Source organism: Vallitalea okinawensis, from assembly GCF_002964605.1.
GTDB lineage: Bacteria > Bacillota > Clostridia > Lachnospirales > PQDH01 > Vallitalea_A > Vallitalea_A okinawensis.
Window position 1 is genome coordinate 173,014 of sequence record NZ_PQDH01000009.1, and the last position, 57,671, is coordinate 230,684.

A 57,671-nucleotide genomic window follows, 5' to 3' on the forward strand; every position below is an offset into this window, starting at 1 on the left:
CCCATACGGTATTCATAATTCCTAGATTTTTAACAACCATGTAGGAAGGAATCAATCCACCACTAAAGAGCATGGTAAAAACGATAAGGAACATAATGATCTTGGTTCCTTTTAAGTCTTCTTTGGATAATACATATCCTGTTGTTATGGTTAGAAGCATATTGATGAGTGTTCCTACTACTGTAATAAAAATGGTGACACCATAGGAAGACCATAACCCTTCCATTCTGAAAATGTATTTGTATGCCGTTAAATCCACTTCTGTAGGTAAGATATGATAATCTGTTGCTAGGTACCCCTCATAAGAACTGATGGAGGATACTAAGACTTCCCAGAAGGGATATAGTGTAGCTAATGCCAGTATGGTTAATACAATGACGTTAATGGTATTAAAGATTCTATTGCCAATGCTACGTTCTTTCATCTTTTTTCCTCCCCTCTAATAAATCCCTGGTTGTTCCATCATACGGGCTATTTTGTTAGCTGATATTAAAAGTACAAAGTTAATGACAGACTTAAAGAGACCTATGGCTGTTGCCAAGCTGAACTTACCTTCTGATAAACCAAGTCGATAGACATAGGTATCAAGGATATCCGATACTCTATATACAGCTGGGTTGTATAGGACATAGATTTGTTCAAATCCTGCTTGCATTAAATTACCTATACGTAAGATTAACAAGACTACAATGGTACCTTTAATGCATGGTAAGGTTATATGCCATATTCTTTGCCATCTATTAGCACCATCGATAACAGCTGCTTCATAGAGCTGGGTATCAACACCAGACAACGCTGCCATATAGATAACTGTATTCCAACCAAACCATTTATAGATGGCTGTCCATACGAGAGTCCATCTGAAGTATTCTGGGTCTGTTAAGAAACCGATAGGTTCACCACCCAGTGCCACGATGATCATATTGACTATACCTGTTTCTGCTGAGAGAATGGTAACTAACATACCACCAAAGATGACCCAGGAAATAAAATGAGGTAAATAGACAACTGTCTGAATAACTTTTTTAAATTTCATCTTGGATAGTTCATTAAGAAGTAATGCAACAATGATGGGTGCAGGGAAACCACAAACTAACCTCATTAAACTGATGATGATAGTATTCTTAAATACTTGAAAGAACTTATTTAATGAAAATAGATACTCAAAGTGTTTGAATCCTGCCCATGGACTACCGATGATACCCTTCATAATATTGAAGTCTTTGAATGCAATGGTAGCACCGTACATAGGTATGTAATGAAAAATAATATAATAGATGATACCTGGTACTAATAGTAGATATAAATAGCGATGAAACCATATGTAGGCTAATAATGATCGATTGCTTTTGGTCTTAGATGATTTTTTCTTTACCGTTGTTAAGCCATTCATACTTATCCCCTTTCTTTAACTCCAAATGACGATTACCACTTTATACGGTCGAGTATATAAGGAATTCTATTACGCTGGCTGGAAAGACGTCCATGTCTTAGACAGCCAGGTTCGCCATCCGTGGCTCACTGCTCCATAGAACACCTTACATACTCTCTGTATCGATTAGGCAAATTTTTGAATTGAAGTTACTGTAAATGTCAGAACGATGATTGCATGTGATGGTATTATTATAGATTTCATGACAGTTAGCTCTCAAGATTCTATTTATCTAATGGGGATTATATTGGCTTTTTTGATGGTATCATTTCTTATTATGCGTATAAAATCGTATCAAAAAGGGATTCTCTACGTGGTGTAGATGAATCCCTTTTTCTATTCTTTCATTTTTTTTCTATATTCTGTTGGGGTCATGTTGTAGTATTTTTTGAATGCTCTGATGATGTTTTGCTTGTTTAAGTAGCCTGTCTTTTCTGCTATTTCCACGATGTTATCTTTTGTTTCTATTAATAAGGTACTTGCCTTCTCGATGCGTATCTCATTCAGGTAGTTTAAGAAGGTGGTATTCATTTGATCTTTGAAGAGTTTACTGAAGTAGCTTCTACTTATATGAAACTCATCGCTGATGATATCCAATGTGAGAGGCTCTGTATAATGTTCCTGCATATATGCTTTAATCTGATTAATTAACTCAACGTTTTGATTATCTTGTTTTTGGCTAATGAAATCTTGTAGGTTACTGATGGCTTGATTGAACCATTCTTTAATTTCTTCTAATGACCTCAGTTGCCCAAATTCGGTATAGAGGTTTAAGTTAGAATGAAAGATGGTATCAATATCGCCATTGAGCTCTACTATTAAAGTAATGAGCTGGTTGATTAAACGCATAAGGAGGAAGTATTTATGCTGTACACTAATGGATTTACTTCTTAACAGTTCTTCTAGCATGGGTTCAACTTCAACCTGTTCACAGCTACTCTTTCCTTTTTTGATGCTGTAAAGAAGTTGTTTACTTTCCTTCTCGAACTTCTGTATGTCTTTGCTTCTTCTTTGAAGAAATTTATCTTCTCCGTGAGAGATTACATTTTCTCCTGCCACTAAACATTTATACTCTAGGTTTCTTTCTGCCTCTTTTAAGGAAAGACTAATATCCTCTATCGATTCATAATAGGACCCAATGCTTATAAATGTCTCACATTGAACTTGTTGCTTGACTCTACTGCTGACTGCTTCAGCTACACTATGGCAAATATCTTCCATAGCCTTTTTCTCTGTTACCTGATCCAGATTAAGAATCAGCACATAGTTATCAAGGCTAGTATCTATAACGATACCCTTTGTTACTTCTTGTATGCATTCCCCACAGAGTAACTTAATCTTATAACGTGTTAAGTTCTGCTCTTTAGCTGTTTTTCCTTGATTCATATGATTAATCTTTAAAACCATAGCAACATAACCTTGTAAAGTCATAGGAATATTGTAATAGTCAAAATCATGGATAATGGTTGATTCATCTGTTACATTTCCGTTAATAAGACTTAGTAAAAAATATTCTTTTAAAATCAACTCATTCTGCTCGAATTGAAGTTTAATCTGTTCATTCTCTTTACAAAGACAATCAAAGGACCCCTTTATATACCCTAGCTCATTGAAGTCTTTATCCTTGTCCATATCCACCCCATCTTTTCGTAAATCCAATATATCTTCTGTCAGTTTACGAATAGGGCTATAATATTTCTTTGAGACAAATAAAGCTAAAGCAATACCTAGCAAAAGACAAATAAAACAGATGGTTAGTGTAATTTTGATGACTATCAAAGCGTTTTTGAATACTTGATTATAAGGCATAATACTAATGTATTTCCAGCCATTATCTCCTTGTATAGAGGATACGAAGTTATTATCTCTACCATCTTTAACAATGAAACTACCTGTCTCTCCTTGTTGAATATGCTGGTTAATGGTCTTTAAACTTGATATAATCTGCTTATCATCCTTAGAAAAAATAATATTATCATTATCATCAATAACATGAATGTTACCTAATTTTTCATTATTAATATTGATATAATCGTCATAGACTGCTTTCTGGTCAATATTAATGACCAGCATCCCTCTGGTATTAGTACTGCTTAATGGTAGACTCATGACTAAACTGATGACTTCGTTGGATACATGGGTCGTTTTATATAATGTTCTACTTGATGTCCAGTAATAGAAGTTATCATCATTCATATTCGCTTCTATAAAACCTCTGTCACTGAATACATCTAAGTCCGTTATACCTATATCAGTTATGACTCGATTATTTGTCTCATCATAGATATAAATGGAATAGATATAATTAAAGATTTGTAGCCGATTTTCCAGTAGAGAAGTAATATTCTTTAATTGGTTGTAATTATCTTCAATGGACCAAGGTGCTAGTATAAGCCTTTCTATATCTTGGCTTACTGTAAGCTCTAATGCCATTTTAGATATCTCATCTAATATAACGTCTGTCACCTGTTTGGTCTGATAGAGAACTTCCGTATTATAATCATAGGCATTTTGCTTTAAGGCACTGCTTATCAGATAGTAACTAAGAGCTCCCGTTGTTAGTGTAATGATGATCATTAAAATGAGTAGATTGAATAGTAATTTAAAATATAGACTCTTATTCTTTAACATTATAACCCCCCAATGGTTATTACTTGTTATTTTCTATTATACACCACATCCCATAACTGAACTAGAAAAAGCTATAAATACTGATTTGACAATATCTATAGCTTCTTTTCCATCTCATTTAAATCTACTCTTAGAAATATAATTCCTTCCTATAAGAAAGTGTCTGTAGCACTTCCTAATTGATTGATTTGTCCATTCCCCGTAACAGGTTCATATCTTCCATCCATTGCTGGAATGGTATATTTCAAGAACCAGGTTCTTAATTGGTGTCTCAATTGTTGAAGCATATTCTCCTTACTGGTATCATCTATCAGATTGTTGTTTTCTTCAGGATCATTTACAAGATCATAAAGTTCATGAGGTCCATAGGGGTAACGATGAATGTATTTCCACTCTTTTGTACGGATCATACGAGCTGGACCGTATTCATCATAGATGATTACTTCTTCATGATGATCTATACTCTTTCCATCTTCATCACCTAATAGATATGCAAAGCTCTTACCTGGTAACCCCTCACAGGAAGTCATGTCTAAACCTAAGTAATCCAATAGTGTAGGCATGATATCATAATGGCTTAGCATGGTTTCACAGGTGCTATTACCATTTTCTTTCTTTGGTAAGCTCATGATCATAGGTACCTTCACTGAGGAATCATAAAGATTTAATGGGAAAGTTCCATTGCCTTTGCCAAAAACACCATGATGTCCCATGTTCATACCGTTATCACTGGTGAAGATGATAAGTGTATTCTCTCTTATGTCGAGTTCATCCAACTTATCAAGTAACCTTCCTATCCCTCTATCCATTGCTGTAACTGCTGTATAATACCCTCTTAAGGCTTCTTTTCTTTTCTCACCTCCTAAAGACTTAAAAGCATCAATGAGCCAAGGATGCTGAGGTACATTAGGAACTGAATCAAAGGCACAATCTTCATAAAGCTGCCAAACCTCATCTGGATGATTCTCTTTGTTCCATGGTGAATGAGGTGCTGTGTAGTGAACGCTTAAATAAAAGGGTTGGTTATTCTCCTTCTCCCTTTGTAAAAAGTTAAGAGCGTTATCCGTAATCATATCTGTTATGTACTTCTCACCATAGACAACTTCATTGTCTTTAATAATCTCTGATTGATAATAGTTACATCCACCCTTGGCTATGACTTCCCAGTAATCAAAACCTTTCTGTGGCGTGATGCTATCACCAAGATGCCATTTACCGCTGATACCACAGGTGTAGCCTGCTTGTTTTAAGTAGTCTGTATAGGCTGGTTGTCCTTCCAAGTACTTCATGGGTACTGTTTCTTTTATCAACGCTCGATTCTTTTTCATGTCTTCCGATAAGTCTTCAAAGTTAATGTTCCCAGAACTGATCCAGTCGTGGACACCATGCTGAGATGGTATACGCCCTGTTAATATGGATGCTCTAGCAGGTGAGCATACTGGACAGGTGCAAAAATAGTTATTAAAAAGGATACCTTCTTTGGCTAATTGATCAAGATTGGGAGTTATGATTTCATCGTTACCTGCACACCCCATAGCCCAGGCTCCTTGATCATCGGATAAGATAAAGAGTATGTTGGGTTGCTTCATTCTGTCACTCCTTTGTATTATTTCAAAGTATCTACCTTAATTTTATTATAAATAAAGGCGTCTAGGATGCAAGATTCAATTTTCTTTTTGGGTATCAATTTGTATAATACCTCTTATGTGATGGAAATGTGTTGGCACGTTTAACTCTTTATTACATATAGTTCCATTGTATTGACCTTGGTACCTTTATTTAATATATTGTTTATAGGATAACTGTTAGGAGGCGTTATTGATGATGAAACCAATTATAAGTTTATTGTTAGCAGGTGTTCTTTCCTTTAGTGGATGCGTGGTTACTACAGAAGAAAATTTGATGAATGAAGAGAACAATAAAATAAATGATGATAGTAGAACAATTAATAGACGATTGGAACGTTTAAGAAATGAAAATAATAACCTTAAAGTTGGTATTGTTCAACCTATCGCTAAGATTTCTATCGGTAAAAAATTTGTCATTGATGCCATTGAAACAAGAGATTTAGGAGTTAATGACCCTGGTGCCAAATCTCAATGGAATCTTTATACAACTGGGGCTTATGAAGTCTGGGAACTTATTGATCAAAAGGATGATATTCAGATTGCTGTCATCGACACCGGAGTAGACTATAATCATCCTGATCTAGTTAATCGTGTTGATAAGGATTTAGGCTATGACTTCATTAATGATGATAATGATCCTATGGATGATAACTGGCATGGCACCCATGTAGCTGGTATCATTGCTGCTGAAGCCAATAATGAAGAAGGTATTGCAGGTGTTGTAGGAACTTTAGGTGCAACGATTATTCCTATTAAAGCCTTAGATGCTAAGGGTCAAGGTTTCTCTGATATTATCGCTGAGGCCATTGTCTATGCAGTTGAGCAAGGAGCTGATATTATTAATCTAAGCCTTGGTAGTCCAGAGGAAGATGTGCTCATAGCTGAGGCTGTAAAGTATGCTTTAGATCATGATGTCTTTGTAGTGGCTGCATCGGGTAACGATAAACAAAATTGTGATACTTATACGCCTGCCGGTTTGGAAGGTGTCTATACTGTAGCTGCATCCAACTTGCTTCAAAAATCCGCCTACTTTTCTAACTTTGGCACCAGTGTTGATATAGCTGCTCCAGGAGTTAAAATTCTAAGTACGGTTCCTAATGGTAGTTATGCTGCATGGGATGGAACGAGTATGGCTGCTCCACTAGTATCAGGTGTGGTAGCCATGATGATGGCAGAGAATCCTGATTTAAGTATGGAGGAGATAAAGAATCTAATTGATGAGAATGCAATGGATTTATTGCGTAGTGGTGAAGATTTGCAAACTGGGAATGGAATGATTGATGTGAAGGCGATATTTGAGGATTTATAGATATGAGGAACTTAGATTAAAATCATTCAATATTCTTGACGTATTATATATCTATTCGTATAATTAAAGTATATTAGCTAATCGTATGTAAATTTCAAGTCTTATCACAAAAAAGCGAAGGAGTAGGGACCCTTCGCTTTTCGTTATTATATTATTTAAATCCTAAGTACTCCATAAATCTTCTAAAGGCTTCTTGTCCTTTTTCATCTCTTTTGTATACACCAGCGCATTCTAGCACTTGTGAGAATTTGGCTGTTACTTCATCTTGGAGAAGAGCTTCAGCATCTGCCTCACATAAGTTATTGTCGATCTTCTTATTGATTTCATCAATCCAAGGCAGATGCTTTTCTACAGAAGCTTTCTCTTGGTCGTTTAATTGTTCGAAGTCTACTTTGTTTGTAAGAATGCCTTTTATGAGTTCTAGTTCCGTTTTAAGTCTGCCTGGAAGAACAGCCAATCCCATTACCTCTATCAAACCAATGTTTTCTTTCTTAATATGGTGTAAGTGAGGATGTGGATGGAAGATACCATCGGGGTATTCTTCTGTTCTTCTATTGTTGCGCAATACAAGGTCAATTTCATAAAGTCCTTGTTTGTTTCTGCGGGCAATAGGTGTAATAGTGTTGTGAGGGATTCTTTCACTATCTTGCCCACTATGAGATAGTATATCCACTTGCTCATCACTATATTCACGCCAAGCACATAAAATTTTATCTGCCATAGTGATTAATTGTTCTTTATTTTGACTGCTTATACGCACTACTGACATTTGCCAATCCACGATTGCCGCCCTAACATCTTTGAAGTCATCATGAACAAACTTTTCTCTTTCAGCTGCTACTTCCATTGGGAAGGTATGGTTACCACCTTGGAAGTGATCATGACTTAAGATGGAGCCGCCTACTATTGGTAAATCTGCATTAGAACCAATAAAGTAGTGAGGTATTGTATCAATGAAATCCATAAGACGCTTGAAGGTGTTAATAGAAATTTTCATCGGTGTGTGGTCACCATTAAAGATGATGGAATGTTCATTATAGTACACATAAGGCGAGTATTGGAAATACCATCTTTCATCCTTAAGGGTTAATGGTAGTACTCTGTGGTTTTGTCTACCAGGATGGTTGAGTCGTCCTGCATAACCTACATTATCAACACATAACAGGCATTTTGGATAACTAGCTTGAGGCATTAACTTAGCCTTCTCTATTTCCTTTGGATCTTTTTCTGGTTTGGAAAGATTGATGGTAATCTCTAAATCACCATAAGGGGTTTCCCCTTTCCAATAAAGATTCTTTGCAATACGATCCATTCGGATATAATTAGAATTTTTACTCATGGCATAGAAATTATCTACAGCTTCTTTAACACCTTTCTCTTTTGTTGTATTCTGATAACGTGCAACTACTCCTGATTGACGAGGCATGATAAGTCCCATGATTCTCGCATCCATTAAATCTCTAAGAGTAGTAGTATTATCTTCGATGATTCCTTGTTCAGCACAGTAATCTAAAATGTCATTTAAAATATCCACTGGTGTATCTTCTGCGATAATTATGTCATCACCTGTATAAGGTTCAGCAACTTGTAATAAATCTAATAAGGCATTTCTAGTAGGGATGACATCCCATTCTGATATGAAGTTCTTTTTGAACCCGTAAGCCAATAATCTCTCAATATTTAATTGAATGCTCATATTATCCCTCCTATTTCTCGAAGCCTTCTGGATTATTTTTATGCCATTGCCATGCTGAGGCAATAATAGTTTCTAAATCATCGTATCTAGGATTCCAACCTAATTCTTCGATAATACGATCTGATGATGCAATCAATACTGCTGGGTCACCTGCACGTCGATCAGTAATTTCAGCAGGTATAGGATGACCTGTTACTTTTCTAGCAATTTCAATAACCTCTTTAACTGAAAAACCTTTTCCATTGCCAAGGTTATATGTAGCACTTGTATTGTCTTTACGTAATTTTTCTACTGCTAAGATATGAGCATCAGCTAGATCAGTTACATGGATGTAGTCACGTATGCAACTACCATCTTCAGTAGGATAGTCATCACCAAATACAAATATTTTTTCTCTTTTACCTAATGGCACTTGCAAAATTAATGGTATTAGGTGTGATTCTGGGCTATGATCTTCACCAATTTCACCACTCTTATGGGCTCCACAAGCATTAAAATAGCGTAATACCACATGCTTGATATTATAAGCTTCATCACACCACTTGAGCATTTTTTCTACAGATAATTTAGTTTCTCCGTATGGGTTTTTAGGCTCTGTTTTATCGGACTCCTGAATTGGAATACTTTCAGGCTCACCATAAGTTGCTGCTGTTGAAGAGAATACAATCTTCTTCACTTCATGCTTTTCCATGGATTTTAGTAAACACATGGTTCCATATACGTTGTTCTCATAGTATTTTAAAGGTTCCACACAACTCTCACCAACTAAAGAGTCTGCTGCAAAATCAATAACACTATCGATTTTGTTCTCTGTAAAGACTGTGTCCATGAAAGCTTCATCTCTTAAATCGCCTACATAAAGCTTTGCACCTTCTAATACGGCATCTCTATGTCCTTTTTGTAGGTTATCAACGACAACAACTTCTTCACCTTTATCTAAAAGTTCTGCTACTGTATGTGAGCCAATATAACCTGCTCCACCACAAACTAATACTGCCATAGGTTCACGCTCCTTTTTATTTTCGAGCTATAAACATCCCACCATCTTTTGTGATAGGGATGTGCTCCTTATCATAAAACAAACCATATATATATTCTTCAAATGCATCTTTGCCTCTCTCTTCAATGATCTTAACAGTATTGCCAAAACCTTTAAGAGAAAGTATATATTCATAAAGTGGATCTGGCTCTTTCACCAATAAACCGTCTTTATAGCGTCTGATCTCAACGGATTTAAATTCTTTTCTTAGCATTTGACCACCATTTTCTAGCCCAAAATGTCTAGCAACATGATGATTTAAGAAATCTATTCGAGGGTCAAATGCTGTTAATAACTTACCTAATTCAACCATATTGTTAATACCTAAGGTCGTACAATATAATTTACCCTTTGGTTTTATTACCCTTGCCATCTCTTTGATCGCTTTCTCTTTATCTGGTATGTGATAAATCATATGATTTGCAATCACAGCATCAAAGGTTTCATCTTCGAATGGAATTTCTTCTGCATTGACAACCTGATAGGTCATATGTTGACTAAGGTTCTTTGTATTTTCCTGCGCCCTTTTTAACATTCCTGGTGATTGGTCCGTTAATGTTATATCCCATTCTTTTTCTATAACTTCTTTTTTACCACGCCATTGACCACCAGTACCACATCCAAGTTCTAATATTTTAATACCGAAAGGAAATACATATTGATCGAAAACCCATCTACCCCACCCGTAACTGTTCATACTATAGCGATTATGAATTTGCATACGTGCTTGTAGATTATTTGAGGTTTTGTATTGTTTTTTTACTTCTTTGGATTTCATTGTGTGCCCTCCTATTTAATGATTGATTATTTTCTATACTCTAATCATGTGATGAGTTGCAATAATTTAATCATTCCTAAAATAAACAATAAACAAATAATAAGTTTACGAAACTTCCTATCATTAATCCTTCTGCAAATTATAATCCCTAATGTACCTCCTATGAAAAGTGCAATAAGATTGCCACCTAACATATACAGGGTACTCCTATCAAAAAGACCTTGGATATAAAACGTTATTATTGTTATTATATTTACTATTATAGCATAGAAGGTTAAATTAGCCCTAAATTGCTCTTTGCTATGTCCTTCATTGGATAGAAATATAACGATTGGAGGACCGCTCATTGCAATACTACTATTCAATATTCCAGATAATAGACCTGTTAGGCTATAAGCTAACTTTTTGTTTTTAAAATGTATATGAAATCCAAAATACATGGCTAAGGCAATGATGATGATAACAAAACTCATGATGATCTTAAGGATATCTGAATCAACATGAATTAAACCATATACACCAATTGGAATCCCTATAATACCGCATAGAGTCATTAAACTGATTTCTTTCAAGTTGACATGTTGTCGACATGATGCAAATACCATGATATTGGTGACTGTACTACAGGCAACAACCAGGGGAACTGTTTGACTTAAAGGTATAATCATACTTAGGAATGGTACTGCCAATAAGGCAAAGCCAAAACCCGCCACACCTTGTAATATGCTGGCTAAAAATATGATTAAACTAGATAATAAGAGTTCCAACTAAAGTACTCTAGCTCCTTGACCTACTTCAGCTACATAAAAAGCTGGCTTTAATCCTGTTCTCGCTTCGTAGTTTTTACCTACTTCTTCAATGAATGTATCCACTGCATCTTCTTTAACGATACTGATGGTACAACCACCGAAGCCTGCCCCTGTCATTCTTGAACCAATTGTTCCTGCTACTTTTCTTGCCTCTTCTACCATGGTATCTAATTCAACACCTGTTACCTCATATAGGTCTTTTAAGCTATCATGTGAAGCATTCATTAATTCTCCAAATCTAGCGATGTCCCCGTCTTTTAATTTATCTACAGCTTCTAGAACACGAGCGTTTTCTGCTACAGCATGTTCAGCACGATTTCTTGCAATATTACTTGTTATTAAGTGTTTCTTTGCTTCAAATTCATCCATATTTAAATCACATAATGCATTGATGTCACATTCTATTTGTAGGTCAGCCAAAGCTGCTTCACACTCTGATCTTCTTTCATTGTATTTAGAGTCTGCTAAGCCTCTCCTCTTATTGGTATTACCAATAATCAATTTAGCACCTTGTAATTTAAGTGGTGCATAAGCATATTGTAATGTATCACAGTTAAGTAAGATCGCATGATCTTCTTTACCCATACCTACAGCAAATTGATCCATGATACCACAGTTAACACCTACGAAAAGGTTTTCTGCTTTCTGACTCAATTTCACGAGTTCAACCATATCTTCACCTAAGTTGTAAAGATCATTCACAATAACCCCTGTTAAAACTTCTAATGATGCTGATGAAGATAAGCCTGCTCCGTTTGGAATGTTACCAGAGATTAATACTTCATAACCACCAACTTCATGACCTTTACCCATTAACTCTTTTATAACACCCTTAGGATAATTGGTCCAATCATGCTCTTCAACATATACTAATGCTTCTTCTAAATTAACTTCTACTTTTAAATCAAAGTTTGTAGTTGCAAACTTAACAATTCTGTCCTCTCTTTTTCGGGCTACTGCAAATGTACCAAAACTTAATGCACATGGGAAAACACAACCCCCATTATAATCAATATGTTCTCCAATTAAGTTAACACGTCCTGGTGATAAGTATTCTCTTATATCATCACCATCACCATATAGTTTAATAAATTCTTGTCTTAAGGCTTTAATATCCATCTCTAATCCTCCTTGTTATTTTCAAGTTGTATATGTTATCTCATGACCAGTGTTTCTGACCATGTTGTATTTCTAATCTTGATTCAATATTGTTACTGTATCCCTTTTAATCAGGCTATTCTCTAGAACAATACGCATAAAGCTTTCGTTTTTATCTTTCATGATTTCATGTAAGCGTCTTGCTGACTTTTGACCAAGTTCATACATGTTTTGATCTACTGTTGTCAACTTAGGTTCTGTTAACTGAGAAATCATTGTATTATCATAACCAATAATAGATACATCTTCCGGAACTCTTAAACCAGCCTTTTTAATACCATTCATAGCTCCAACTGCCATGGTATCGTTACATGCAAAAATGGCGGATGGCGGATTATTACTTTCAAGCCTTTTCATAACGGCTGCCATACTGAGGTCTGAGGTCTGAATGCTATTACCGTCTTCAATGATTACGACATTTTCTTGATTGATGACCATTTCATGCTTTTCATGAATGTCATAATAGACTTTTTCCTTTAAATCATAGGAATAACTGTCCTTACCTCTTAAGAAAGCCACGTTTTTATGACCGCATTCTAATAAGTAGTTAAGAGCATCGTAGGTTCCCATCTCTTGGTCATTCAAAACAAAGTGGCATTTAATACCTTTGGAATAACCATTGATGACTACCAGTGGTATTTTCTTTGTTACTTCTTCTAAATAACCGTTTTTGATATTCTCATTACGTGGGTCAATGATAATGATCCCATCCACTTGGCGATCCATAAGGGTTGTAATAATTTTACGTTCTTCCTTAGCATCTCCTTCTGTATCTGATAAGAAGATGGTATAACCGTGAGCTTTCATGTAATGCTCAATACCTTTAACAACTGTTGGAAAGAAAAGGTTTGCTATACTAGGTACAATGACGCCTATGGTATAGGTTTTGTTTCTAATCAAACCTCTTGCCAACATGTTTGGGGTAAAGTTAAGTTCTTCTATGGCTTTCTCTACCTTGATTTTAGTTGATTCCTTAACTGGATAATTTTTGTTCATTACTCTTGAAACTGTGGTGATAGACACACCTGCTCTTTTGGCTACATCTTGAATGGTTACTTTGTTTTTTTCCATATTCATCCCTCTTTTTTAGAAAACCTTTTCTATTTTTATTATAGAACTTCCGAATCTATAAGTCAATTGGATATATTTGATGAATCCATTTCTCTGGTTTTATAGAGAATTGCTTAGAAAATATTTTCTAAAAGAATGAGTATTTTTCTACTAATTAAAAACTAAATTATTTCTTACAAACTAATCTTGTTAGATTAAAACGGATAAATAAACATAAAAAAGCTGACTCACAACAGAACTTATTTCTATTGTGAATCAGCTTTCTTTATCCTTTTAATCCAAATAGTGAACCATGGTATCTACAATAATTTCAAGTATTTCTTCTTCTAATTCAATGTTAAGTGTTTTAGTAATATCTCTCGATGAATCAAGAATTAAATCTTTATTAACATCCTCCCCTAATTCTTGTAGCTCTATGATTATCTTTTTGATTATGGTAGTTATCTTTTTGACAACTTCATCATCATAAATAGCACCAGCAATACTCAATCCTAAGATAACCTGTTGATATAGTTCATCCCTTTTTTCTATCTTTGGTGCAATATATCTTAAATATAAAACTAATGATCCTACTGTTATCAATGCTGCAAGTACATACCAATTAATAGCATCAAAAAACTCCATACTTCACCTCTTCCCTCAACTTTGCTTTAATATTTTATATCTCCTATCCCTCTCTTGTAGTCACACGATTAATCATCTCAAAGAATAGCCATAGAGGTGTTGGTTCCATGAGGTCTTTCTCACACCAACCATCCACATCTTTAATCAAATCTTTTTCCCCTAAGCTACGTATTGCTTCTATTCCAATCTTTTGTTGCCAACTCATCTTAACATCATCTCCTCTATTTACACTGCCAAAGTACTTTTTAATATCATCAACAAATAATTCCCATCCTTCATCAAGTATCTTGTGTGGACAATATTTACCTGTCCACTCTTTATGGGGTACAACGTTCTGAATACTTTCAACATTATTGAATAACCAAACTATTAACTTAACTGCATTACTTCGTGCCCTGGCCCAATCAATACCTTCCTGTTCACATATCTCAATACCTATTGATGATCTGTTACCTTTACCATAGGTCCCATCACCAGCATGCCAAGCTGATTCATTGATAGGTAATTCCTGAATAATTTGCTTATCATCCACAGTAAAGTGCCAACTCACATACGAAGTCGTATCGTCTACATATTCGGTATGCACTTCAGCATCAGCACCTTTATTGCTATTACCTGTATTATGTACAGTGATAGAAGTCGGGTTCATTGGATATTGTGGTCTTGAGGTTTTATTTGATATAGGTATTAAATCAGCTCTAAAGGGAACTCCATATATTTCATCGTTTTGTATGACTACTTTTTCAATCATACTATCACCTACCCCTAAATTTTGTTGTTTTCATTAATTTATCAATTTGCATTTAGTGAGCTCACTCTTGTGCTCCTTTAATTTTTTGTTCTAGTGAATGGGTACGGTGTTTCAGTAACATAGGTATCTTTATACCAGTTAGTTACTTTTTTCATTTGCCCAAGAGCATAAGCTGTAGTTCCATTATAATAAGATGGATCAACTCTTAACCATAACTGAATTTTATCACCTTTACTAACGACTTGATTGAAATCCTCCAGATAATGGGCATCCCAGGGTTCGGCAGATATAGCATTTGATTTCGTTACCGGTCCTACTAAAATCCCATTGAGTCCAAAAGAAGCATTCGATTTACTAATACCACTAGACGCCCAACACCACGTTGTGGCTCTAACTACAAATAACCCACTTTCAGTTGCTTCTATCTCTCTCGATAAATACCAATCTCCAGAGTTGGTAGAACCTCGTGTTTCCATCCCAGAAGGAAAACTAAAAATTCTAACAATACCAGAGTTATCTGGGGTGATTAAAGAATTTTTAAAACATTCAACCCACTCACTACCGCTCCATACCCATGCATTTTTTAATTCAACCCAAGCACTACCATTCCAATACCTACCATTCTTTATATCATCAAATGAAGTACTATCTCTAAATTTTATACTCATAACACTTCACCTTCTTTATATTTCAAACCAAATGTCATTGGTTTGTGGTGATAAAGGTGCAGAAGTAGATACTGTTATTTTAGGCTGTTTAGTATTTTCAATATAAATACGTTTATCTGTATTGTTATTAAATGTGAATGCATCTCCAGCACTTCCAACTTGAAGACATCCATCAGTTCTAAATATGCCTGTACCACAGTATATTCCGCTTGTAAAAGCGTTTGTATCATTTAGTCTGAGCAATGAATCATGCATTCTTATTGCTTCTTTGCCATCCCCATATATGTGGTTGTGAACATCTATTCCATCTGAATTTATTTCATTACCGTTACAAATAATTCTTCCTTTTATATCTAAATCTCCATATACTTTTGTTGAGTCTAAATTAGCCATACCATCACCTCAATATCCTTCTACAAATTTATTGGCGAAAACAATTCCATCATTGCTGACCTGTAAATGATTCATCATACAATTATATTCTAGAGCTACCTCCTCATCAGATAGGGCTCTATCAAAGATTTTTAAATAGTGTATGGTACCAATAAACTCATTTGTCGTCAATGAAGGAGTTGATCCATCAGCAGATACTCCTCTGTCCCCGACTCCTAAACCATAGTTATCTGTGTCCATTGGCACAAACCCTCTTGCTCCACCAGTTATAGTTTGTTTCTGTTGATTCACCCATAAATAATCTTCATCGTTATTCCAAACACTTGCTACAAATGTCTTTTCATTAGGTGTAACAGCTAACGAGCCATCCCATCTCCAATCTGGGTTAATAGCTCTTTGAAAAACGTGACCAGATGAAATACGCCATTCGTACATTTTCTCTTTACAAGCTATTATTGCTTCACTTTCTACAGATTCAAATGTTATGACTGCTACCATAGAAACATGACCACTTTTTGGCTGTAAGGATTCGTTATCAGCACATGCCATTGCTACATTTCCATCAAAGTAGACATTATCTGTTTTTATTACTGCTCCATAATTAGTAAGATGATTTCCACTACCACTATAATCCTTTACATCTCCATTTAGCGGGTAAAACGCCATAAGTGAGTCATCAACAATACCGACTTCACTGATATTATTAGCCTCCACACTCCCCTTATCAGTTACTTCAAAGTTATCCTTAGTAAACATTGTACTTTGACCAACATGATCTACGTTATAAAACTTGATATTTTTAAACAATGTTGTTGCACCAGTTGCATTTCGATTCATTAAAAATCCTACTCTTATATATTCCGTGCCATATCTCATACTACTTACTGATGGTGTTGTTGACGTATACGCAGCTCTAAATTGCCAGTTATCTAAATCCGTTGCTAAATTACCTCCACCAATATAACTATAAGAACCTCCTGCATAGGAGTTACATGCTTTGCTACCCGCCGGTATTGTAACACCACTATAGGTAGTTTGTAGTCGAATTCTATTGTTGGTTTTATCCACTTCTACAATAGATTGATGCCTCGTTGAGTAAGTATATGCAGGATAATCATCGGAATCAAGCCACATGGATAATGATTTAGCATGATGATAATTCGTAGTACTATCATCCCACCAATTAGTAGTATCTGATAAATACACCCAATCATCACCTGCTTTTAAGTCTTGTGCTAATGTTGTATATGTGTTGGGGTAATGAGCTACATCCCAGTGGTTAATAAATCTCTTATTCTTATCATAACAAGCCATAAAAAAGTAATATTTAGATGTGACATCCTTCCCTTTAATCATTCCCTCTAGTTTATATTTATCCCATGAATCAAGTCCATTCCCATTTATTTTTATAAATTCATCAGTACTAAATCCCGTTGCTCCACTGTTTTTTGAAAAAGCTCCTTCCGTAGAATCATAAGTGCAATTTGCAGAAGTCCAGTTTGTAATGTCTCCAAATTCGCCACACCCATTAAGGACTAAATTAGTATTTCGTATAGATTCATCCCAAGCCGAGTTTATCTGTATATTATCACAATGAAAATTAGCTTTATCATCAATTTCAGCTCTAGTCTCATACAAATCCAGTACATCCTCTGATGACAATGCAGTAGCATATATTCTAGCATCATCTAATTCTCCACCATGACCACCATAACTTGTAGACCAAGCAGAACCAACATAATATTTTCTAAATGTTTCTAGATGATAAATATTGGACACATTATGAGTACCACAAACTACACCATCTACATACTGAATCAGGTCACCAGTATCTCCATCATATGTAATAACCCAATTATGCCAATTACCATCGTAAATACCATAATTCCCTTCAGTCCAAGCAGTATAATTACTAGAATCATAGTAATAAATAAGACCACTACGTTCATTTATACCAGATGAAGGACCCATTGCACATAAATTTGCCCATCCAAAAGGATAAATATTATTTGTACTTTGTCTTGATTTATCTCCTTTGATCCATGCACATATTGTAAACTGTTTAGGAACATAAAGAGCTTTTTTACTTATTATATTTCTATATACGCCATCAACTGTAACTTGGTTATCATAGCTATAGCATCCCTTTCCTAGCTTACTATTTGTAGTCCACTGAGGAGGAAGTCCTGCATCAGGAGATGTGAGTTCACCATCGTTCCCAAAGCCACTTATATCTCTGATTGTATTATAATCTCTTATATCTTCTGTAAACGGAGTATTATGGTCATTCTCTTCTATTTGAAGATTTTCTATCACTATAGTATCCCCTGCTTTTGTATCTAAAGGATTATGAAAAATCCAATTACTTGATGCATGAGTATACTCACAAACAAATTCAAAATAACCTGTATAGGGGTCAATATAAGAATGATGTACTATACCTGAATAAGTAGTTGGTGCTCTATATGGAAAAGCCATATAAACCCCATTTTTTTTAAAATAACCTGATATAGCAAGTGTTTTATTTGACAAGGTATATTCACTTATAGTTAATGTTAAATACTGAGATGAACTATTCATAACCATTATAAAGTTATGCCCATTTCTTATTAAGTTATGATACGTTGCATATGCTGATATTGTATTATTGGTTACTATATTTTCTGTAGGTTCAACAAACTGATTAAACGTATAATGCAATATCTTCGCCTTCGCCAGTTCCTTTATCTCTTGATCTGAAATAGCTTCATCATATACTCTAACATCATTCATCTTACAGGCAGGTCGATAATGTGACCCGCCAAGATTGCTTGTTGACCAAGCAAATAGACATATATAATCAGATACACATTTCATATCATAGGACTGAGTTTTTTCGATCTCTCCGTTTACCCACAAGGTAAACTCCATTTTATCTTTTTCATACCTCATTACCAAATGAGACCATTTGTTATGTATATTCGTTGTTCCATAATAAGAATGATATGTTCTATTTGTTCCCGTTCCAGTATTACAACTTATCCTTACATCCGTATTAGATATATGCTTTAACGTTATCCCTGCACCAGTATAATCAGTATGACTATGATTAGTTACCAATCCATTGGCAGTTCCACTATGATATAAAGATGATTTAACCCAGCAAGCAAATGTGAAATCTCCATCTAACAGAACTTTACGCTCAGAACGCAAATAGTCTGTTCCATCATTCATCTCTTTTCGTTCGTAACACTTACCAATCTTACCGCTATCATTATTATTTAGCTTACCGCTATTATTGTAGTAAGTTAAATGGTTGTTCTTTCCGCTATAATCAGTTAAATCCCCATTAAGAGGATAGTGTGCAATTAGACCCATTTTCTCCTCCTAAACGAATTTAAATTTCATTGATTTTGAAATCTCATCGTATTCTATAGTACCTTTGTTGAGTGTTACTTTACCTTTAACTTCAATATCGCCACTTCTATTTAATTTGAATTTCCAATTTGAATCATCGTGTGACCATATACCAAAATTACCATCACCTATACTTGCACTTGGCGCTCCTGCATACCAAGACCAACCATTTGGCGATGTACTTTCTGTTGACTTCCAAGTCACACTTGCACCTACAGCACCGTTATTCTCTAAGGTCAACATTCCCCCACCAGCAACATTATCCCAACTTGATGTACTTATATTTAATTCTCCAGTAAAATCAACACTACCATCATAACTAAATTCATGAAGATTGCCATTTACATTAATATATAAATTCTTTTCACCGATAGTCCCTATGTAACCTGCATCTGAGAAATATATTTCATTTTGATCGAAACCTAATGTATCTCCAACCTTAAGCCACGCATTATCTATATTATTACCACCAATAGTACCACCAGTACTGCCAATAGTGATTTGACCATTAGTAGTCCCACCAGTCAGAGGTAAGTAATTGGCTGGATTAAAGTTACCTTCATGGTATAGCTTATTACCTTCCAGCCTTATTTCTAAAGGGTTTGTTTCATTATTATTTTTATGTATATTCCACACGCCATCTCTGACATATGTTTTAATACCAGTGCCTGCTGAATTAAGATCGTCATAATCTCCTAGATAGAAATACTTATTAGGATATAGATTGCTATCGAAGTATGTTATACCAGTTACCACACCACCGGATTTAGGCAAATAATCTGCTGGATTAAAATTACCTTCATGATATACTTCATTTGGTATTTGTTCTATCTTCAGTTTTCCATCTGTACCCAATTCAGCAAGTCCATTAGGATGACCTTTGCTCTCTATAATTGCTATCTGATAATCGGTTACAAATCGATGATCGGTATCTGTAATGATATCTATAGCCTCTTTAGAGGGAACACCTTGGACAATTAGTTTATAGTTAACTCCATCATCAGCAGGAGTTAATCCTGTTACCTTGTTGAGAACTAAATATGTATTTCCTTCATACATGACTTTGTTCTGTGGAAAATATGTAGTCGTTTCACTATAATCCTCATACACACTTACTCTTAGTTTAAGGTCATCCATTTCATCAATCTTGCCGTTGGCTTCTGATATATCTCCTCGAAGAACTGTATGTCCAACATTTGCTTCTGCAATAACAGCGTTAAGTTCACTTTGTTTGGTAGCGGCTGTAGTAATTACCGTATTAAGCTCGGTCTCTTTTGTTGCAGTGTAAACATCCAATTCTGTCTTTTTAGTGATACTATAATTATCAAGTTCTTGAACTATCTGCGTCTTTTTATTGTCGATAGAGGTAGTAATCTCCTCTTGCTTAACCGTCGTATGAGCATTTAGTTCATTAGCTTTATTTGAAGTATACTGATTAAGTTCAGACTTCTTCGTACCCGCTGCAGGATTAGCACTATCACCAACGTAATCATTCAGCTCATCTTTTTTTAGGTTTGTATGATTATCAAGTTCTGATTTTAATATGTTACTTTCGTTAATCTTCCCCTGTAATGCCTGGCAAGAATTATTAGCTTCAATTGTTTGATCCAAAAGTTCTATCTTTTTATTGTCTACATTTATTAATGTAGTCTCTAACTGGCTCTTCTTAGTGTCAGCATTATTTAATGCAACGTCTATGTCAATAATTGCTTGATTACTATCGATAAATTTAGTAACTAAATCAGTCTCTAACCTTTGCCCTTCGGCTACTGTATCACCTAGATTTGATAAATCAGCGTTAGCTTGCTCTACATCTTGGACAATATCCTGAAGACTAGTTATAGAACCGTCAACCTCATTCACATCAGTATAGATACGAGAGGCTGGGTACATCATCATTCCGCGGCTATGATAGTTTACCTTTAACTCTTTTCCTTCCATTGTTGGATGAAGAAAGATTAACCCTAAACCATAATGAACTCTAAAGTCAATCTCTGCAATCTGGATTTCAGTATCTGTAGGGTCAATCTCTCTTAAACCAGTTCCTCCACCTTTTATACTCACCCCGAAAAACTCATCTGGGATCTCTAATAGTGTTATCTTGTTATTTATTACAGTATGTGCTTCATCAATAACAGGAATAGATTGTCTATTTCCATCCTCATCAACATTCCAGATTATTCGAAGCGCTTTATTCACTTTTTCAATCACACTATCACCTAACCTTTAGTTTTTGTTGTTTTACTAACAATATGATCAATTGCATTTAGTCCATTTACACCTGCAACACAGTATGCTAGTGTTTTAAGCACTTCTGCAAAGGTTTCATCCACGAATCCCTTTATGTAGTACGTTAACCAAAGTGTAATAAAGCAACCAAATAACCCAAATATCAGCATAGACTTATTGGATTCATCAATGCTAAAGCCATCTTTCCAGAAACTCATATTATCACCTCCATTTTTATATTTTGTTTTATATAATAAAACAAAATATTTTTTTAATCTCACAACTATATATGGTATCAGCATTACCCGTATAAACATTTCTAGACTTTAATCTTAAATTAAATGTTAAATTAGTTCCTGTCATTACAACATCTTCAATATCAATCATCAGCATTGTTAATTGTGAATTATAATAAAATCTTGCTTCAGCAGTGTCATTAATTGAATTTCCAAGCATCCAGAAGATATAAGGGTTAAATGAAAAGGGTTCATTTGATTTGGGAATATTTATCTCTATATCAACTTCTACTTTAATTCCAATTAATTCATTGTACTGTATCGAATGAGGTATATTTACATTAGTAGTCGTCCACACATCAGAGCTTGTATTATTTACAGTTGGGATATTTATAGGTATATCATCATTAGTTACAAGTTGTGATTGTATTGAACTAGCTGATAACGAATATGTCCCAACCTTACCGAAAATATTGACACCTTTTTTAATATTAGCTTCTATCCAATCATCGTCAGTGTAACATAAGTATGAACCATCAGTATAGAAACCATCAACAGGTGGACTTATTCTAATTTGATTTCCACTTTTAATCAAAGTGTCTGCTGTATATATTCCACTATACATAGGCATCGTCCCAGTCACCTTATTACCATCAATATAAGCAGTTTTACCACCAAAAATATCTCCTGCAACTGCAGTCGCATCAGATGTGTCAGTTCCACCGCCACTATTAACTTTACCTATCATTTATCTCACCACCTTTTCAAGATAAACTATAACTGCAAAATTATCTGTTGGTTGTTTTTCTGTATAATACTCCCATGTACCATCACCTGTACTGTTAGTATATGACTGTCCATGTTTGGACATTTTCTTTGCTTCGTCAATATTATTTGGATAAACATCTACCCTTGTATTTGAATCTACACCACTAAAATTTGATATAGTTGCTTTAAAGTAACTACCACTTGCAGAGAACCATGTGCTATCTAAAGTAAACTGCTGACCATGCTTAAGACCACTATTTCCAGTATGTAATGCTAAGTTTCCACCAATGGTAGTACCACCTCTTAAATCAGCCATTTTATCACCCTTTCTTTAAATAAATCTATTAACAAAAGAATATTTTCATTTATAAGGTTGCGCCCTCAATAATTTTATTTTGTATTGTGACACTGCTTTGTTTATCCCTCATGAATGTATTACGAATTTCATCAATTTCTGTACTGCTTAATGCTCTAGTTGGTGCAACAATTAAGTCTTTGAAATAAGTATTACATACACTCGTATTATCCCAACCACCAAGTTTTAAGTCATATCCATATTGATTAACATAATGGTTTGCAGAAGGTATTCCACTTACATCAAATGTTTCAGACGCTTTTTCACCATTGTCTAGGTAAAATGACCAAGTAAGATTAATCCCTTCTTTAACAAGCGTTATAAATTGCCACTTATTAAAATAATCATTTGGATTTAAAACATAATCACTACCTCTATTTATTGAATTTACCCCAGTTCGTTTACCCCACCAAGCATATCCACCACCAACACTATTACTGTTACAGCCAATGCTTTCTATACTATAACCTGTCAAATTATCTGTGGATGTACCTATAGGTTTTTTCCAATAAGAAATAGTCCAGTCACCATTCCAATTCAACCCAATACTTTCATGTAGATTGAACTCTAGGTGCGATGTACCTCTAGTACCAAATGCATATGGAACATTAAAAGGTTTTTCCTCTATTTGGAGATTATCAATTGTTACAATGTCTCCTATTTCTTTTGCATTTGTAGCAGAATGAAATAACCATCCATTACTAGCATCTGCATCAACCTGTACAACAGCTTCAAAATATCCTGTTAATGGATTTGAATGCATATAAATTGTATTATATCCTGCATATGTTGATATCTTAGAATTTGAACTCGCTTTATAATCTGTTGGAACACCATTGATACGCATATACCCACTCACTGCTATTGTTTTTCCTTGTTCTGGATAAAGTGATGTTGCTCTCATAACTAAATATCCATTTGTATTGATTGTCTCTCTGGTTATCCTATTTCCTGTTTGGAAAAATGTAGAATAACCTGTGTATGGTGTAATATCCCCTACATCTCCATAGTTAGTTGTAGCAGTACCCACCCATGCACCACCATTTTCATAAACCACATTATCTTCCGATACTGCACTATTTCTTTTATTTTTATCATATATATCATTTGATAATGGATAATAATATGCGCCTATAGGTATTGATGGATTTTCATTTACTTCATTCACCTTAATGTCTCCATTTTTTGTAAATTGTAAGTTTGAAGCTGTTAACTTTTTAATCTGTTCATCAGTCAGATATTTGTCATATATGCTAAAATTTCTTAATTGCATATTTGCTTGTAGCCCTGTACTAGAACTCAAGTTACCATTCCAACTTCCCAGATAAAAATTTACAGGGTTATTTTGAGGTAGTTTTGTAGTTGTATATGATTTAATATCACCATTTAAACACTGTTTATATTCACCATTACCCCATGTAACTATATAACTATTCCATCCTTTTGGTATGTCAGCATCTAGCCAACCTGATGGATGAAATGAATCATTTATATTAGAAAATCTAGTAGACAGTCCTAATGTATTATGATAACAAATATTTATTTTATCGCTTTCATGATCAACAGATCTTGAAGTAGAATGCGTTATCATCATCCATTTGTCTGTAGAAGAATATTTTTCACCATCCCAATAGAAATTAATTGCTATAGCACCGTTTTGAATGTTTATTAAATCGGGGTCTAATTCACATAAAGGATAGCCTCTACTTCCCTCTACAGATAAAGTAGCAAAAGCTTTAGCCTCCATCTGCGGACAACAAAACCAAGTCCGTTGAAGATCCCCCTGTGGATTACCAAAATAAAAGTGAAATGACAATGAATCAGACTGACTATCCCCAGGATTTAAGAAACTATTCCAAATTATCTTATGCCATTTACCATCGTTAGGCACTTTTATATATTCGCTACTATATCTACCTGTTTCACTATTGTCTGCTGTGTAGAACTTAATTCTAAAGTTAGAATCGAGGGTTTTAATCCACATAGATACCGTATAAGTAGTATTGGGTACTTGTGGTGCGTAATTTCCATAGCAATATAAGTACCCACTTTGGTCATTAGCATCTATGAAACTAATGACATTAGAGCTTATCCCTACAGGCGGGGCAATGTCATTATATTTAATATCTGTTAGATATCCAGTACTCCATCCAGTTTTTAAGTCTGTATTCGTTACTATATTCGTTGTAGCATCTTCAACAGCTATTCCATCATTAGTAACAGTACAATTTGAATCATCTGTATCTGTAATTATTACTCTTAAGTTTCTAATATACACTACCGAATTTGCACTACCATAATAATTGAATAAGCAACCAAAGTGGAACTTATTACATAACCCATTCGTACTAGTCCAACCACTTGAATAAGAATCTGCTCCATATCTTTCCTTAGTATAATTAACCCATTCTCCTAACGGTAAGTTTACACCACTTGCCATAGAGTAATCATAATTTGTAGTATACTTCACACCTTCTTTTGTAAAGCCATATCCACCTGCATATAATCTAGTGTAGTTCCCACCAGACGCCTCATCATTTTCCTGCATAATATCAAATGAAAACCTATAGTGTTTATTAGTATCAACTATAATTGGAGTGCTTAACCATAAATAGTTAACACCTTGAATTCTTAACGCTTGTTTACCTTCATCCCAACTCATATTAGCTATTGTTCCACTTGTAGCAAACCAACTATTAGGTTCTCGCCAATTAAGAGCCATTGATTCAAATAAGTTCGTATCTCCTGTTGGATGTTGGATGAGTTGGCGTCCACCTATAATATCAAATGATCCACCTTTCCCATCAAAAGGGAAATGGGCGATTAACCCATCCCTTATCACAGGAAGTCTTTCATTTATTTCCCCTCGAAGGAGTAAATCTCCATCTTTTAATCTTGCTATTATAGACATAAAATCACTCCTCCTTATCCTACGTATACAAAGTCAAGTGAATCTTCTGTTGAATTATGCTGTATCTCAAAATTACCAGTACTAAAACCATCACCAGAGTAAGTCTTACCTTCTACACTTAGGTATGCCTTATTTGCCTGTTGTGAGTTGTCTTGCGTTTTTTCTATATGCAGGCCATATGGTGCTTCAACTGAATCATGAGAGTTCCACCTTAACTGACCATTCTGGTTATCAGTAAGCTTGAATTTAATTCTGGTAGCTGTATTATCATCTTTAGCAACACCGTATAATGTCAACTCAGGCTGACCAGTTCCATTACCTACTCTCACATCCTGTGGAAATATAGTTTCACCAGTATCCCAGTTTGAATAGAAAATAGTCTTATCATATGTTTCTCCATTTCTAGCCTGCAATAAAAAGTCAGATTGATAATTTGTTAGAAAGAAATTCTTATTTAAATGCTCCGAATTAGTATTTTTAAAATACATTGATGGTGATAATTTTTTGATATTTAAATTTCCTACCAAATCTACGTCTCCATCACTATTAAATACATGCTCATGCCCATTAATGTCTAGAGTATAATCATAAGCTCCAATAGTACCCACATATGCATTAGTATTAAAAAATATCTCATTATTATCAATCCCTAGAGAATCACCAATTTTTAACCACGCATTATTAATATTACTTCTGCCTATAGTAGTTCCAACATTATCAATCTTAACTTGACCACTTATTGTATCACCAGTTAAGGATAAGTAATCAGCAGGATTAAAATTACCTGTATGATAAACTTTATCTCCTAAGCCTGTTAGGTCGGCTGTCGCACCGAACATTAATTCACCGTTTGTACCAAGACCAAAATACTTATCAGTTGTACCATTACCGATAAATCGTATAGCTATATTAGCATCACTGTTAGTTCTACGTAAAACCAAAGTTGTGGCATTATCTCTCTCAGCTTGCAGCAATCCTGTTACCGTCCCTCCAAATAAAGGTAAATAACTATGAGTATGACTAGTGTCACTCTTTTCACTTAAAAATGTATCAATCTCACTTTCAGTGTAGAATCTATCGTCATGATTATGAGTTGTTAATGAATAATTTTGCAAATCACTTACTTTTGCTATTTGTGTTCCATCTTTCGGATCACGATAACTTCCACCAATGTAATGATAATCAATTGTACTAAATTTTCTAAAATCACTTCCTACAAAATCATAAGCACTTGCTATTGTAGTAGTCGGGGAATGGGTTACTTCATATTGAGTTCCTGCCTTATGTATAAAATCTCCAATATAAGGTGTTACAGTAATATCTTTGTCATATGCTAAAATTCTATATAATGCATGACCACCTCTCAACCAAAAAATAATTAAATCAGTATCAGGTTCAGGTATTCTCACATCTGCAAGCATCTTGGAATATTGTTGAGCCATAGTGAAGTCCATGAAATAATTCATACCACCCCACCCATAAGCATAGGCATCCATATATATCTGCAATCCACCCTTATGAGTTGCTGTATTCCATGTATCTGGTGCTTCCCAAGCGTATCCTCTTAGTAGTTCAAAATACTTTTTACTAGGTAAACCATTCGATGTATAATCACTTATATTATCAATCACAACTGGATAATATGTATCGGCATCTCCGTCAACATAAAAATCTATTGTTCTATAATTCATATCATTGATTAAGTGAGTGTGACCTTCTGTGGATACATCAACTCCACCCTTTTTTAAGCCAACAGGGAAATTAACAATACCATCTTGACTACTTCGGAATAATGTATTACTAGATGAAGCTATTGAAATATCGTTATTATTCCCAGAACCAGTTCCATGATATGTCAATCTATAGCTATTTACATCACCCTCAAGTCCCATAAATAAACTAATATCCGACTCTGTAGGATTTGCAACTAACCTTAATATATCTCCAGATGAATCTTTTGTTAGAATTCCTCCGCTTAAAGGTAGATATGAATGTGTATGACTTGTCATATCTCCGTGGAGAGTGACAACGTCTGAGGCAAGGGTATCTACCGTTGCGATTTTACTCTTTTCTAAATCTGTAACAAACCTATTGCTAGCATCCGTTACAATTTCAGTAGCATTATGGGTTGCAGGATGGACATAATAATTAGCATTATCTTCAATACCACCAAGTTTAGTTCGCTCACTATTAGTCATGACTTTCTTCGTAGTTGTTTCAGTTATAATATCCATACCATGCGTTGCAGGGTGGATATAATTATTTGCATTATTTTCAATACCATCCAATTTTGTCTTATCCGTAGCGCTCATTTTACCGTCTAATACTTGTGTTGCTAGGGGCATTTCTCCTCCAGAATGGAACTTCCACTCTGTTCCATCAAAACGATAAACTGTATCTTCGTCGTTTACACTGACACACCAACCTTCTACAGCGCTTGGATAAGTTGTTGCTAAATCGGCAAATGTAGTCACAGCCTCTTTCCAATCCAAATTACTAACTACTTGTGATATTTTATTATTTACCTCATTTTGAGTATATGTATCATCCCAACGGATTTTTTGATTTACTGTTACAAACTCATGGTCTATATCTGTCAGAATATCTTTAGCAGAATTTGAAGCTACACCTTTTACAATCAATTTATAGTTAATACCGTCATCAATAGGAGTAATACCTATACCCTCTTTTAATACTAAATATGTATCACCAGAGTAAAGTACTTTATTATTAGGGTAATAAGTTACATCAGCTCGATAATCTTCGTATACACTCATTCTTTGTTTTAAATCGTCAATCTCTCCAATTTTACCGTCAGCTTGACCTACATCTCCTTGCAACGTTACATGTCGAGCATCTGCATCTGCAATGACTGTATCTAAGTCTGATTTTTTTGTAGTTGCTATAGAGACACTACTCTCTAGATTAGTTTTAGATGTCTCAGCCTCAGCTATTTTTATATCCAATTCAGCCTCTTTTGTTGCTGTATAATTATTAAGTTCTTTTTTCTTTGTTCCTACTGCAGGGTTTATATCTGTCCCAACATATGTATCAATCTCTGTTTTCTTACTATCCGTATGAGAAGTTATACTATTCTTCTGAATCGTAGCAAAATCTTCAACATCTTTCTTAGCAGTACCAATCGCAGGATTAGAATCATCCCCCACAAAAGTATTAATTTCCAACTTCTTTGTATTTGTGAATGCATCAAGGTCAGCTTTCTTAGTTCCCACAGCAGGATTTATATTAGCGCCTACATAACTGTCTAAGTCTGCTTTCTTGAAACTAGTATGGCTGTCAAGTTCAACTTCTTTGTCGCTCTCGTAAGTATCTAAGCTATTCTCTAGCGCATCTCGGTGGGAATCTAATTCTACTTTCTTCCCATTTGTAAAAATATTTAAGATACCCTCTTGAACACCCCTATGGGATTCTAGTTCTGTTTCTTTGACTGTAGAGAAGTCATCTAATTGAATCTCTTTACTAGTTGTATGGGAGTCAATTTGGTCAATCTTTGTTGTAACATGACTGTCGATTTCCCCAACCTTAGTTGTTGTATGGGCGTTAAGTTCCTTTTTCTTCGTTCCAACCGCAGGACTAACGTCATCACCAACATATGCATCCAATTCACCCTTTTTAATAGTTGTATGGCTATCAAGCTCTGTTTTTAATGCATTCCCTTCTGCAATTTTTCCATCTAGAGCATTATATGAATTGTCTACCTCTGTTATTTTCGTAATTAATTCTTGTCTCTTCGTTTCTGCTTTAGTTGTTGCAGCTTCAACTTCATTTTTTTTTACTTCTGCATTGTCACGTACTGTATCTAAATCATTAACAGTTTGATCTACATCTGCAATCTTTGTTATAAGCGAACCTTCGACTCGCTGTCCTTCTGTAACTGTTGCATTAAGGTTATCCAAGTCTATCTGCGCTTTATTCACGTCATCAATAATGTCTTGAAGATTCGTAATAGAACCATCCATTTCATTTATATCCGTATAGATACGAGATGCAGGATACATAATCGAGCCTCTACTACTATAACTTATCTTTAGTTCTTTACCTTCCATACTTGTATGCAAAAAGATAAGACCTAAACCATAGTGAACTCTAAATTTATCACTTGTTATTTCTATCTCTGTATCTGTTGGATTAATCTCATTTAAAACAGTTAAACCATCTTTTATTGTTACACCATTAAATTCGTCTGGAATCTCTAATAGAGTAATTTTACTATTAATTACCTTATGGGATTCATCAACAATTGGAATAGATATCCTATTTCCATCATCATCAACATTCCAAACTATACGAAGCGGTTTATCCATGCTTTCAATACTCATAACAAATGCTCACTCCTTAAGGTATTTTACTCCCCTATAACATCACTTTGCGCTTCTACTGGCTCTGCAGTTCTAATAGAATACATAATTTTATTTAGTGCTTCAACTTCTTTAAAACCTCGGTAATCAACTTTATCTAAGAAAATTAATAAATTCTTCAAATCTCCTTCTTCAAGATTAACTGCTAATAATTTTTTAGTATCCATATTTATCTCTCCTTATATTTTTATTTATTACTTTTTGTTATATAGTTTATTGATGATATTTTTGGAATGCAATTATAATCAAGATATCTCACCTTTGATGACCAATTATCATATACTTTCATTAAAATCTTCTTAGCTCCATATTGATCCTTATAAATTAAGTAACCAATAATCAAAACAGTATGGTTTTTATAATAATCCTTATTATTTCCACTTAAATTAATAATAACTGGAACTCCATTATCTAAAAGTTTTATAATATTTTGATTGTCATAACCTAAACTTTTTATGTAATTATGTTTTGATTTAAACTCTTCTAATCCAAAGTATTGTAAATTTCTATTTAAAATGCAGTTGATAAATAAAGGTATGGTACCATAAACATCTCCAGAATATAACCATTTAGGATTGATGTTAGCGACTACTGTTTTATAAATAATCTCAAAATCTTCTGTCCTCTCTATTAAATATTCAATTAGGGTAGCTATACTTATTATTGTGCAATCATTCTTCTCCCCATAATCTTCCTGATTATGTCCTTTTACCAGCTCAACATTACCAAATTGTACCAATTTAGCACTTTTAAATCCTATCGCTTTAAAATAAAAATGAGGCGTTTTAATTTTATTCATTGGTTTTCTCATTTCATCACCTCCATAGTTACCCTACATTTTGTATTTCTTGATTTTGAAGATATACAAATTCTCTAAGGTCATAGATAATCTCACCTAAAGGTGATTTACCTACGTATGAATTGTATATATCTTGACTTGTTATATCATCTTTAGTTCTACCATAACTCTCAGCGATTGTTTTTCCAGTTTCATCTTTTATATAGTGGCGTTGGTCTGACTTCGGCTTGAGATATTCTAAAAGATCAATCCTTAAATCAGGGTACTTGTCATTTAAAATATCTGTAGATATTTCTTTAAACTCTCTTTTGAATACTTCCATGTATTCATCTGTTAGTGGTAAAGTATTCTCAACTGTACCAATTCCAATTATTCTAACACCCTTGTTATATAAATGTTTTATTCCCTTTGACAAATATCCTATATTATACGGATGTGTCACTATATGAACACTCAGTCGATCTTTATATCCTGAAGCTAATAGAATATTTATATTTTCTATAACTGTATCATAAGAATTTAGCTGTGTATCCTTGAAGACTCTGAGCTGATTCATAGATTTATTGCCATCTAAACTTATACCAATATGTACCGTTGGATAAGCATATAAGAACTCATCAATATCAGGATTTAAAATTGTTCCATTTGTAGTTATCATATATCTATGAACTTCAACATTTTTAAGTTTTTCAATATATTCAACAGCTGATTTAATAATATCGAATGCTAATAAAGGCTCTCCACCTAAAAATTCAATCTCAAATATTCTATCTTTATTAAATTTGGCAATATTATCGATTACCTCTTTAACTTCATCCCAAGTATACAAACTAGACTTATCAGTTTCATAACAATATTTACAATCTAAGTTACATTTTTTAGTTACATGTACAACATATCTCTCCAATTTAATTTCCTTCCTTCCTCTATTCGCTAACGCATGGACAAGGAACAGAATTATCTTATCCAAACATATCTACCACATTGCACGTACATTGATTATATATTTCACACATGTCTTCTGCTTGTCTTGCAACGCATACACAAGTATGGGCATCGCATACATCTCCAGTCCTATTTTCACATGTACATGGAATGTTTATGGTACATGACGGGCTACCAGTCCTAGTTACGCAGTCACAATCGAATGTATTACAAGTACATGAACTTGAAGATGTTCTCCCTTCACAATCACACTCCATATTACACTCACATCGCGGTACATAAGTTCTTGTAACACAAGAACAAGAATCTACATCACATGTTGATTCACCTGTTCTATTCTCGCAATCACAAGGTTGGTTCACTCCACATGAGCTTTCAGATGTTCTCCCTTGACAATCACAACCGTCTGTATTACAACCACAAACAGAACTAGACGTTCTGCTTACACAACTACAGGCATCCATATCGCAATCAGATGTCGAAGTTCTATTCTCACAATCGCAAGGTGCGTTATGTGTGCATGAACTTTCTGATGTTCTACCTACACATGTACAAACTTCATTACACGTACAGGTTGGAGAGCCATATCTCGCTTCACAATCACAAGCATTAAAATACGTTTTATTACAATCACATGTGGAGGTATATGTTCTAGTTATACAATTACAAGTATTTTTATTGCACTCACATTGCGGTACATAAGTTCTTGTAACACAAGAACAACTGTCCACATCACACGCAAGTTCACCAGTTCTATTCTCACAATCGCAAGGTGCGTTATAATCACATACACCAGATGCCGTTCTAACCACACAATCACAACCTTGATTACAAGTACATTGAGATACATAAGTTCTTGTAACACAAGAGCAACTGTCTATGTCACAAGCAGAAGAAGATGTTCTATTCTCGCAGTCGCAGGGTTGGTTTACTCTACATGGGCTTTCTGATGTTCTCCCTTGACAATCACAATCGAATGTATTACAAGAGCAGGAACTCGAAGATGTTCTCCCTTCACAATTACACTCTAAATTACAAGTACAACCACTTGTAGTTTTATTTTCACATGTGCAGAGTGTATCAGAAGTACAATTGTATGGTATTCTAACTTGACAATCGCATGTGTGAGCATCACATACATCTATTATAGTCCTGCCTTCACACTCACAAGTATAATCAGATACAGCATTACATTCGCATGGTTGTAAAATATTAACTTTATCTCTTATTGCCCCCAAAGATTTTTCAGATGTGTTGCTATATACATGACCTACACAGGTAGAATTATCTCTTATTGTATTCATATTATCCAGTAGACTTTTTAAATCTTGAAGATGTCTATGATTGGGGGTTATATCATATCCACCTTTACTTACCATTAAATTTTTTAATTCTCTTAAACTTAAACTCACTATCTGTCACTTCCTCCCATTTAAGAGTTAGCTAACATTTTCAAGATTATCCTTTGATTTGTTAGAATTTCTTCTTGTTGCTCTAATATGAGTTTTGTAGCTCCTGCGATAATTTCGATATTCTCATCTTTACTATCACAAGTACATTTTGATTTAGGATTATTAAAACCACTTTGTCCTGTCGTTGCAATAGTTGTACCTCTTGAGTCACATAAACAATCAGGATTGTTTGGATTATTTCCTTTCCTATAGTCTACATTTGTTTCAGGTGTTTTTAACCCCATATTTTCCAACTCCTCTTTTAAATCATGTTGAAATTTCATTTCCACATGTGCCATACTGCATTGACTTCCTCTTACTTGACTTAATATACTTCCGTTTTCAACCCAATTTACGGCAATACATCTATAACAATGATTATGTTTACAATCTTTATCACAGGACATATCATCGCTATCATAAGCCAAAAATAACCTTCTCTTAGAATCATCGATATCTTCATCAATATTTCCTATTAAGGTTTCTTTATCTGGGTCATTAAAGTAGAAATGATGACATGGATAAATATCGCCTTTAGCTGTAATTGTCACAAAGTTTTTTCCTGCACCACAAGGTGATAAGGCTCTCCTATCTGGTCTTAAGCATCTGTCGAGTGGTGCATAATTTTCAACTTCTTTTATATTTCCATCTCTTTTGACTCTAGCTAATATATCATCTTTAATCATTCCAAGTTGCTCTGAATATGTATTGATATGCTCTTGAGTCCAATAATCTTCTTGAAGAAATAAAAACCAGAGTCTAGGTACATTCCACTCATCTCTAAAAAACTTCCATGATTTATATAAACCACTTATCGTCTCTTTGCTCATAACGCCATGTAAGTTAAGTCTATTTATATATTCCTTTCCAAACATGGCTTTAAATTCTTCTATGTTCTTCTCAATCATATCAAAAGAGCCTTTTCCATTAACAGTAACTCTATTGGCATCATGTATTTCTTTCGTACCATCTACTGATATTTGAATACCCAGACTTACCTTATCTTTATATGTTTTAAATATTCTATCTAACTCATCGTTGTAAATAGTACCATTTGTGACTATTGAGGCTGTATATTTAACACCATACTTTTCTGATGTTAATAATCCTGTTTTAAACACATGTTCCAATAATGATGCATCCATCAATGGCTCTCCACCAAATAACATAGTGTGAAATTCTCTCATACCGTTCTCTGCAGCATTTTTTGCAAGATATTCTATAGCTTTTGTTGCTACTTCTTTGCTCATATAATTTTTTTTGTGTTTTTCAAAGCAATATTTACATCTTAAATTACAATCCTCTGTGAGTAATAAACTTGCTGAATTCGGTTTAACTGATCTCATTATATCCTCCTGATATCCTTTATTTTTATTTATTACTTTATAATACTACAACCTATGATATAAATCAAGTATAAGTTTTATTATTATTTTTATGAAGCCATCCACACCAATGCACCTGTATAACTCCCTGTGTTACCAACATATATATTAGTAGAATCATATCTAATCCATACTTCTCCTAGATAACCATTAGGGTTAGCTTTTGGCATTGCAGATACTGCTGTTGGCGAACTTCCTAGACCATGTGCAATTGTTCTTTCTCCACCATTACCTACAAAAGTACTTGAGCCACCTTTAACTCCAGAACCTGATGCAGTAGTAAGGATTTTACTACCATTAATATATGCCGTTCCAGTAGGTGCTTGTAACCATATAGAACCTGATTTCGATTCTATAGACAACCCTTCAGCAGATTCTAATTTAAGTGCATATCCAGAGTTCGTTCTTAGGAATATCCTTTTCGCCTCTTCTTCTTCTGTTCCTGCACCACCAATGTCATAATCGATCATACCTGCAAGATTTCCTGTCTCTGAATAGAATTCAATATCGTTTCCAGATGTCATTTCGATTCTTTTTCCAGAGCTTGATGTACGTACTGTCTTACCTGTAATATAATTACCTTGAATATTTTGAGCATATACATCAATAGTCCATACACTACTTCCATCTATATATGTACTTTCTATAGCGTTTATTGCATCTGAATCACTATAATTATTAATTGAAGGTTTACTGGTTATCTTATTCCAAGAGATGGTGGCATTTGCACCCATTGTAACATTATCTCCAACAACTAAGTCCTCAATTTCTGTAGCTTTAATCTTACCATCAATAGTTAATTCATCCCAATTCAATACCCCATTATCTAAATCTATAACAGCTTTTCCACTACTATTAATTACTTGACCACCTTTTAATTGCATATTGTGGGCTATAAGGTCACCTGTGGAGCTATCTACTTTAAATCTATCTAGCCATCCTGATCCATTATGGTATTGAATTTTAATGCCTTCTGAGGCATTTAATGATGTTTTAATTGTGCCAGTGATATCTGCATCATTGGTTCTAACTGTGATACCATCAGTAGAATTAATTTTAACACCATTATAAGATGCGTTATCCATTAACAAGTTTTCACCTGATAATTCACTGGTTGGTAATCCATTTGTTATCGTTAGATTCGCACCGTGGATGGTTACGCCATTCTGATCCACTTCAAATGTACCACTTGTGTTCTCTATGGTTAAATTAGCCCCTGCAAGTACCTTACCATAGATCGCTTCACCTACTACCCCTTCGGAGCTAATTGCAGTACCAGATGTATTCCAGCCATCATTGGTGAAAGCTATGAGATCACCTATTAACTTGACCTGTCTATCAATATCACTTGTATCCGTTAGTAGAATCCCTCTTTCATCAATAACAACTTCTTGGTCTACCCCTGCAAATGCTCTCTTCTTAGAGAGATCTAGCCTGCCTTCAATAAAGTCTATAAACTCTGTTCTTTCCTCAGAGTACTTACCGTATTTGGTCTTCTCCATACTAAGGGTAGTGCTTGTTGAAATGCTCTCTTTTAATAAGTCTTTCAGGTATACGCTAGGATCATCAAAAGAACCTTTATTGGAAAAATTCATGGTTAGAGTGTTACTTGTCTCTGAAAATGTATATTCAACTAGTCTGGCTTCAAATGATGCATTAAGATTATCGGATTCAATGGTGATGACGTCCCCTAGCCCTGTGGTTACGTATTCCCAATCTTCACTACGATCTAAGCATTTTAAAAAGTTAATGACATCTACTGAAAATTGAATAGCTGGCTGCGCCATCTTAAGCAGTAGCTTCTGACCTTCTTCATAAAGATCATTTACATCGACATAGGCTGAATCTGACCATGTTTTTTCTCGAGTAAACATATCAAGTTCTTTAATTTGATCTTCAGTCAGGTTATTCTCTACTTTCATTAACTCTTTTAGATCTAGAATTTCTTTATCCTTAGCCTCTACTAATGCTTGCTGATTATCAACCTGTGTCTGCTTCGTATTGATTTTGTTTAATAACTCTGTTTCTTTGCTCTTTAATGATGATAGGTCTGAAGCACCTGATCTAATTAAAGCATCAATTTGTAATTGGATTCCATTCAACTCTGTCTTTAAGACTTCGAGACCTTTGTCGCTGCTTTCAGAAGCGTATAGTAAGCGATCTAACTCTTCTTGTAATGTTGCTAACTCATCAATCTTGGTACTCAGCGTACTAGAGTTATTATTAATCACCACTTGATAATCTAATAAAGCCATACATAGACCATCTGACATATAGTCTGAATGGCCAATTATCTGCCAGCCCTCGCTGCCATCTGAAACTCGCTTAAAACCATCTTGAAAATATTCATAGGTCTCAAGATAAGGTTGACCAGTAGGATTTAGACCATTGATACTTAAATTATCTTTACCATAGCATCTTAATCTTGTTACCACTTCTTGAAAATTAGGAGTTATGTCTATTGACCTGGCATAGTTTCGTTCACTTATGACAAATCCCTTATTCTTACCTATATTCTCTAATTTTCTAATATCAATAGTCCGATTAATAGTATCAAATTCAAAAATACAGAGGTATTTTTTTTGTATATCTATTAAGAACTCTAAAACAGTTTGCTCTGCAACATCCATAGTTCGCTCTATGGTCATTAAATCTGGTTCAGTAATACCTAACTGCCAACTTGGAAAAAGAGAAATGACATAGTTCATAATATAAGATAATGGTTGCTGCCCTTCATTCCATCCTCGAATTAACTTATTAGAAAAAATAAATTCATAAGAGTATGCTACTACATTCTTATGTATTACCTTTTTATCCACAGATTCAGCACATTCTGTGACTATAAAATATTGCTTTTGACCATCAAACTCAACAAGTAAGACCAGATCACCTTTTATTAAGTCATAATCCTCATTGGCTGTACCATCAATTGTACGAGGTACTTGGAACTTCATTTCATCAACTGATCCAAACCTCTTAGATAACTCTTTCTTATACGCAGTTGAAAGTACCTGTAAAGGTGTTCGATTGTAATCTGGTTTACACAAGGTTATATCTAATTGTATAGGGTCTTCTTTTTTATATGATTCAATTAAATTAAATGGGATATATTCTGACACCTTACAACCTCCCTTCTACTTTAAATTCCTACTGGATATTGCATTTTGAATGTAACTGTACAATCCCTGTAGACACTAATTTTATTAACACCATACCTTAACCTCAACCAATTCTTATTAAAATTATTTAAACGGTAGTTTAAAGGATAAGGTTGATCACCTATTACTTTTTTTGTCTGGTTATTGACATAGATAACTTCTCTGTCATATAGCCCTGTAATTTTAAACTCTCTATCAGAATCTTTGTTATTGGATATTTTTATCTCTGTGCCATCAACGATAAACTCCACTTCAGGATAATACCATTGTAAAATGTTACTTTTATTCTCTAGCTCAAAGGTGTATGGTGCTCCATCGCTAGCTCCTGTTATTACTTTTGTGATAACTGTTGAAGGACTCCAGCCCCAGGGTGCATCTGTCCTAAACTTTAAAGTGATATAGCCTTGATCTATACCATTCATTACTTTTTTAGGTACATCAACACATATCACATGATAAACAACTTGTGGGTATTCAGCTGATTTCAATTCCTGATAGTATGGAGTGGATATTAGCTTTGCGAATTTTAATTTAGTATCATAATCCCACTTCTTATTATTGACTCTTGCAAAGCTTAATGTGAATGAAAATGGCTGTCTATCTAAACCAAAAAAGTGGGGTATGTCTAACTCTGAGCTTGTTTCTTCAATCACCTTTTGTGTAATGCCAAAATGACTTTCTGACATACCACCACCTAATTCTACGGCTACCAGATCAAATTCACTGTATAGATCAATCTCTCCAAGACTAATTTTTCCTGTAAACATTTATTCACCTCCATAAAAGCCCAAATTAAATGGGTCTATAAATACCATTTTTGATTAACTCATCTTCTAATTTTTTGAGCGCTATATCAACTTCATCTTGTAATATTTCTAATTCAGCTGCCCCAACATCTCCGTCAATCCTTAGAAGATTATCAATACTTATGCCTTGAATATTTGATGATGTGATTTTCTCTCCTGTACTACCGAGATTAACTAAATCAAAATAGGTATAGTTATCATCACCTATACCATACTCGTTCCTTAGCTCTCTATTAAGCCGGGCTGTAATCTCTTTATAATCTTCACCACCTAGATACCAAGTCAATTTATTGTTAACATAGTCTTGATAATCTTCGTCACTCATTCCTTGAAACTCTATTGGTCTGATGAGGGTGGAAGAGTTATTATTAATCTCTGCTCCAATTTGCTTGTTATCGACTCCAAAATTCATTTGTTCCATAATATCCAATGCTGCTTCTAGTTGGGCTACGATACCGTCTTTAATTTGGTCACCAATAATGGAGAAACCTTCTCCTAATCGATCTTGATGGGCTGAAATCATAGCTGCTATCTCATCATGGGTCTGAGTCATAAGTATTTTATGAGCTTCTGCATAGAGAGCTTCTTTTTCTTTTGCTTTCTCAAGATTCTCTAGCTCTTGCTCATGTCTGTCATTCTCCTCTTGTTCAAGGAGTTCGATAGACTTTAACTTCTCTTCTTTCTCTTTTTCTATTTGCTCTTCAAGTTGACTAAATTCATAATCGCGGTTTTCTTGAGCAATATCTTTTTCTAATGCAGATAATTCTTCAGATAATTCCTGTTGTTTTGCTTTGGCTTCTATAGAGTCGTCTAGTGATAATTTATTGATTTCTTGCTGTAACCTACTTTTCTCCTCTAATAGTTCAGCCATGTTATTCTCATGATCGATCTCTTCTTGTTCTTCCTTTAAGGCATTTAAGCGTGAATCGTAATATTCTTCCCACTTTTCTTTTTTCTCTTCTAACCTTGCAAGTTCTTCTTCATGAGCTTTGTTTTCTTCTTTTTCTTGATCTTCTATACGCTGTTCAACTATCTCAATAATGGTGTCTTCCACTTCTTTGACAGTATTGATCATGCGCTCCTTCTCAGCTTCATAATTCTGTGCAATAGTTAACTCAATTTCCGATTGCATTCCATCAAGCTCTTCAATTTGACCTCTAAGAATAGCTCCTTTCTTAGCACCCTCATCGGTCTCTTCATTTAAAGCATTTAACTGGTTTTCATATTCCATCATTGTTTGTGTGACAACTTGCAATTGCTGGGCTAAGGTTTGTTGTTGCTTATTAAAAAGCTTAGCACTATTCCTTTGCTCATCATAAGAATCGATTTCACCCATTAGATCCATTTCATGCTTTATATCTGACAGTTGTTGGTCATAACCTTTTATTTCCACTAACTTGGATTCGAACTCATTTTCCTTTATGGCTCTATAATCATCCCACCATTGTTGTTGGAATCCTGTTATTTCTGTTTCAGCAGTTATATAATCCTTAAGGGAAGTTTCTAATTGATTTAGCTTATCTGAAAGTATACTTTTTTTATCACCTTCAGCAGTTAAAAGTTGCTTATTCAGATCTTTTACTTTTTGATTATAGCTTTCAAAGTCAATATCTTTATCATCAATAAATTCAACGCCTAAATCTACTAACTCTCCTTTACTATCTGCCTTGATAGAACGGTATTGCTCTGCTGACCCATGAAGTAGGTTCTGGTTCTCACGTAAAAGATCATTTTCTTTTTCAAGGAGTTCTATCCGTCTTGTACTGTGCTCTGGCAAATCCTGCATTATGCTTTGTAGGTCTTTCTGGGCATTTTCATTATTTTTGATCTGCAGGTCCAGTTCTGCAAAGACATCTACTAAATGCCTTATAGCTTTAAGTGATTGTTGATAGCCACTGCCATTTGAATCCATACCATCTAATGAAATATTTGCAAGAGCTTCTGAAACATCATCCTTGGTAAAATTATTGAAGGTGTCTTGTACTTCTTCTACACTTTTTTTATATTCATCGTATATCCGTATACCTTTGTTGGGTGCTTCCTCCATTAGATTTTGCCATTCTTCAGTTAAACCTTGATCTGCATCAAAGTACTCACCCCATTTATTGGATAAGTGCTGCAACAAAGCTTCTTCAACTCTTATTTTTGCTTCAGCTAGATTCTTAGCATCCTGAAGATTTGCATCATAACCATTTCTTAATTCTTTGATAACTTCCCAGTTGCCCTTTACTCTTTGAGCATAATAAACTTCACTTGATTCCATCATTCCCCTTAATGATTCAGCTTGTGTAGTTTCTAGCTCTTTAATAATAGCTTGCAATTGTTCCTTTTGAGCTTGGTCATCATCCATATAAGCGATATAGTCAGGGTAATCTTCTAAGATACTTGTTAAACCATCAGAGGAAATAGTACCATTGTTATTCAACTCTTCAAGGTACCCTTTATATTCTTTTAATTGATCTGTACTATTAGCGAAACCATTTCTTCCTTCTTCAAAAGATCTCTTCATTTCTTCTTGTGACATGGCATATTCTTTATTAATATCTGTTCCATTTTTCGTAATGCCATTTAGTCGGTCTATGGATACTTGTAGGTCTTCGTTTTCTTTATATAATGACGCTACACTTTCTTTATTTTTTTCTAATTGATATATTTTTTCTCTCAATAGCTCCGATTCCATATCTTCACCATCTACAGAAACGCCTCGTTTTTGCATTGAGTTTATATCCTGATTCAATAATTCTATATAGTCTTCTTTATCCTTGATTTCATCTTTGTTATCTTCTATCTGCCCTTGCTTATCTTTAATATCATCTTTTTTCTGAAGCTCATACAGTTCTTTCTCTACCTCAAGGCGCTCTTTTAGCATATCAATCATTTCTTGGCTTGAGACTGTTGTATCAATCATTGCTCTACCTTGCTCATCAGGTCCCATATAGAGATCAGGCATCAAAGTCGATATCTCTTGCATCAGTTCATAATATCTTTCCTGCTCATCCTGTGGTAATGCTGCAGCCCCTCCCAAGCGATTAGCTTTTTGAACTAAATAATCATATTCTGATCCTAAATCAGAGACTGCTTGCATCTGTCCACCGATCGTCTGAATATTTCCTTTTGCACTTTCCTTAAGTTCATCAAGTGCTTTCTTTTCTTTATTTATTTGGTCAACGATAATACTACCTGCTTTTAAAACAACACCAGCTATCATTGCATAGGCATTACCTGTCATTAATAGAGCATTCCCAACACCATCTACAGCAACAGACCACTTATCCATCATATTGAGATTATCATCTAGGACTACACTCAGTGTTTCCAAAGCAACAGTGGTTACATCAACGCCTAGTTTGAACTTTGCTTGTTTTTTACTGGCTTTCTCAAGTTCTTTATCAATTCCATTTGATTTAAACGAAAGGTCTATCTCTGCTTTGTCAGATAGATCTTTTATAATTGACTCTAATTGTGCCTCTACCATTTTGGGAGAATCAAATTCTACATTTACATGAACTTTCATATTATCATTATCTTGCATTATCAATCACCCCTTCCGATATCTTATCTTTGATATCTATATAACAAAAAAAAAGGGGAAGCTACTTTTTCTTCAAGTATCTTCCCTTATTATTGATTGGTTAATCTAAAAATTACATACATAATGCCTATAGGTATGATCGTTTTTATAATAAAATCTTTAATCATTTTATTTATATCAATTTTGGTATTTTCGTTTTCTTGTTCTAATTTCATGATTCGATCATGGTGTATATCCATTTGCATACTTATCTTTTCTTGCTGTAGGTTTAAGTTGGTCATATTCTTATTAATGTTTTCTAGTGTTTCGACTTGAGATTCTAATTGTTTAGTCATAGCTGTCATAGTCGTTTTTATTTCAATCACCAACTCATTTGTTTTCTCAAAATTATCTATTCTCTTCTCTATATCATTAAATCGTGCATCTAATAAAGGTTGAACTGCACATTGCCCATTACTTAAAGTCATGTATCCTTCACCAACTCCTCAATACCTATGATGCTCTTTATAATATAATAGTTATAATATCCCTTTATCTCTCTTGTTTTTCTAGTTCTTCAGATAATGTAATAATACGCTTCTCTGCATTTGTACCAAGTACTTTTTTTACATCGTGTTCTGGTAGTTTATTTAGAGTATTCATCATTTTAACAAATCTTCTTGATATACTACCTACGATATCCGATAGTTCACTCTGTACCTCTAACAACATTTCTGATGGATCCTCTAAAATAGCGTTGACGATGTCATCTTCCTCCGTATCGATATAGATATTTGTTAACATGGGAATAAGAATTTTTAGAACATCTAATTCAGAAATTGTAAGTACTTTGGATTCTGGTTGATAGCTTTCTAAGAGAATTTTTAAGATTTTTTCTTGCTGTTCTGTAGTTGGATTATAAATCTCAATAGGATATTCACCGTTTAGTATTGTTTTTCTAATTGTTATCCTTTTTAAATCTGTTATATTTACTCTTTCCATTAGAATTCTCCTCAACTATTAATTTAAGTTTAGAAAAAGGAGGAAGCCCTCCTTTATTCTATTACTGGATATATGTAAACTCACACATGTCCCCGTGTTCATCAGATAAGATATCAAATGTAGCTGAGATTGTAGCAACATCTGATGCTGAGAAGGATACACTAAAGTTACCTTGTGGTCTACAGTTAGGAAGTCTAAATTGAATAAATTGATCAACTCCCATTTCACTAGTAAGCATTGTATCACCATAGATACCGTAATTATCTGCAAAATTAGAGTCAGTGATAATGAAAGACTTAGAATTAGCTTGTTCAGTTAAGTAATAAACCACTACTTTTGTATCGTTTGCTAAAGCTGCAGCTGTTAAATCTAAATCCAAACCTGTTACACTACCTGGAGTTACCTCTTCAAGATGACTTCTATTATCCACATCTACTTTAAATACTGCTACTGTACCTGCTTTTGGAGCTGTCTTTAACGTTACCTTATTATCAGCAACAGCTAAAACTTCTCTCTTAGCAATCTCTTTTGTTGCACCACTATTTTCATCTGCACCTAATAAGATGGATAACCATTTAAGTTCAAATACCTGCATCTCTAATGCGAATGTACCAGACTTATTGTTGTCGAATGCAACTTTATTAACTCCCTTTGCAGTTGCAAACACACGATCTGAAGTAAACTCTAATGTTGTAGAGTTTGCATAGTCAGAAAATAGGACCGGAGTCTTTGTACCATCCGCATTTCTTCTTAATAATTGTACATCTGAAGCATCTTTAATCGCATAATTCATAGTAAATTCTCCTTTTCATTTTTATTTATTATTTTTTATTGAAATTGTCCAGTGTTGGACACTTTCTTCCACTTTGTAATTTGGTGATGTCTTATATCTGAGATACTCATCATAATTATCTTTTGATATGATCATCTCAAAGCATTTCATCAATTCATAATAAGTCATCTTTTTTATTTGTTCTCGAGTAAGAAAATTTGGACCGCCATGCTTAACGATATTGATGATATCCACTAGCTGAAACTTGTCCTTCTTTTGCTTTAATCTTCTATATTTCATGATCTTATTATAAATACTTCTTTGCTTTCCACTCATTTTTTTGGTTCTTTGATGATCCGGTTGAGCTCTTCCCCTACAGAGCATTTCTAAGACGATATCTACAAATTCATCATAGTTTTCTCCATTTAAACGTCCTTGTTTACCAACTGAAATAAAATGAACTTCTTTAAGAAAACACACTTTTTGTTGAGTAAAAAATTCAAGAGCTTCTATTATTGTACTTCTAAAATATTGATCTGTTATTAAGAACACTAAATCAAAATTAGTCATGCGCCTTAATTCAACCTCATTCATATTCCCTATATGTTCTTTAGATAAGGATAATACTTTTATATACTCATCTAATTTTTCTTCACCTATATGTAGAATCTCTTTTACAAGAGGCTGATGCACTTCTCCAACTTCTTTAATACTAATTGGCTCTCTTAATAATAAATGGGTACTATAATCCACTTTCATGACTTTGCCTCTTGAAACATCATGTTATACTTTTCAAACACCTTACATCACCTTCTTAATTATTCGTCAGTCATAACTAAAGACAAACAGGAGGAACCCCGCTCTGTGTTAATAAGGGGGAAACAGAGCTACACACTTAAACCCACCCAAAATTCCTCATGCCATGTTACTATTGTATATATAATCTTTAATTACTCCTTACATACATATATAGGGCAAAAAAGGATTTTTATATTGAGTTATGATAAATTTTTATTTATTATTTTGTTCTGCAGGTTTTGCATACACTATTAACCCCATACTTACCTGTTTTTTGCTTGTTAAACATCTGAATAAGCTTAGTCTTGCCACACTTGGTGCATGTCTTATAAGTCCCTTTACGACAGTTTAAGTAAAGCCATTCTGTATGCTTTTCTTGATATATCTTCACTACCCTTGATGCAATTGATGTTAGGGTTCTACTGACATTGGGCTGTTGCATACCTAAAGCATTTGCTATGATTTTCTCAGTGCTATCTTTTTCTCTCCAGTGTCGTAATATTTCTTTATCCCTTTTTGATAGTTTTACATGAGCTAGTAATTGCTCTAAATCAAATAGTATATGTCCCAAATCAGATTGTGGCATCTTTTTAGGACCATATTTTAATAATGCTCTAACATGCTTAGCATCAGAAAAATTGAAATGGGTAAGATAATCTACCTCTCCACAATTTTCATGAATATACTTGAAGTAGATAGTCCCTTTAATACTGTCTTTGAGGATTATCTGATCTTGTCTACACAATGTCATATGTTTTCTTAAGAGGTAAATTAGTTTCTTATCCCCTCCCTCTTCCTCTATTTTCTTTATTTTCTCTTTTAAACAGTTAATAAAATCTTCATACTCCCGTATAGGTTGTAGTTCTTCATTTTCTAAATCCTCTGGTACAATTTTTTGCTTATTAGATAACTTATAGTTATGTTTTTCTGTCATTAGATAATCAATTACCTCGCCTATTAGATCATTACTACACTCTGCGCCTGTTGCAGCAGACATTTTGCTTGAGATTTCTTCTAAGGATTGCTCTCTAAACATCTTTCTTTTAAACTCCACGTCGCCATAAAATTTATAGTCTGCCTTTTTTACTAATGGCTTTGCATCGGATGCGAATAAAAGGTAATCAGCCATCTTCTCTAGTTGCCTGCATACATTTGTATCCTGAGATAGATAATCTGTTTTATCTAAGTTGACTTTAAAATAAGCTTCCTTCTTTTGATCATTAACCTCTTGATCGAAATACTCTAAAAAGTATGGATGGGGGGATCCATTTCCGCCTTCTAGCAAAATCTGTAAAAATCCTAATCGCTCTTCTTGTGTTATTTTTGAATAGTCTAATTGATTACTGAAATCATAAATTGAACTGTTCGCTAACTTCCCTTTAAATGATTTGTTTGAATATGTCATATCTCCTCTCCTTATTTGTGATTTTAAAAATTTTTTGATTAAGTTGTTTGATGAACTTAATTGTATTGCTCATTATAATATACATGTTATTGAGATGTCAATTTTTATTTATTATTTTATTTTCTAAAATAAAAACTGCTGACTTAGAATACTCAATATGTAGTTTTTATTTAATATGTAATGTTTCTTGTTCTTTTAATTATCCGATATACCATAACGTTTGATTAATTTACTATATGGTATTGTTATGTAATATAGTATGTGTCTATCTATTTTACTGCTTTTATGTACGTTAATTAACTCCTCAATACCCCATCCATTTTTAATCATTAGTGTTTCGATACCTTCATATTCGTCATCTGAGATTTTTTGCTTTAATAATTGTTCCAACAGTTGCTTCCTTCTCTTTTGCATATATATCTAAAACCTCCTCCGAACAAACCAAACATATGTTCGTTACGTTATTATAACATATTTGATCACATTTTAAAACAACTTTTCAATAATTTTTATAAATCACTGTTTTTTATTTATTATTTAATAAAGCAGAAGGAAATACCCCTTCTACTTTACTGTGCACCTACACTATCAACTTCTTGAATATATGTCCAGATCCTTTTTAACCTATGCCAAGTATATTCTGGAGTCAAGCCATATCTTAGACAAGCTTCCTTAAATATTTCAGTTGTAGGTTGATCTAATTTATAATCCTCTAATAAGGCGTTTACATAAGAAGAAGCACCGCTAAAGTGAATAGTAGTAGGGGTAATTGAAGGTTTTTCTGCAAGTTCAGCAACTTGTTTAGTTCTTCTATTCAGAACTGCCTTACCTACAGGTTTATTTGGCTTTGTAGTACCAGATACTCTTAATACATAATCTGTATCTGATAATGTTTTTGCTTCATATTTGTTAGTTCTCTTTAAATCTGTACTTTTTAAGTTAACTGTCATGTAATCTGTTTGATCTATAGCATCTAAAATAATGTCCATTGTAAAATCTGAAACTTCTATATCTATTTCTTTATTCTCCTTCCCTATTATTTTTCCATCAGTATTATAAATAGTAAAATCTCTATTGAGTCTAATCGTGTGATTATCTATATTTACATCACTTTTTTTAAGATTACGAACCTCTGAGAAATCATCACCTTTTAATCCTTCAAAAATCAATGCGTATATAACAGCATCTTGGGCATTTACAGCATATTTTTTAATTAATTCTTCAAGTTCATAATGACTATAAATAAATCTCCATTTTTGATTCATAGCATCAACTAATTCGTCTAAATCCTTACTGGAAATATTAAATCTAGCAATATTTAATTCACCTTTAGATTTATAGTTATGCTTTAAGCAAAAATCAGTATAACCTACAATAATGGATAATACCCCATTAAGAGTATCCCTTGATTTGTAATTGAGACTACGCAAAAATGTGATAATTTCAGAGTAAGTAAATTGATATAGGTCTTTATTCAGTTTTTTCTCTCTACTACCAATTCTTTCTAAAATCCTTGCATAAAATCCTACTGTATTTATATTATCTTCTTTATTGTCGTATGTTTCTTGTAGAAAATGATATTTAATATTTTCATTATAAAATTGGTATTCTTTTTGTCGAATACTTTTTAAAATATCACATACTTTCATTTTATTCACCATTCCACTTCTAAAGATTTAATATAAGCTAGTAACCCATTTATCTATTGAGCTTACTATAATATTCTTTCATTCCATAACTTATCTTTCTAATATTAGTTGGCTTAATCCCTTTAGTAAATACTCCTAGTTCAGACCAAAACTCATTGTTCTTTGATGGAGGGGTAAAATGACTTGACTTAATGAATTCTAATAATCCTATCTTCCAATCACCACTACCATCTTCATCCCACCTGGAGTATATTTGGCTTAACAGAGCAATATAACTAACAATCATGCCTTCTAAAAATAAAATATCTTCTTCTACTTGATATAAACGCTTTAATCTAGCAACTATAAAGCATAAACCATAATCAGCTAAAAAATCATGTATTAATTGAATATCACCTGCATCTTTGTAGTGTCTTGAGAAGTTTTCTTCTAATGCAATTGATAGTGTTCTAAATGTTATGTATTTAGTCGTATTGACTTTTTTATAAAGGTCAATCTCTGACTTATCAGTAACTACATTATTGTTAAGTATGTTACCTGTGCCACCATAGTTATTTAATCTTTTAGCTAAGTCCATCCATAAGTTATTATCTGGATTTAATTTTTCTATATGTCGCTTTGATATGCTGGTTCGTTTTGATTCCTGTACGATAAATTTTCTAATCTCATCTTCAGTATGATGAAAAATGTTGACCACTGTTGTAGCTTTACTGCATTCAGGATTTTTACCTATAGCCCTTACCATACCTAATAAACGATGCATACCATCTGGTATATCTAAGAAGGTTGTTTTATTATCCACCTCAATGGTTAATGTTCTTTCGTAAGCATTGTATCTAATCTTTTCTTGACCAGTTATACGTCTAACATTAAATGAAATGGTATTTGATATAAATCGCCCTTCTACCATACTTCTTGCGATTTCATTTACAGCTTTCTTAGAGATGTATGGTTCTTCAATAAAAACATTACTTTTGATTCTTTTTCTCTTTTGTCTTTGGGTTGCTTCATTATAAAATATGACACCATTTTGTTCTAAGTCAGCAATGTAGCCATATGATGTTGCTGTGGAGATAAAGTGATTTTCGCCAATTTCATCGACGTTATGAAAGACAACAGTGAAATACTCTTCTTTTCCTAAATCATGTATCTCATAAGCCTCATATTCTTCTATTTCATTCACTGTAAAGAATTGATTTAATACAATTTTAGTCTCTTCTTCAAACCAGTTGAGACCAATTGCTAGACAATATAAATCATAATCAGACACTGAAAATAATGGTATACTTTGGTTAAGTAATCCCGTTACTCTACCGATATTCATTTTGTGATGTTCTTCAAGATATTCCGCAATTTCACTTACAACATTTTTATACTTTTTTGCCTTGGCATATTGAGTAATCATCCCTAAAATTATATCCTCTAATTCATTTCTATTACCTTTCATAATATCCTCACCTTAATTATTTTTATCCCCTGGCTAATTATACAACACTCTAAGGTACTAATACAAGTTTTTTATTTATTACTTTTAAATTACAGACATAACTCTTGTTTTATAACTAATTTTCGAGTTTTTTCTGGCTATTTTTTCAGTGAGCAAAATAGATCTAAGTTTCTTTATGTAGATAAACCTCCTAAGTGCCATAAAATAATTCATGGATCTAGGAGGTATTCTTTATGCAAAATATTGCTCGTACCAAAGTAAGAACATGTATACTGTCCATACTTTTCTTGAGTTGTCTTTTTTACCATTGTAGTGTTGATCAAGAAGCTTTGTGAGTTCAGCTGTATTGAAGTATTTCTTAGCAGCTTCAGATTTAAAAGCTTTCTTCACTACTTTATAGTATTGATCTTCTCTTAACCATACCCTTGTAGGTACTGGGAAGCCTAATTTCTTTTTATTAGCCACTTTTTCTGGTATGTTACGTTTTGCAGCCATACGCATAGCGTACTTGGTGTTCTTATTGTTGATACGGTACTTGGTAGGAATCTTTCCTGCTAAAGCCATGACTTCTTTATCTAAGAATGGTACCCTTAACTCAAGAGAGTGGGCCATACTCATTTTATCTGCTTTTAATAAGATATCCCCTGCCATCCACATATGAATATCCAAGTACTGCATCTTTGTTTCATCATCTTTATCTTTCACCTTGTCATAGAAAGGCTTAGTTAACATCTGAGGTGTTGGTGCATTGGTAGGGTGCTTAAGAATTTTTTTGCGATCTTTGACACTAAACATATTGGCGTTACCTATGAAGCGTTCTTCGATTGTTTTACTACCTCTTATTAAGAAGCTCTTACCCTTTACATCGGGTAACCATGTTGCAACTTTACCTACGAACTTTCTGAACCATCTAGGTAGCTTTTGATAAGATGCCAAGGCACTTGGTTCTTTGTAGATATTATAGCCACCAAATAGTTCATCAGCACCTTCGCCAGAAAGAACTACTTTGACATGTTGGCTAGCTAACTGGCTTACAAAGTAGAGAGCTACTCCTGCTGGGTCAGCTAACGGCTCGTCCAGCTGATACTGGATCTTGGATAGTGAATCCCAATACTCCTCTGTGGTAATGACTTTATGATAGTTATCAATACCAATGGTCTTGGATAGTTCTTGAGCGTAACCTATTTCATTATATTGATCATAATCAAATCCAACTGTAAAAGTTCTATCTCCATTAAAGGTAGCTGCTACATAGCTTGAATCAACACCACTGGATAGGAAACAACCTACTTCTACATCACTGATCTTATGGGTCTCAACAGAACCCTTAAAGGTTTCATCAATGAGATCAATGTATTCATCTAATGTTTTCTCTTCTGTATCAAATTTTGGTTCCCAATAACGTTCTATATACACTTGTCCGTCTTTATAAACAAAGTAATGGGCTGGGGGTAACTTATAAACGCCTTTAAAGAAGGTTTCTGCCATAGGTGAATACTGGAAGGAAAGATAACCTTCTAAAGCCTCTTCATTAAGCTCCTTTTTAAAATCAGGGTGTTCAAGAAAGCTCTTAATCTCTGAACCAAACATAAAAGTATCTTTCATTTTGGTATAATAGAGAGGCTTGATTCCAAAATAATCCCTAGCTCCGAAAAGCATCTTTTTCTTTTTATCCCATATAATAAAGGCAAACATCCCTCTTAATCTGTTCAACATATCGGAACCGTATTCTTCATAACTATGTACGAGAACTTCTGAATCCGTATGGGTTTCGAAGGTATGTCCTTTTTCTATCAGCTCTTCTCTTAAAATTTGATAATTATAAATTTCTCCATTAAAAACAAGCACAATATCGCCTGTCTCGTTATATATTGGTTGTGAACCGCCTTCTAAGTCAATAATACTTAGGCGTCTAAACCCTAGAGCGACATGCTCATCCATGTATTTACCATCACTATCTGGTCCACGGTGGATGATTTGATTCATCATTTGCTCTAGTGTAGCTTCCTTATTGTTCATTAAGGAAGAAAACCCTACAAATCCACACATAGGAACACTCCTTTTCCATATAGGTTGAATGAATACCTAAATACTAGCAATATTCAGTACAATTCAACTCAAAAAATCAATATACTAGGTTGATCTTTATAATAAGATCGTATTTCATGTTAAGTTCAATATATCTAATTGACAATTTCAATAATCTATTTAATAATTAAGGAATAAGCATTACACTATTCTCGTTAACGCTTGATTATTCCTCGGTTATAGACATACTTTAACACACTATAAAAACTCTATCATACATTATGGAATAAATCAACGTTTAAGAGCGAAAACTACATTAAGAGTATATCCTATATTTATTGGCCTTAACCTCTAAAACCATCATCTCAATTAGTCAATAGATATACTTTGACATAATAATTAAATTTGAATGATAAGCATTGATAGGGAAGTGACTATATGAAGAAAAAGACGATTATTTTAACAGGTGGAGGTACTGCTGGTCATGTAACGCCAAATATTGCTCTTCTACCATATTTAAAAAAACGCGGTTATGATATTCATTACATAGGAACCTATGAGGGTATCGAAAGAAAACTCATAGAAGAACAAGGTATAACTTACCATGGGATTAGTTCTGGTAAATTACGCCGTTATTTTGATGTGAAAAATTTTACTGATCCATTTAAAGTCCTAAAGGGCCTAGGTCAATCCATAAAACTTGTAAGCCAAATTAAACCCGATGTCATCTTTTCCAAAGGTGGTTTTGTAACCGTACCTGTTATTATGGCTGGAAAGATGAAAGGTATACCAACCATTATTCACGAATCGGATATGACACCAGGTCTAGCTAATAAAATTGCTATCCCATTCTCCAACAAGGTTTGTACCACTTTCCCTGAGACCATGAAGCATCTGCCTTCTGATAAAGCCGTTCTAACTGGAACACCTATACGTGAGGAGATCTTCAAAGGTAGTAAAGAAAAGGGGGCTAATATCACAGGTTTTAATACGAATAAACCAGTTCTTATGCTGGTTGGTGGTAGTTTAGGGTCTGTTAAACTGAATACGCTTCTAAGAGCTAATTTAGATGAGCTCCTTAAGACCTTTCAGATCATTCACCTTTGTGGTAAAGGTAACGTAGAGAGCAGCATCCAAAAAGAAGGTTATATCCAATACGATTATGTTAAGGATGAACTGACTCACCTTTTTGCTTTGTCCGATTTAATTATTTCTAGAGCAGGTGCTAACTCCATTTCTGAAATTATAGCACTTAAAAAACCTAATATTCTCATCCCTCTATCAGCTAATGCTAGTCGAGGGGATCAGATACTTAATGCTCGATCCTTCAATAAACAAGGCTTCAGTTATGTCTTAGATGAAGATACTGCCACTAAAGATGATTTCCTGAAAGCAATTGATACAGTCTTTAAAAATCGTAATCAATACGTAGCAGCAATGAAAAAAAGTAATACATCAAATGGTATTCAAAATGTATTAGATGTTATAGAAAAGGCTCAGAAAAACTAATTTTCTGAGCCTTTAATCCTTATTTTAAACCTTCTACTAAAGCGTCTCTTAACTCTTGAAGTACAGCTTGGTCTGCTTCCTTTGGTTCCCACTTAATAGATACTTGATCATCTTTATAGCGCGGAATCAAATGGAGATGAAAATGAAAGATAGTTTGTCCTGCTATTTCACCGTTGTTTTGCACAATATTCATTCCTTCAAAGCCTAGTACCTTTTTCATTCCTTTTGCAACTTTAGTGGCTATCTTAAATAGCTCTCCAGCTGTTTCTTCATCTAGTTCAAATATATTAGCCACATGTTGCTTTGGTATGATGAGTGTATGTCCTTTAGACCCTGGAAAAATATCAAGAAATACTTTGAATTGATTATCTTCATAAATCGTTTTTGAGGGGATTTCACCTTTTGCTATTTTGCATAAAATACAATCACTCATATATAAGCTCCTTTCTTTGTCATCAGTAAGGTTTTCTTTTATCATTATCATACTCTATTCCCTTTATTCAGGCAAGTCCAGATATATTATCATAAAAACTCGAAAAAAATACAAAAAAAATTAAATTTGTGGGAACAAAACTGTCTTCTAAAGTATCTATTATTATGTGTGACTAAGTTAAGTCACAAAAAGGATGAGTAACATTCTTTGTCGTGGGACACGGGGGGACGCTTTTACAAATGAAAAAGGTGATAAGATGAAGTATATCGATGTGTCAAATCAATCGGAAGATACGGATTTAACACAAGTCATGTTAGATTCATTTTTACATGAATTAAAAAACCCTTTGTCTGTCCTAAACGGTAATATAAAATTACTGGAGCTAACTGACCCAGAACTTATGTCGTCAATGAAATGGACAAGTTTAAAAAATAATATTAATCATTTATGTAACCTCGTGAATGATTTTTCGACAATTAACAAAACAATGGATATTAAATTTGAAACATTCGACATATTATCAGTATTAAAGGAAGTATCCAGTATGTTTTATACTACTGCAAAGGAAAAGGGTATATATATAAATACTCAGTTCAATACTGATAACCAACTACTCATTTCAGGTGATTCGAATAAAATCAAGCAAGCTGTCATTAATCTTATTAAGAATTCAGTGGAAGCTTGTGAAAACTGCGATCAAATCACCCTTCGTGCCGAACTTCAAGATGATCATTTAGATATCATCGTCAACGATACCGGGTTAGGCATGAGTCAATATGAAATGAAACACATAACTACTCCTTATGTAAGTTTTAAAGATTACGGTACTGGGTTAGGTCTAGCTTTAGTGAAATGGGTTGTTAACCAACATCATGGTGAACTCTTAGTAGCCAGCGAAAAAAATTGTGGTTCGACCTTTATTATGCGATTGCCTGTATTGAAAACAGTTTAAATATTATTTGTTGTTGGATAAACATAAGGTTTATCATTACTTTTTGCGATTTCGAATTATCTATTTGATTATAGATGATTTGTAAATTATTAATATATTCCACTTCTTCTATTATGAGGCTACCTATGTTGGGTTGGCCTCCCTTTTTTTCTTCTCTATTTACTAACTCTTCACCATACTCCTTTTGATAGAGTTGGTATAGTAAATCCGATTGTTTTATCTTTTCCATATAGATTTGTTGTTTTAAACGATTTTTTATGGGTTCATCATATGAGATTTCATCATAAATACTTACTAGTTCATTACATTCTCGCCATGTATGTTCCATAATCCCTTTCAACAGTGTACTGTCTTGGCTCATTTAATCACCCCACTTTGTCCTTTTTACAAGTCTATGCAATAAAAGAATCCTTTAAGAACAATTTTTAATACTTTGCGTTCTTAAAGGATTCTTATTAGCTTTACATACTATCATCAAATATACCCAATAAAGCCATTTGACCTTTGACGATGGCTTTACCAAGTACAAAAGCATTTTGAAGAGATAAGCTGCCATCTATGATTTGATTAAAACTCCTATCATCCATGGAAATCTCAATATGACTTTCCATACCTAGCCCTTCTAATATTCGTATACCATTCTTTTCTAAAATGAGTATGAAGTATAATTCTTTAATTCCTGTTATCTTAAAACTGTATATGAGATGATTAACAACCATCTGTGAAGGCTTGTACCGCTTTTTAAGACGCTCTTCTATTCCTTCAATACTTAGACCCTGCTCAACCTTTTTAAGCTTATTTTGAAACAATTTAGTGATTTCAAAGATATCATTGACTTCATTATTAACTTCTTTGCTTACTTCATTATTTTCAGGTGCAACTTCAGTTCTTTCTTGAGATACCATAGGTGTTGCTGCTTGATAGTCTGGAGTATATTGCTCCTTAATATCCTCCTTGATCATTGGTTCAACTTGTTCTATTGGTGTAACAGTCTGTACTGTTTTATGTATAGATGATGGTAAACAAGGTCTTTTAGAAGCCACATAACGATAAAAGTCTTCAAGTTTTTTCTCAATAGATTTTAAGATATCTGGTTTCTGCTGGATTATATTTTGATCCTGTACAACACCTTTTAATGTCTCAGGAGATTTACCTCCAAGATGTAACCATGAACGAACAAGGCAATTTTCTGCTAGTTGTTCTCCACTTTCTTTAGCGAGTGTTACAATGAGTCCATATCGGTCTAGGAATAAATCTTTGTTAAAATCGTGACACAGATCTAAGAATGTTTGCATGGTAGCACCGATGCCTACCCATCTTACCGTATTAACAATGATTACCCCTTCTACATTTTCTAATAACATATTGAAAGCTTGCATAGTGGGCATCTTTTTTGCTAAATGAAGTACTTTGGCTTCAACTTCTAACTCTAATAAGATACTTTCATAGATCTGAGCTACTTTATAAGAAGCATCTTGGTTTTCTTCTATACCGTCATTAATGATTAAGAACTTCACCTTTTCCCTCCTCTTATATCATTACTCTAACTTGACACCTTAATAAGTTCAATAATAGAAATACGCACCTCTTAAGGATCCGTATTTCTATTACTTTACAGGATATATAAGTTCTATATAGATATTATACTTTTAAAAATGATAATGCATCTTTATGATAACAGCTTTTAACACTGTCTAGATTCCAAGTTGTGAAGAACAAACGTCTACTTATCCTCATGTGTATGATATCATACTTTTTGAGATAAGGTACAATATTTCTTCCAATATGCAATTTGATATACATTTCTGAACCAAACAATTTCTTAAAAATTACGATGCCACTACCAAACACCTCAAGAACTTGAAAAAATCCTTGTTCCATGATTGGTGATTTCTCCTGATATTTATCTAAGAGTTTTTCTCGTCGATAACTGAGTAGATCAATAACTAATGGGTCAAATTCTACAACAGGGTATCCTATCTCATTTTTTATCTCTTTTTGAAGCTGCATAATTCTTGGAAATTCCTCTAGATATTCATAATAAACGTTATTATAATCTCTTTTTATATTTTTATGAGTTTTGACTCTTTCACTGGCCATAAAAAATCCAAGCTCCTTTAGGAGCTGTTTTGATTTATTATATGTTAGAAAGCTAGCTGTCTTTGGTATATGGTATAAGATAAATCGCTTAAATAAGTCCTCACTAATCTCATCCGTATATATAAATCCATATTCATGCTTTAAATACTTTTGAAATTGCAGTAAGTATTTTATATCGCCTTTATTTTTTTCTTTCTCGTAAATATAGTCATCTAATATATTAACCATATCTACGTGGGCAGGCAAAGTTTTTTGAAAAGTATTCAAATACTGCGTAATTGTCATACATTCACCACCTCATAGTGCTATTTTTCACTAGGGTGACGAAAAATATTCTAGGCTTGTTGTTTTTGGCTCATTATAATTTTGGTAAATGCAAAACCAGAAATGAATCCTGCAATATGAGCGATATTGTCAATATTTGTACCCATGATTCCCATAAATATTCCGATAATAGACATCATAAAAATCATAAAAGAATTAAGTCCTTCTATACTCTCACCACTTGTATAAGTCATAGCTAGAGCACTACCCATTATTCCAAATATCGCTCCTGATGCTCCTATGGCATATACATTGAGTTGATAGATATATGGTTGATAGAGATAAGTTGCCGTAGCACTACATAACCCAGCAACTAATCCAGTAAATAAATAAACAACCGTATACTTCGTTGATCCCATGTATTTTTCTAGTCTTGATCCAAAAATAAAGAGGTTAAACATATTAAATATCAAATGGCTGAAGTCCAAATGAGTGAACATAGAAGTGAATAATCGCCAAACCTCATAATTATTAAATAAGCGAATACTATTCAACCCCAAAATCTGCAGTACATAATTCTCATTATATAGCAATTGAAAAATGAACCAAAAGATAATGTTGACACCTAAAAAGGTATATGTAATCATAGGCTTTTTTGTCATTTCCTTCAAATGTATGTGAGGTTTATCTTTCTTCTTCTCAGGATGCAAGTACTGATCAATCACTTTTTCTATTCCTAAAATTTGATTTGGTGCATGATCAGGTATAGTCATCTGTTTATTGACACTGTCCACAAACCAATTGAAGGACATTATGTCACTATCATAATTAATGATTTCATCCTTTAGAGATGTATAAAGCTTAAAAATCTCATCCCCTCCAACGAATATATTTAATACGAATTTACGATGGATTGGAAATTTGTCAAAATAAGAATAAAAATCTGTTTCACATTTTTTAATAATATGTGACCATTGATGACTTGGGTAGAGATTC

At 33.9% G+C, this 57,671-nt stretch carries 46 protein-coding genes (2 of these 46 only partly in view); 3 read left to right on the forward strand and 43 right to left on the reverse strand.

Going from position 1 to position 57,671, the window contains the following annotated elements; translation table 11 throughout:
* The 4 genes from C1Y58_RS20860 to C1Y58_RS20875 all read right to left on the reverse strand — a co-directional run.
* Window positions 1-424, reverse strand: partial view of a carbohydrate ABC transporter permease gene (locus C1Y58_RS20860; RefSeq protein ID WP_105618439.1) — the beginning only. 443 nt of this gene lie to the left of the window's left edge; only the first 424 of its 867 coding nucleotides appear in the window; its start codon is at window positions 422-424; its stop codon lies beyond the left edge, outside the window.
* A 15-nt stretch (window positions 425-439) separates the two neighbouring features.
* Window positions 440-1,393: an ABC transporter permease gene (locus C1Y58_RS20865; RefSeq protein ID WP_105618441.1), complete on the reverse strand. Its 954-nt coding sequence runs from the start codon at window positions 1,391-1,393 to the stop codon at window positions 440-442.
* 375 nt (window positions 1,394-1,768) lie between these two features.
* A complete protein-coding gene (locus C1Y58_RS20870) occupies window positions 1,769-4,063 on the reverse strand; it encodes a helix-turn-helix domain-containing protein (protein WP_105618443.1) in 2,295 nt (764 codons plus the stop codon).
* A gap of 149 nt (window positions 4,064-4,212) precedes the next feature.
* The gene (locus C1Y58_RS20875) at window positions 4,213-5,652 is read right to left on the reverse strand and encodes a sulfatase family protein (protein WP_105618445.1); all 1,440 of its coding nucleotides are present in this window, start codon (window positions 5,650-5,652) and stop codon (window positions 4,213-4,215) included.
* A 232-nt stretch (window positions 5,653-5,884) separates the two neighbouring features.
* Between C1Y58_RS20875 and C1Y58_RS20880 the strand changes: the two genes are divergently transcribed.
* Window positions 5,885-7,000: a S8 family peptidase gene (locus tag C1Y58_RS20880; RefSeq protein ID WP_105618447.1), complete on the forward strand. Its 1,116-nt coding sequence runs from the start codon at window positions 5,885-5,887 to the stop codon at window positions 6,998-7,000.
* A gap of 151 nt (window positions 7,001-7,151) precedes the next feature.
* Here the strand turns inward: C1Y58_RS20880 and C1Y58_RS20885 are convergent, their stop codons facing one another.
* The 34 genes from C1Y58_RS20885 to asnB all read right to left on the reverse strand — a co-directional run bounded on the left by C1Y58_RS20885 (window position 7,152) and on the right by asnB (window position 51,438).
* Complete coding sequence (locus tag C1Y58_RS20885) at window positions 7,152-8,696, reverse strand: UDP-glucose--hexose-1-phosphate uridylyltransferase (protein ID WP_105618449.1); 1,545 nt, start codon at window positions 8,694-8,696, stop codon at window positions 7,152-7,154.
* A 10-nt stretch (window positions 8,697-8,706) separates the two neighbouring features.
* A complete protein-coding gene (galE, locus tag C1Y58_RS20890) occupies window positions 8,707-9,696 on the reverse strand; it encodes a UDP-glucose 4-epimerase GalE (RefSeq protein ID WP_105618451.1) in 990 nt (329 codons plus the stop codon).
* Window positions 9,697-9,712: 16 nt separating this feature from the next.
* Window positions 9,713-10,513 carry a class I SAM-dependent methyltransferase gene (locus C1Y58_RS20895; RefSeq protein ID WP_105618453.1) on the reverse strand — a complete coding sequence of 267 codons (801 nt, stop codon included), beginning with the start codon at window positions 10,511-10,513 and terminating at the stop codon, window positions 9,713-9,715.
* A 44-nt stretch (window positions 10,514-10,557) separates the two neighbouring features.
* A complete protein-coding gene (locus C1Y58_RS20900) occupies window positions 10,558-11,280 on the reverse strand; it encodes a sulfite exporter TauE/SafE family protein (protein ID WP_105618455.1) in 723 nt (240 codons plus the stop codon).
* Window positions 11,281-12,441, reverse strand: a complete 1,161-nt coding sequence (locus C1Y58_RS20905; RefSeq protein ID WP_207655794.1) for a galactokinase — start codon at window positions 12,439-12,441, stop codon at window positions 11,281-11,283.
* A gap of 72 nt (window positions 12,442-12,513) precedes the next feature.
* Window positions 12,514-13,551 (reverse strand): LacI family DNA-binding transcriptional regulator, encoded by a 1,038-nt coding sequence (locus C1Y58_RS20910; protein WP_105618457.1) that lies wholly within the window; start codon window positions 13,549-13,551, stop codon window positions 12,514-12,516.
* A gap of 273 nt (window positions 13,552-13,824) precedes the next feature.
* Window positions 13,825-14,175, reverse strand: coding sequence for a hypothetical protein (locus C1Y58_RS20915; RefSeq protein ID WP_105618459.1), 351 nt, complete (start codon window positions 14,173-14,175; stop codon window positions 13,825-13,827).
* A 43-nt stretch (window positions 14,176-14,218) separates the two neighbouring features.
* Window positions 14,219-14,926, reverse strand: a complete 708-nt coding sequence (locus C1Y58_RS20920; protein ID WP_105618461.1) for a peptidoglycan recognition protein family protein — start codon at window positions 14,924-14,926, stop codon at window positions 14,219-14,221.
* 77 nt (window positions 14,927-15,003) lie between these two features.
* On the reverse strand, window positions 15,004-15,594 hold the full coding sequence (locus C1Y58_RS20925) for a hypothetical protein (protein WP_105618463.1): 591 nt from the start codon (window positions 15,592-15,594) through the stop codon (window positions 15,004-15,006).
* Between the two features lie 15 nt (window positions 15,595-15,609).
* Window positions 15,610-15,987 carry a hypothetical protein gene (locus C1Y58_RS20930; RefSeq protein ID WP_105618465.1) on the reverse strand — a complete coding sequence of 126 codons (378 nt, stop codon included), beginning with the start codon at window positions 15,985-15,987 and terminating at the stop codon, window positions 15,610-15,612.
* Between the two features lie 9 nt (window positions 15,988-15,996).
* The gene (locus C1Y58_RS20935) at window positions 15,997-19,344 is read right to left on the reverse strand and encodes a LamG-like jellyroll fold domain-containing protein (RefSeq protein WP_105618467.1); all 3,348 of its coding nucleotides are present in this window, start codon (window positions 19,342-19,344) and stop codon (window positions 15,997-15,999) included.
* Between the two features lie 9 nt (window positions 19,345-19,353).
* Window positions 19,354-21,594, reverse strand: a complete 2,241-nt coding sequence (locus C1Y58_RS20940; RefSeq protein WP_105618469.1) for a hypothetical protein — start codon at window positions 21,592-21,594, stop codon at window positions 19,354-19,356.
* Between the two features lie 8 nt (window positions 21,595-21,602).
* The gene (locus tag C1Y58_RS20945) at window positions 21,603-21,830 is read right to left on the reverse strand and encodes a hypothetical protein (RefSeq protein WP_105618471.1); all 228 of its coding nucleotides are present in this window, start codon (window positions 21,828-21,830) and stop codon (window positions 21,603-21,605) included.
* Between the two features lie 28 nt (window positions 21,831-21,858).
* Window positions 21,859-22,596 (reverse strand): hypothetical protein, encoded by a 738-nt coding sequence (locus C1Y58_RS20950; protein ID WP_105618473.1) that lies wholly within the window; start codon window positions 22,594-22,596, stop codon window positions 21,859-21,861.
* Window positions 22,597-22,932, reverse strand: coding sequence for a hypothetical protein (locus C1Y58_RS20955; protein ID WP_105618474.1), 336 nt, complete (start codon window positions 22,930-22,932; stop codon window positions 22,597-22,599).
* Between the two features lie 49 nt (window positions 22,933-22,981).
* Entirely contained in the window at window positions 22,982-25,882 is a 2,901-nt protein-coding gene (locus C1Y58_RS20960) for a hypothetical protein (protein WP_105618476.1), read from the reverse strand.
* A gap of 14 nt (window positions 25,883-25,896) precedes the next feature.
* Window positions 25,897-30,222, reverse strand: a complete 4,326-nt coding sequence (locus tag C1Y58_RS20965) for a hypothetical protein (RefSeq protein WP_105618478.1) — start codon at window positions 30,220-30,222, stop codon at window positions 25,897-25,899.
* A 26-nt stretch (window positions 30,223-30,248) separates the two neighbouring features.
* Window positions 30,249-30,428, reverse strand: a complete 180-nt coding sequence (locus tag C1Y58_RS20970) for a hypothetical protein (protein WP_105618480.1) — start codon at window positions 30,426-30,428, stop codon at window positions 30,249-30,251.
* Between the two features lie 20 nt (window positions 30,429-30,448).
* Window positions 30,449-31,072 carry a C39 family peptidase gene (locus tag C1Y58_RS20975; RefSeq protein ID WP_105618481.1) on the reverse strand — a complete coding sequence of 208 codons (624 nt, stop codon included), beginning with the start codon at window positions 31,070-31,072 and terminating at the stop codon, window positions 30,449-30,451.
* A gap of 16 nt (window positions 31,073-31,088) precedes the next feature.
* A complete protein-coding gene (locus C1Y58_RS20980; RefSeq protein ID WP_157950226.1) occupies window positions 31,089-31,967 on the reverse strand; it encodes a radical SAM protein in 879 nt (292 codons plus the stop codon).
* Window positions 31,968-32,022: 55 nt separating this feature from the next.
* Window positions 32,023-33,417: a hypothetical protein gene (locus C1Y58_RS20985; RefSeq protein WP_105618486.1), complete on the reverse strand. Its 1,395-nt coding sequence runs from the start codon at window positions 33,415-33,417 to the stop codon at window positions 32,023-32,025.
* Window positions 33,418-33,437: 20 nt separating this feature from the next.
* Window positions 33,438-34,802, reverse strand: coding sequence for a radical SAM/SPASM domain-containing protein (locus tag C1Y58_RS20990; RefSeq protein WP_105618488.1), 1,365 nt, complete (start codon window positions 34,800-34,802; stop codon window positions 33,438-33,440).
* A gap of 89 nt (window positions 34,803-34,891) precedes the next feature.
* The gene (locus tag C1Y58_RS20995) at window positions 34,892-37,960 is read right to left on the reverse strand and encodes a phage tail protein (RefSeq protein WP_105618490.1); all 3,069 of its coding nucleotides are present in this window, start codon (window positions 37,958-37,960) and stop codon (window positions 34,892-34,894) included.
* 20 nt (window positions 37,961-37,980) lie between these two features.
* Entirely contained in the window at window positions 37,981-38,766 is a 786-nt protein-coding gene (locus tag C1Y58_RS21000) for a phage tail domain-containing protein (RefSeq protein WP_105618492.1), read from the reverse strand.
* 25 nt (window positions 38,767-38,791) lie between these two features.
* A complete protein-coding gene (locus tag C1Y58_RS21005; RefSeq protein WP_105618494.1) occupies window positions 38,792-42,337 on the reverse strand; it encodes a coiled-coil domain-containing protein in 3,546 nt (1,181 codons plus the stop codon).
* A gap of 89 nt (window positions 42,338-42,426) precedes the next feature.
* Window positions 42,427-42,804: a hypothetical protein gene (locus C1Y58_RS21010; protein ID WP_105618496.1), complete on the reverse strand. Its 378-nt coding sequence runs from the start codon at window positions 42,802-42,804 to the stop codon at window positions 42,427-42,429.
* Between the two features lie 64 nt (window positions 42,805-42,868).
* Window positions 42,869-43,318, reverse strand: coding sequence for a hypothetical protein (locus C1Y58_RS21015; protein ID WP_105618498.1), 450 nt, complete (start codon window positions 43,316-43,318; stop codon window positions 42,869-42,871).
* 61 nt (window positions 43,319-43,379) lie between these two features.
* Complete coding sequence (locus tag C1Y58_RS21020) at window positions 43,380-44,111, reverse strand: hypothetical protein (RefSeq protein ID WP_105618501.1); 732 nt, start codon at window positions 44,109-44,111, stop codon at window positions 43,380-43,382.
* Window positions 44,112-44,132: 21 nt separating this feature from the next.
* Window positions 44,133-44,849 carry a hypothetical protein gene (locus C1Y58_RS21025; RefSeq protein ID WP_105618503.1) on the reverse strand — a complete coding sequence of 239 codons (717 nt, stop codon included), beginning with the start codon at window positions 44,847-44,849 and terminating at the stop codon, window positions 44,133-44,135.
* Window positions 44,850-45,108: 259 nt separating this feature from the next.
* On the reverse strand, window positions 45,109-46,293 hold the full coding sequence (locus C1Y58_RS21030; protein WP_105618505.1) for a hypothetical protein: 1,185 nt from the start codon (window positions 46,291-46,293) through the stop codon (window positions 45,109-45,111).
* 195 nt (window positions 46,294-46,488) lie between these two features.
* Window positions 46,489-46,707, reverse strand: coding sequence for a hypothetical protein (locus C1Y58_RS21035; RefSeq protein ID WP_105618507.1), 219 nt, complete (start codon window positions 46,705-46,707; stop codon window positions 46,489-46,491).
* 155 nt (window positions 46,708-46,862) lie between these two features.
* Window positions 46,863-47,942 (reverse strand): phage lytic cycle repressor MrpR family protein, encoded by a 1,080-nt coding sequence (locus C1Y58_RS21040; protein WP_105618509.1) that lies wholly within the window; start codon window positions 47,940-47,942, stop codon window positions 46,863-46,865.
* 49 nt (window positions 47,943-47,991) lie between these two features.
* Window positions 47,992-49,389 carry a hypothetical protein gene (locus tag C1Y58_RS21045; protein WP_105618511.1) on the reverse strand — a complete coding sequence of 466 codons (1,398 nt, stop codon included), beginning with the start codon at window positions 49,387-49,389 and terminating at the stop codon, window positions 47,992-47,994.
* Between the two features lie 231 nt (window positions 49,390-49,620).
* Window positions 49,621-51,438 (reverse strand): asparagine synthase (glutamine-hydrolyzing), encoded by a 1,818-nt coding sequence (asnB, locus tag C1Y58_RS21050; protein WP_105618513.1) that lies wholly within the window; start codon window positions 51,436-51,438, stop codon window positions 49,621-49,623.
* 417 nt (window positions 51,439-51,855) lie between these two features.
* Between asnB and C1Y58_RS21055 the strand changes: the two genes are divergently transcribed.
* A complete protein-coding gene (locus tag C1Y58_RS21055) occupies window positions 51,856-52,926 on the forward strand; it encodes an undecaprenyldiphospho-muramoylpentapeptide beta-N-acetylglucosaminyltransferase (RefSeq protein ID WP_105618515.1) in 1,071 nt (356 codons plus the stop codon).
* Window positions 52,927-52,945: 19 nt separating this feature from the next.
* Here C1Y58_RS21055 and C1Y58_RS21060 read toward each other — a convergent pair whose 3' ends face one another.
* On the reverse strand, window positions 52,946-53,359 hold the full coding sequence (locus tag C1Y58_RS21060; RefSeq protein ID WP_105618571.1) for an HIT family protein: 414 nt from the start codon (window positions 53,357-53,359) through the stop codon (window positions 52,946-52,948).
* A gap of 256 nt (window positions 53,360-53,615) precedes the next feature.
* Between C1Y58_RS21060 and C1Y58_RS21065 the strand changes: the two genes are divergently transcribed.
* Window positions 53,616-54,311, forward strand: a complete 696-nt coding sequence (locus tag C1Y58_RS21065) for a sensor histidine kinase (protein ID WP_170311656.1) — start codon at window positions 53,616-53,618, stop codon at window positions 54,309-54,311.
* On the opposite strand, the gene C1Y58_RS21070 is transcribed toward C1Y58_RS21065, so the two are convergent.
* The 4 genes from C1Y58_RS21070 to C1Y58_RS21085 all read right to left on the reverse strand — a co-directional run.
* The gene (locus tag C1Y58_RS21070; protein WP_105618518.1) at window positions 54,280-54,672 is read right to left on the reverse strand and encodes a hypothetical protein; all 393 of its coding nucleotides are present in this window, start codon (window positions 54,670-54,672) and stop codon (window positions 54,280-54,282) included. The two genes, C1Y58_RS21065 and C1Y58_RS21070, sit on opposite strands and share 32 nt — an antisense overlap.
* Before the next feature lie 100 nt (window positions 54,673-54,772).
* Window positions 54,773-55,828 (reverse strand): SCP2 sterol-binding domain-containing protein, encoded by a 1,056-nt coding sequence (locus C1Y58_RS21075; protein ID WP_105618521.1) that lies wholly within the window; start codon window positions 55,826-55,828, stop codon window positions 54,773-54,775.
* Window positions 55,829-55,952: 124 nt separating this feature from the next.
* Window positions 55,953-56,696, reverse strand: a complete 744-nt coding sequence (locus C1Y58_RS21080) for a hypothetical protein (protein ID WP_105618523.1) — start codon at window positions 56,694-56,696, stop codon at window positions 55,953-55,955.
* A gap of 50 nt (window positions 56,697-56,746) precedes the next feature.
* Window positions 56,747-57,671 carry the 3' portion of a rhomboid family intramembrane serine protease gene (locus C1Y58_RS21085; RefSeq protein WP_105618524.1) on the reverse strand. Its footprint extends 143 nt past the window's final position, so 925 of the gene's 1,068 nt are visible here — the last part of the coding sequence; its start codon lies off the right edge, out of view; the stop codon is at window positions 56,747-56,749.

Bases quoted from the DNA above. Each gene is read 5' to 3' on its own strand.
- asnB (WP_105618513.1), bottom strand. From the start codon at position 51,438: ATGTGTGGATTTGTAGGGTTTTCTTCCTTAATGAACAATAAGGAAGCT.
- C1Y58_RS20965 (WP_105618478.1), bottom strand. From the start codon at position 30,222: ATGAGTATTGAAAGCATGGATAAACCGCTTCGTATAGTTTGGAATGTT.
- C1Y58_RS21060 (WP_105618571.1), bottom strand. From the start codon at position 53,359: ATGAGTGATTGTATTTTATGCAAAATAGCAAAAGGTGAAATCCCCTCA.
- C1Y58_RS20905 (WP_207655794.1), bottom strand. From the start codon at position 12,441: ATGGATATTAAAGCCTTAAGACAAGAATTTATTAAACTATATGGTGAT.
- C1Y58_RS20875 (WP_105618445.1), bottom strand. From the start codon at position 5,652: ATGAAGCAACCCAACATACTCTTTATCTTATCCGATGATCAAGGAGCC.
- C1Y58_RS21010 (WP_105618496.1), bottom strand. From the start codon at position 42,804: ATGACTTTAAGTAATGGGCAATGTGCAGTTCAACCTTTATTAGATGCA.
- C1Y58_RS21025 (WP_105618503.1), bottom strand. From the start codon at position 44,849: ATGAAAGTGGATTATAGTACCCATTTATTATTAAGAGAGCCAATTAGT.
- C1Y58_RS20990 (WP_105618488.1), bottom strand. From the start codon at position 34,802: ATGAGATCAGTTAAACCGAATTCAGCAAGTTTATTACTCACAGAGGAT.
- C1Y58_RS20970 (WP_105618480.1), bottom strand. From the start codon at position 30,428: ATGGATACTAAAAAATTATTAGCAGTTAATCTTGAAGAAGGAGATTTG.
- C1Y58_RS20925 (WP_105618463.1), bottom strand. From the start codon at position 15,594: ATGAGTATAAAATTTAGAGATAGTACTTCATTTGATGATATAAAGAAT.
- C1Y58_RS20915 (WP_105618459.1), bottom strand. From the start codon at position 14,175: ATGGAGTTTTTTGATGCTATTAATTGGTATGTACTTGCAGCATTGATA.
- C1Y58_RS20865 (WP_105618441.1), bottom strand. From the start codon at position 1,393: ATGAATGGCTTAACAACGGTAAAGAAAAAATCATCTAAGACCAAAAGC.
- C1Y58_RS20975 (WP_105618481.1), bottom strand. From the start codon at position 31,072: ATGAGAAAACCAATGAATAAAATTAAAACGCCTCATTTTTATTTTAAA.
- C1Y58_RS21045 (WP_105618511.1), bottom strand. From the start codon at position 49,389: ATGAAAGGTAATAGAAATGAATTAGAGGATATAATTTTAGGGATGATT.
- C1Y58_RS20960 (WP_105618476.1), bottom strand. From the start codon at position 25,882: ATGTCTATAATAGCAAGATTAAAAGATGGAGATTTACTCCTTCGAGGG.
- C1Y58_RS21000 (WP_105618492.1), bottom strand. From the start codon at position 38,766: ATGTTTACAGGAAAAATTAGTCTTGGAGAGATTGATCTATACAGTGAA.
- C1Y58_RS20910 (WP_105618457.1), bottom strand. From the start codon at position 13,551: ATGGAAAAAAACAAAGTAACCATTCAAGATGTAGCCAAAAGAGCAGGT.
- C1Y58_RS20945 (WP_105618471.1), bottom strand. From the start codon at position 21,830: ATGAGTTTCTGGAAAGATGGCTTTAGCATTGATGAATCCAATAAGTCT.
- galE (WP_105618451.1), bottom strand. From the start codon at position 9,696: ATGGCAGTATTAGTTTGTGGTGGAGCAGGTTATATTGGCTCACATACA.
- C1Y58_RS20935 (WP_105618467.1), bottom strand. From the start codon at position 19,344: ATGGGTCTAATTGCACACTATCCTCTTAATGGGGATTTAACTGATTAT.
- C1Y58_RS20870 (WP_105618443.1), bottom strand. From the start codon at position 4,063: ATGTTAAAGAATAAGAGTCTATATTTTAAATTACTATTCAATCTACTC.
- C1Y58_RS21040 (WP_105618509.1), bottom strand. From the start codon at position 47,942: ATGAAAGTATGTGATATTTTAAAAAGTATTCGACAAAAAGAATACCAA.
- C1Y58_RS21055 (WP_105618515.1), top strand. From the start codon at position 51,856: ATGAAGAAAAAGACGATTATTTTAACAGGTGGAGGTACTGCTGGTCAT.
- C1Y58_RS20950 (WP_105618473.1), bottom strand. From the start codon at position 22,596: ATGATAGGTAAAGTTAATAGTGGCGGTGGAACTGACACATCTGATGCG.
- C1Y58_RS21005 (WP_105618494.1), bottom strand. From the start codon at position 42,337: ATGCAAGATAATGATAATATGAAAGTTCATGTAAATGTAGAATTTGAT.
- C1Y58_RS21030 (WP_105618505.1), bottom strand. From the start codon at position 46,293: ATGACATATTCAAACAAATCATTTAAAGGGAAGTTAGCGAACAGTTCA.
- C1Y58_RS20895 (WP_105618453.1), bottom strand. From the start codon at position 10,513: ATGAAATCCAAAGAAGTAAAAAAACAATACAAAACCTCAAATAATCTA.
- C1Y58_RS20955 (WP_105618474.1), bottom strand. From the start codon at position 22,932: ATGGCTGATTTAAGAGGTGGTACTACCATTGGTGGAAACTTAGCATTA.
- C1Y58_RS20880 (WP_105618447.1), top strand. From the start codon at position 5,885: ATGATGAAACCAATTATAAGTTTATTGTTAGCAGGTGTTCTTTCCTTT.
- C1Y58_RS21065 (WP_170311656.1), top strand. From the start codon at position 53,616: ATGAAGTATATCGATGTGTCAAATCAATCGGAAGATACGGATTTAACA.
- C1Y58_RS21080 (WP_105618523.1), bottom strand. From the start codon at position 56,696: ATGACAATTACGCAGTATTTGAATACTTTTCAAAAAACTTTGCCTGCC.
- C1Y58_RS20920 (WP_105618461.1), bottom strand. From the start codon at position 14,926: ATGATTGAAAAAGTAGTCATACAAAACGATGAAATATATGGAGTTCCC.
- C1Y58_RS20885 (WP_105618449.1), bottom strand. From the start codon at position 8,696: ATGAGCATTCAATTAAATATTGAGAGATTATTGGCTTACGGGTTCAAA.
- C1Y58_RS21020 (WP_105618501.1), bottom strand. From the start codon at position 44,111: ATGAATTATGCGATTAAAGATGCTTCAGATGTACAATTATTAAGAAGA.
- C1Y58_RS20930 (WP_105618465.1), bottom strand. From the start codon at position 15,987: ATGGCTAATTTAGACTCAACAAAAGTATATGGAGATTTAGATATAAAA.
- C1Y58_RS21035 (WP_105618507.1), bottom strand. From the start codon at position 46,707: ATGCAAAAGAGAAGGAAGCAACTGTTGGAACAATTATTAAAGCAAAAA.
- C1Y58_RS21070 (WP_105618518.1), bottom strand. From the start codon at position 54,672: ATGAGCCAAGACAGTACACTGTTGAAAGGGATTATGGAACATACATGG.
- C1Y58_RS21015 (WP_105618498.1), bottom strand. From the start codon at position 43,318: ATGGAAAGAGTAAATATAACAGATTTAAAAAGGATAACAATTAGAAAA.